The sequence below is a fragment of the Skermanella stibiiresistens SB22 genome (assembly GCF_000576635.1).
GTDB lineage: Bacteria > Pseudomonadota > Alphaproteobacteria > Azospirillales > Azospirillaceae > Skermanella > Skermanella stibiiresistens.
This window is the reverse complement of record NZ_AVFL01000008.1, coordinates 170,046-227,716: the sequence shown is the minus strand read 5'-3', so window position 1 is coordinate 227,716 and position 57,671 is coordinate 170,046. Positions and strand designations below refer to the sequence as shown.

Annotated in this window: 50 protein-coding genes (2 of these 50 cut by a window edge); 28 read left to right on the top strand and 22 right to left on the bottom strand. The window is 65.5% G+C overall.

Annotated features, from left to right (window positions below; translation table 11 throughout):
- A protein-coding gene (locus tag N825_RS13395) for a hypothetical protein (protein WP_037452291.1) crosses the window boundary here: on the bottom strand, positions 1-47 show its beginning. 1,321 nt of this gene lie to the left of the window's left edge; the window shows 47 of its 1,368 coding nt (coding positions 1-47); it begins with the start codon at positions 45-47; its stop codon lies off the left edge, out of view.
- A gap of 121 nt (positions 48-168) precedes the next feature.
- The gene (locus N825_RS13390) at positions 169-1,068 is read right to left on the bottom strand and encodes an SDR family oxidoreductase (protein ID WP_037452288.1); all 900 of its coding nucleotides are present in this window, start codon (positions 1,066-1,068) and stop codon (positions 169-171) included.
- Between the two features lie 50 nt (positions 1,069-1,118).
- On the opposite strand from N825_RS13390, the gene N825_RS13385 reads away from it, so the two are divergent.
- Positions 1,119-2,003 (top strand): tetratricopeptide repeat protein, encoded by an 885-nt coding sequence (locus N825_RS13385; protein WP_037452285.1) that lies wholly within the window; start codon positions 1,119-1,121, stop codon positions 2,001-2,003.
- 26 nt (positions 2,004-2,029) lie between these two features.
- On the opposite strand, the gene N825_RS13380 is transcribed toward N825_RS13385, so the two are convergent.
- Together N825_RS13380 and N825_RS13375 are read right to left on the bottom strand one after the other, a co-directional pair.
- A complete protein-coding gene (locus N825_RS13380; protein WP_037452282.1) occupies positions 2,030-3,100 on the bottom strand; it encodes an NAD-dependent epimerase/dehydratase family protein in 1,071 nt (356 codons plus the stop codon).
- Positions 3,101-3,153: 53 nt separating this feature from the next.
- Entirely contained in the window at positions 3,154-4,368 is a 1,215-nt protein-coding gene (locus tag N825_RS13375) for a glycosyltransferase (protein ID WP_037452279.1), read from the bottom strand.
- A 158-nt stretch (positions 4,369-4,526) separates the two neighbouring features.
- Between N825_RS13375 and N825_RS13370 the strand changes: the two genes are divergently transcribed.
- Positions 4,527-5,588, top strand: coding sequence for an NAD-dependent epimerase/dehydratase family protein (locus tag N825_RS13370; protein ID WP_037452277.1), 1,062 nt, complete (start codon positions 4,527-4,529; stop codon positions 5,586-5,588).
- Positions 5,589-5,698: 110 nt separating this feature from the next.
- Positions 5,699-7,045: a B12-binding domain-containing radical SAM protein gene (locus N825_RS13365; RefSeq protein ID WP_037452274.1), complete on the top strand. Its 1,347-nt coding sequence runs from the start codon at positions 5,699-5,701 to the stop codon at positions 7,043-7,045.
- Here N825_RS13365 and N825_RS13360 read toward each other — a convergent pair.
- On the bottom strand, positions 7,026-7,595 hold the full coding sequence (locus N825_RS13360; RefSeq protein WP_037452271.1) for a nucleotidyltransferase family protein: 570 nt from the start codon (positions 7,593-7,595) through the stop codon (positions 7,026-7,028). The two genes, N825_RS13365 and N825_RS13360, sit on opposite strands and share 20 nt — an antisense overlap.
- An 82-nt stretch (positions 7,596-7,677) precedes the next feature.
- On the opposite strand from N825_RS13360, the gene zapE reads away from it, so the two are divergent.
- Positions 7,678-8,817, top strand: a complete 1,140-nt coding sequence (gene zapE / locus N825_RS13355) for a cell division protein ZapE (protein WP_037452269.1) — start codon at positions 7,678-7,680, stop codon at positions 8,815-8,817.
- A 113-nt stretch (positions 8,818-8,930) separates the two neighbouring features.
- Positions 8,931-9,515 (top strand): helix-turn-helix domain-containing protein, encoded by a 585-nt coding sequence (locus N825_RS13350; protein ID WP_037452266.1) that lies wholly within the window; start codon positions 8,931-8,933, stop codon positions 9,513-9,515.
- Between the two features lie 459 nt (positions 9,516-9,974).
- Here the strand turns inward: N825_RS13350 and N825_RS13345 are convergent, their stop codons facing one another.
- A complete protein-coding gene (locus N825_RS13345; RefSeq protein ID WP_037452263.1) occupies positions 9,975-12,965 on the bottom strand; it encodes a transglycosylase domain-containing protein in 2,991 nt (996 codons plus the stop codon).
- Between the two features lie 519 nt (positions 12,966-13,484).
- Positions 13,485-14,372: a LysR family transcriptional regulator gene (locus tag N825_RS13340; RefSeq protein WP_037452261.1), complete on the bottom strand. Its 888-nt coding sequence runs from the start codon at positions 14,370-14,372 to the stop codon at positions 13,485-13,487.
- A gap of 157 nt (positions 14,373-14,529) precedes the next feature.
- Here N825_RS13340 and N825_RS13335 point away from each other — a divergent pair, with 157 nt between their 5' ends.
- The 5 genes from N825_RS13335 to N825_RS13315 all read left to right on the top strand — a co-directional run bounded on the left by N825_RS13335 (position 14,530) and on the right by N825_RS13315 (position 19,154).
- A complete protein-coding gene (locus N825_RS13335; protein WP_037452260.1) occupies positions 14,530-15,642 on the top strand; it encodes an alkene reductase in 1,113 nt (370 codons plus the stop codon).
- A gap of 125 nt (positions 15,643-15,767) precedes the next feature.
- Positions 15,768-16,883, top strand: a complete 1,116-nt coding sequence (locus tag N825_RS13330) for a sulfotransferase family protein (RefSeq protein ID WP_037452258.1) — start codon at positions 15,768-15,770, stop codon at positions 16,881-16,883.
- Positions 16,884-16,955: 72 nt separating this feature from the next.
- Positions 16,956-17,444 carry a thioesterase family protein gene (locus N825_RS13325; RefSeq protein WP_037452256.1) on the top strand — a complete coding sequence of 163 codons (489 nt, stop codon included), beginning with the start codon at positions 16,956-16,958 and terminating at the stop codon, positions 17,442-17,444.
- 73 nt (positions 17,445-17,517) lie between these two features.
- Positions 17,518-18,018, top strand: coding sequence for a pentapeptide repeat-containing protein (locus N825_RS13320; protein ID WP_037452254.1), 501 nt, complete (start codon positions 17,518-17,520; stop codon positions 18,016-18,018).
- A 125-nt stretch (positions 18,019-18,143) separates the two neighbouring features.
- Positions 18,144-19,154 carry a GGDEF domain-containing protein gene (locus N825_RS13315; protein ID WP_037452252.1) on the top strand — a complete coding sequence of 337 codons (1,011 nt, stop codon included), beginning with the start codon at positions 18,144-18,146 and terminating at the stop codon, positions 19,152-19,154.
- Positions 19,155-19,165: 11 nt separating this feature from the next.
- On the opposite strand, the gene N825_RS13310 is transcribed toward N825_RS13315, so the two are convergent.
- Entirely contained in the window at positions 19,166-19,525 is a 360-nt protein-coding gene (locus N825_RS13310; RefSeq protein ID WP_037452250.1) for a hypothetical protein, read from the bottom strand.
- Positions 19,526-19,700: 175 nt separating this feature from the next.
- Between N825_RS13310 and N825_RS13305 the strand changes: the two genes are divergently transcribed.
- The 7 genes from N825_RS13305 to N825_RS13275 all read left to right on the top strand — a co-directional run bounded on the left by N825_RS13305 (position 19,701) and on the right by N825_RS13275 (position 29,359).
- The gene (locus N825_RS13305; RefSeq protein WP_037452248.1) at positions 19,701-22,049 is read left to right on the top strand and encodes a UvrD-helicase domain-containing protein; all 2,349 of its coding nucleotides are present in this window, start codon (positions 19,701-19,703) and stop codon (positions 22,047-22,049) included.
- 148 nt (positions 22,050-22,197) lie between these two features.
- Positions 22,198-23,406 (top strand): hypothetical protein, encoded by a 1,209-nt coding sequence (locus N825_RS13300; protein ID WP_037452246.1) that lies wholly within the window; start codon positions 22,198-22,200, stop codon positions 23,404-23,406.
- A 90-nt stretch (positions 23,407-23,496) separates the two neighbouring features.
- The gene (locus N825_RS13295; RefSeq protein ID WP_037452243.1) at positions 23,497-24,372 is read left to right on the top strand and encodes a 50S ribosomal protein L11 methyltransferase; all 876 of its coding nucleotides are present in this window, start codon (positions 23,497-23,499) and stop codon (positions 24,370-24,372) included.
- Positions 24,373-24,520: 148 nt separating this feature from the next.
- Entirely contained in the window at positions 24,521-26,560 is a 2,040-nt protein-coding gene (locus N825_RS13290; protein WP_037452240.1) for an aminopeptidase P family protein, read from the top strand.
- Positions 26,561-26,913: 353 nt separating this feature from the next.
- A complete protein-coding gene (locus N825_RS13285) occupies positions 26,914-27,279 on the top strand; it encodes a chemotaxis response regulator CheY (protein WP_037452520.1) in 366 nt (121 codons plus the stop codon).
- Positions 27,280-27,315: 36 nt separating this feature from the next.
- Positions 27,316-28,431 carry a hypothetical protein gene (locus N825_RS13280; RefSeq protein ID WP_037452517.1) on the top strand — a complete coding sequence of 372 codons (1,116 nt, stop codon included), beginning with the start codon at positions 27,316-27,318 and terminating at the stop codon, positions 28,429-28,431.
- Positions 28,432-28,588: 157 nt separating this feature from the next.
- Entirely contained in the window at positions 28,589-29,359 is a 771-nt protein-coding gene (locus N825_RS13275; RefSeq protein ID WP_037452238.1) for a protein phosphatase CheZ, read from the top strand.
- Between the two features lie 42 nt (positions 29,360-29,401).
- Here N825_RS13275 and N825_RS13270 read toward each other — a convergent pair whose 3' ends face one another.
- From N825_RS13270 to N825_RS13240, 7 genes are all read right to left on the bottom strand, one after another.
- The gene (locus N825_RS13270) at positions 29,402-30,418 is read right to left on the bottom strand and encodes a peptide ABC transporter ATP-binding protein (protein ID WP_051512291.1); all 1,017 of its coding nucleotides are present in this window, start codon (positions 30,416-30,418) and stop codon (positions 29,402-29,404) included.
- Positions 30,415-31,395, bottom strand: coding sequence for an ABC transporter ATP-binding protein (locus tag N825_RS13265; protein ID WP_037452235.1), 981 nt, complete (start codon positions 31,393-31,395; stop codon positions 30,415-30,417). The genes N825_RS13270 and N825_RS13265 overlap by 4 nt, the downstream gene beginning before the upstream one ends.
- 9 nt (positions 31,396-31,404) lie before the next feature.
- Positions 31,405-32,316 (bottom strand): dipeptide ABC transporter permease DppC, encoded by a 912-nt coding sequence (gene dppC, locus N825_RS13260; RefSeq protein WP_037452232.1) that lies wholly within the window; start codon positions 32,314-32,316, stop codon positions 31,405-31,407.
- A gap of 3 nt (positions 32,317-32,319) precedes the next feature.
- Complete coding sequence (locus N825_RS13255; protein WP_037452229.1) at positions 32,320-33,333, bottom strand: ABC transporter permease subunit; 1,014 nt, start codon at positions 33,331-33,333, stop codon at positions 32,320-32,322.
- Positions 33,334-33,411: 78 nt separating this feature from the next.
- Positions 33,412-35,004, bottom strand: a complete 1,593-nt coding sequence (locus N825_RS13250) for an ABC transporter substrate-binding protein (protein WP_037452226.1) — start codon at positions 35,002-35,004, stop codon at positions 33,412-33,414.
- A gap of 138 nt (positions 35,005-35,142) precedes the next feature.
- The gene (locus tag N825_RS13245) at positions 35,143-36,669 is read right to left on the bottom strand and encodes an ATP-binding protein (RefSeq protein WP_198038312.1); all 1,527 of its coding nucleotides are present in this window, start codon (positions 36,667-36,669) and stop codon (positions 35,143-35,145) included.
- Between the two features lie 180 nt (positions 36,670-36,849).
- Positions 36,850-37,362 carry a hypothetical protein gene (locus N825_RS13240; RefSeq protein WP_037452224.1) on the bottom strand — a complete coding sequence of 171 codons (513 nt, stop codon included), beginning with the start codon at positions 37,360-37,362 and terminating at the stop codon, positions 36,850-36,852.
- A 354-nt stretch (positions 37,363-37,716) separates the two neighbouring features.
- Between N825_RS13240 and N825_RS13235 the strand changes: the two genes are divergently transcribed.
- The 8 genes from N825_RS13235 (at position 37,717) to N825_RS13200 (ending at position 46,011) form a co-directional block, all read left to right on the top strand.
- Entirely contained in the window at positions 37,717-38,145 is a 429-nt protein-coding gene (locus tag N825_RS13235) for a CBS domain-containing protein (protein ID WP_037452509.1), read from the top strand.
- A gap of 283 nt (positions 38,146-38,428) precedes the next feature.
- Positions 38,429-39,727 carry an urea ABC transporter substrate-binding protein gene (gene urtA, locus N825_RS13230; RefSeq protein WP_037452221.1) on the top strand — a complete coding sequence of 433 codons (1,299 nt, stop codon included), beginning with the start codon at positions 38,429-38,431 and terminating at the stop codon, positions 39,725-39,727.
- Positions 39,728-39,820: 93 nt separating this feature from the next.
- Positions 39,821-41,521 (top strand): urea ABC transporter permease subunit UrtB, encoded by a 1,701-nt coding sequence (gene urtB, locus N825_RS13225; protein WP_037452508.1) that lies wholly within the window; start codon positions 39,821-39,823, stop codon positions 41,519-41,521.
- 4 nt (positions 41,522-41,525) lie between these two features.
- Positions 41,526-42,695, top strand: a complete 1,170-nt coding sequence (gene urtC, locus N825_RS13220) for an urea ABC transporter permease subunit UrtC (protein WP_157619143.1) — start codon at positions 41,526-41,528, stop codon at positions 42,693-42,695.
- Entirely contained in the window at positions 42,670-43,491 is an 822-nt protein-coding gene (gene urtD / locus N825_RS13215; RefSeq protein WP_245613099.1) for an urea ABC transporter ATP-binding protein UrtD, read from the top strand. The genes urtC and urtD overlap by 26 nt, the downstream gene beginning before the upstream one ends.
- Before the next feature lie 4 nt (positions 43,492-43,495).
- Positions 43,496-44,191 carry an urea ABC transporter ATP-binding subunit UrtE gene (urtE, locus tag N825_RS13210; protein WP_037452218.1) on the top strand — a complete coding sequence of 232 codons (696 nt, stop codon included), beginning with the start codon at positions 43,496-43,498 and terminating at the stop codon, positions 44,189-44,191.
- Positions 44,192-44,286: 95 nt separating this feature from the next.
- Positions 44,287-45,300, top strand: coding sequence for an Rpn family recombination-promoting nuclease/putative transposase (locus N825_RS13205; protein WP_037452215.1), 1,014 nt, complete (start codon positions 44,287-44,289; stop codon positions 45,298-45,300).
- Positions 45,301-45,339: 39 nt separating this feature from the next.
- The gene (locus tag N825_RS13200) at positions 45,340-46,011 is read left to right on the top strand and encodes an HAD hydrolase-like protein (protein ID WP_198038311.1); all 672 of its coding nucleotides are present in this window, start codon (positions 45,340-45,342) and stop codon (positions 46,009-46,011) included.
- On the opposite strand, the gene N825_RS13195 is transcribed toward N825_RS13200, so the two are convergent.
- Positions 45,939-46,418, bottom strand: coding sequence for a hypothetical protein (locus tag N825_RS13195; RefSeq protein ID WP_037452213.1), 480 nt, complete (start codon positions 46,416-46,418; stop codon positions 45,939-45,941). The two genes, N825_RS13200 and N825_RS13195, sit on opposite strands and share 73 nt — an antisense overlap.
- 145 nt (positions 46,419-46,563) lie before the next feature.
- On the opposite strand from N825_RS13195, the gene N825_RS13190 reads away from it, so the two are divergent.
- Complete coding sequence (locus tag N825_RS13190) at positions 46,564-47,049, top strand: YajQ family cyclic di-GMP-binding protein (RefSeq protein WP_037452209.1); 486 nt, start codon at positions 46,564-46,566, stop codon at positions 47,047-47,049.
- A gap of 38 nt (positions 47,050-47,087) precedes the next feature.
- On the opposite strand, the gene N825_RS13185 is transcribed toward N825_RS13190, so the two are convergent.
- From N825_RS13185 to N825_RS13175, 3 genes are all read right to left on the bottom strand, one after another.
- Positions 47,088-47,876, bottom strand: coding sequence for a metallophosphoesterase family protein (locus N825_RS13185; RefSeq protein WP_084164697.1), 789 nt, complete (start codon positions 47,874-47,876; stop codon positions 47,088-47,090).
- 458 nt (positions 47,877-48,334) lie between these two features.
- Complete coding sequence (locus N825_RS13180; protein WP_037452207.1) at positions 48,335-49,462, bottom strand: zinc-dependent alcohol dehydrogenase family protein; 1,128 nt, start codon at positions 49,460-49,462, stop codon at positions 48,335-48,337.
- A gap of 120 nt (positions 49,463-49,582) precedes the next feature.
- Complete coding sequence (locus N825_RS13175; protein ID WP_157619142.1) at positions 49,583-50,788, bottom strand: alpha/beta fold hydrolase; 1,206 nt, start codon at positions 50,786-50,788, stop codon at positions 49,583-49,585.
- A 198-nt stretch (positions 50,789-50,986) separates the two neighbouring features.
- Between N825_RS13175 and N825_RS13170 the strand changes: the two genes are divergently transcribed.
- Positions 50,987-53,206, top strand: a complete 2,220-nt coding sequence (locus N825_RS13170; RefSeq protein ID WP_051512287.1) for a tetratricopeptide repeat protein — start codon at positions 50,987-50,989, stop codon at positions 53,204-53,206.
- Here N825_RS13170 and N825_RS36490 read toward each other — a convergent pair.
- Genes N825_RS36490 through exbB form a run of 3 tightly spaced genes read right to left on the bottom strand, consistent with a single transcriptional unit; the run spans position 53,198 to position 55,483 of the window.
- The gene (locus N825_RS36490) at positions 53,198-54,016 is read right to left on the bottom strand and encodes an energy transducer TonB family protein (protein WP_051512286.1); all 819 of its coding nucleotides are present in this window, start codon (positions 54,014-54,016) and stop codon (positions 53,198-53,200) included. The genes N825_RS13170 and N825_RS36490 overlap by 9 nt on opposite strands.
- Entirely contained in the window at positions 54,013-54,462 is a 450-nt protein-coding gene (exbD, locus tag N825_RS13150; protein ID WP_037452196.1) for a TonB system transport protein ExbD, read from the bottom strand. Before exbD ends, N825_RS36490 begins: the two co-directional genes overlap by 4 nt.
- A gap of 4 nt (positions 54,463-54,466) precedes the next feature.
- Positions 54,467-55,483 carry a tonB-system energizer ExbB gene (gene exbB / locus N825_RS13145; protein ID WP_037452193.1) on the bottom strand — a complete coding sequence of 339 codons (1,017 nt, stop codon included), beginning with the start codon at positions 55,481-55,483 and terminating at the stop codon, positions 54,467-54,469.
- Between the two features lie 169 nt (positions 55,484-55,652).
- Between exbB and N825_RS13140 the strand changes: the two genes are divergently transcribed.
- Positions 55,653-57,671, top strand: the 5' portion of a protein-coding gene (locus N825_RS13140) for a TonB-dependent receptor (RefSeq protein ID WP_037452190.1). It continues 126 nt past the right edge of the window; 2,019 of the gene's 2,145 nt are visible here — the first part of the coding sequence; its start codon is at positions 55,653-55,655; its stop codon lies beyond the right edge, outside the window.

Below are 57,671 nucleotides of genomic sequence, written 5' to 3'. Positions count from 1 at the left end.
TCGCGGACGCCAACCTTGATCTTGTCCAACAACTCGCTTGTGCCCATGTCGCCAACTCTTCAGTGCATGGAACCGGTGCTCCCTGACGGAGTGGTCCCTGATCCGAAGATGTGACAATTCGACGCAAAATGTTAGTATGCTGACGTATATACGGGGAGATGCCACAGGTCAGGTGGTCTCGTCACCCTCCCGGTCGAGTTGGGCGCGCAGGGCCGGACGATAGTCCGGATATTTCAGCGTGACTCCCAGCTCCGATTTGATCCGATCGTTGCGGACCTTTTTATTGTCGGCGTAGAAGCTCGCCGCCATCGGCGACAGTTCAGCCTGATCGAACGGCACCAGCGGCGGCGGCTGGACGCCCAGCAGCTCGCAGGCGAAAGCCGTGACCTCGTGGCCGGCGGCGGGGTTGTCGTCGCACAGGTTGTAGGCGGCTCCGGGATTGGGGCGGTCGATCGAGGCCCTCAGCACGCGGGCGATATCCTCGACATGGATGCGGCTGAAGACTTGCCCTGGCTTGTCGATCCGGCGGGCCGTCCCGCTTCGGACCGAGTCGATGGCGCTCCGGCCAGGCCCGTAGATGCCGGCCAGCCGGAACAGGTGGACGGGAACGCCCCGCTCCCGCCAAAGCCGAAGCCAAGCCTCCTCCGCCGCCAGACGCTGCTTCTGGCGCCTGCCGGTCGGCTCGGTCGGCGTGGTCTCATCGACCCAGGCTCCCCCGTGGTCGCCGTAGACCCCCGTGGTGGACAGGTAGCCGACCCAGCGCAGGTTCGGCATCAGGCTGGCGATGTCGGCCGCGTGATGGTCCAGCACCGGATCGCCGTCGGCATCGGGCGGCACGGCGGTGAGCAGGTGGGTGGTGCCGGCGAGTGCCGCCGTGGGATCGTGCAGGGGCCTGCCGCGGTCGAACAGGTGCGTCTCGATGCCGCGCGCCGCCAGTGCCGCCGCCTTGTCGGCTCCGCGGGTCGTCCCGGCGACGCGCCAGCCTTCGGGCTGGACCAGATCGATGAAGGCCAGCGGGCTGAAACCGAGGCCGAAGCAGAAGAGCCGGGGCGTTGGCGGTGGCTGCATGATGGTTGGCCTTGCGCTTGGAAACTCCAGGCCCGAACTTAGGAGCCACCATGACCAGATACAACGCTCCCATGACCAGCCCGCCCGCCCTGTTTCGCTTGGCCCTGTCCCGCCCAGCCATCTTCCGCGGGGCGGTCAGCGCGTTAGCGCTCGCCACGCTTGTCGCGGCACTTCCCGCCAGCGCCGCGGAGCGCAAGCCCGCTCCCCACGCGGCGCCGGACCGAGAGGCGGTCGAACGCGCGCGGCAAGCCGCATCCTGTCTCCAGATGGCGGAGAAGACCCCCAAGGCCGCGTTCGAAAGCGCCCTGACGTGGCAGGATCGGGGCGGCGGTGACATGGCGCGCTTGTGCCAAGCGATGGCGCTATTCCACCAGGGCCAGTTCCAGGCCTCGGCCACGCGGCTGGAGGACCTCGTGCCGACCCTCGGCAAGGACACGCCGGAAGGCGCGTCGAGCCTGCTGGCGCGCGCCGGCTGGGCATGGCTTCGGGCTGGCGACAGCGACAAGGCGGAGAAAGCCTATACGGCCGCGATCGACCGGAGCCCGCGCGATCCGGAGCTGCTGGTCGACCGCGCCTTCGCGCGGGCCGAGTCGGAACGCTACTGGGACGCCATCGAGGACTTGAACCGGGCGATCGGCATGGCGCCGAAACGCGCCGAGCCCTACCTGTACCGGGCGGGCGCCTTCCGCGCCTTGGGCAACGACAGCAAGGCGCTGGAGGATGTCGGCGTCGCCCTGGCCCTGGAGCCCGGCAACCCGGAAGCGCTGCTGCTGCGCGGCAACCTGCGGGCGGTCACCGGCAACCCCGACGGCGCCAAGTCCGACTGGCGCAGCGTCATGCGGATCGATCCCGACACCACCAGCGCCAAGGCCGCCTCCGACAACTTGGCGCGGCTTCAGGGCGCCGAAGCGGAGGGCAAGCCGCCGGCGAAATGACGCGTCCCCGGGCCTGGGGTTCGGCGCTACTCCGCCGGAACCCGCTCGCGGCAGCCCTCGTGGATGTCCTCCATGATCCGGCGGAGGTCGAATTTCTGGCGCCAGTTGGGATAGTCGCGCTGGAAGGCCCGGGTGTCGCTGATCCACCAGATGTGATCGCCGACCCGGTTGTCGTCCTGATAGGTGATGTCCATCGGACAGCCGGTCAGCTCCTCGCAGATCCCGATCGCCTCGATCATGGAGCAGTTGGAGAAGCGGCCGCCGCCCATGTTGTAGACGACGCCGGAACGCGGGTTCTCGAACACGTGCCAGAACGCCGAGACCAGATCGTGCGAGTGGATGTTGTCGCGCACCTGCTTCCCCTTGTACCCGAACACGGTATAGGGCTTGCCAGCGACCGCGCACTTCATCAGGTAGGACAGGAAGCCGTGCAGTTCCGCGCCGGAATGGCCCGACCCGGTCAGGCAGCCACCGCGGAAGACGGCGGTCCGCATTCCGAAATAGCGGCCGTACTCCTGCACCAGCACGTCGGCCGCGACCTTGGACGCCCCGAACAGGCTGTGGAGCGTCTGGTCGATGCTCATGTCCTCGGGAATGCCATAGGATGCCCAAGGGTGTTCGGGCGACAGCTCCCAGCGCGTCTCAAGCTCGACCAGCGGCAGCCTGTTGGGGGTGTCGCCATAGACCTTGTTGGTGCTGGTGAAGATGAAGACCGCCCGCTCGCAGAACTTCCGCGTCGCCTCCAGCAGGTTCAGCGTGCCGTTGGCGTTGGTGGTGAAGTCGGTCACCGGCTCGCGGGCCGCCCAGTCATGCGACGGCTGCGCCGCGGTGTGGATCACGGCCACGATGTCGTCGCCATGGCGCTGGAAGATCGCGTCGATCGCCGCCGCGTCGCGGATATCCACCGTGTGGTGCCGGTAGGTCGGGATGGAGCGCTCCAGCTGTTCCTGGCTCCAGCGCGTGCTGGCGCCATCACCGAAGAAATAGCGGCGCATATCGTTGTCGATGCCGACGACGTCCATCCCCTTGGAATGGAAAAAGCGGGTCGCCTCCGCGCCGATCAGGCCGGCGGACCCGGTCACGATGACGATCGCCATGGCCGCGTTCCCTTCTCTTGAGCTGTTCGGGTCGAAGGTTAGGACGCGGTTGGTTAAGCCTCGGTTAGCGATTGCTCCAGGTCCCGCTGGCGGCGGATCTCCCTGACGCGGGTCAGCAGCTCGACCAGCCTGTCGCCCATCGGTCCCAGGTGATAACCGTCGACCACGGCGGCGTAGGCCCGCTCCGCCATCGCCCTCCGTAGATCCGTGTCGAGGATCAGCGTTCCCATGCGCCGCATGTAGCCGGCGACATCCGACGCCAGCATGCCGCTTTCGCCGTCCTTCAGCACATGGGCGACCTCGCCGACCGGCGTTCCCAGCACGGCCACCTTCATGGCCATGTACTCGAACATCTTGGTCGGGCTCTTGCAGTGGTTGAACGGGTTGTCGGCCAGCGGCAGCAGGCCGATGTCGCATCCGGCCAGCAGGGCCGGCGCCTCCTTGGGCGGTATCCGCTCGCGCATCACCAGATTGGTCATGCCGCCATACTGGGCCGCCACCGTGTCCTTGAAGCCGGGCCAGAAATCGCCGAAACCGATCACGGTCAGCCGGGCCAGATCGCGGATTGACGGGGGCAGGGCCGCGAAGGCGTCCACCGCCATCATGACATCGGCGACAATCGCCGGCCCCCACATGTCGCCCAGCCAGATCAGTTCCACCGGATCACCGGCGGCGCGCTCGACGTGGTCCCGCAGCGAGGCGTCGAACACCGACAGGTCGGTCCCGGTCGGGATCAATTCCCGCTTGTCGGTGAAGTCACCGAAGATCTCCAGCAGCCGGCGGCTGGCGCAGACGCACAGATCGGCGCTCCGTGCCATCTCGCGCGTGGCGGGGATCGGCGCCATGCTCGGCAGAAAGCGCGTCAATCCTGGCAGGAAAGGGGAGGCGAAGTCGAAATCGTCGTAGTCGAGCACGACGGGGTTGCCATTCGCCCCGGCGGCCATCGCGACGGCCAGACTGTGGTACGACACCTTCTGCATGTAGAGGATGGCGGTCGGGTTGAGCTTGAGGATGTCGGCCGCCAGCGCCACCAGACGAAGCTTCTCCTGCTCGTCCATCCTATAGGCGCCGGAACCTTGTCCCGACGCGCCGAGATGGTCGAAGAAGGACAGCACCTCCGCCTTCATCCCGCGCTCTTGGCACGCCTTGGCGAAGGTGTAGCAACGGATGCGGCTGGGAGCCAAGGTGAAGCCATCGGCCGCGACGAAGATGACTTCCGCCCTTCGGAACGCCTTGATCTGGGCTTGGGAGAAGCTGACGTCCTGCACGATGGCCCATCCGAAGTCGGTTGTTGGTTGGTCGATACCTGTTCCGCCACCATTCGGCCTATTGGTTAAGATGGTGTTAGGACCTCCGGTGATTTCCGGCTTGACCTCGCCGCCGACTTCCGGCTCTCCTTCACCATTGGATTACCTCCGGTGGTGTGATGAGGATTCTGGTGACGGGTGGGGCCGGCTTCGTCGGCTCGAACCTCGCGACGTTCTTCAAACGTGATATGCCCGGCGCCACGGTGGTGGCACTGGACAACCTGCGCCGGCGCGGCAGCGAGTTGGCGCTCCCCCGGCTGAGGGCCGCCGGGGTCGAGTTCCGTCACGGCGATGTCCGGAATGCCGAGGACTTGGCCGAAGCCGGCGATTTCGACCTGATGCTGGAATGTTCGGCCGAACCCTCGGTCCACGCGGGCTACGGCGCGTCGCCGGCCTATGTCGTCAACACCAACTTGGTGGGCACGATCAACTGCCTGGAGGCGGTGCGCCGATGTGGCGCCGCCATGATCTTCCTGTCCACCAGCCGCGTCTATCCGATCGCCGGGTTGCGGGGGCTGCCGCTGGAGAACACGGGCTCGCGGCTGGTGGTGGCCGAGGGTAAGGCGGGGCCGGGCTGGTCGGAGGACGGGATCACGACCGATTTCCCGATGACCGGCAGCCGCTCGATCTATGGCGCCACCAAGTTGGCGTCCGAACTGCTGATCGAGGAATACGGCGCCATGTACGGCCTCCGCGCTGTCGTCAACCGGTGTGGCGTGCTGACCGGGCCGTGGCAGATGGGCAAGGTCGACCAGGGCTTCATGGTGCTTTGGGCCGCCCGTCACCTGTTCGGCGGGTCGTTGGCCTATATGGGGTTCGGCGGGACTGGCCCGCAGGTGCGCGATATCCTGCACGTCGCCGATCTTTACGATCTGGTCCGCGCGCAGGTGGAGCGGATCGGCGACCATGCGGGGCGGACCTACAATGTCGGCGGCGGGGCGGCCATCAGCGTCTCGCTGGCGGAGTTGACCGAGCTGTGCGTCGATCGGTGCCAACGTGTCGTCGACATCGGCCGCGATCCCGAGACCCGCGCCGCCGACATCCCGTATTACGTGACCGACAACGCCGCCGTGACCGCCTCGACCGGCTGGAAACCGACGCGCGGTGTCGAGACGATCGTGGACGACATCTTCACCTGGCTCGAAACCCACGCCGCCGAGGTCCAGCCGATCCTGCGCTGAACGCTCGCCTCAAGCCTGTTCAGCATCAGGATTAACGGTTCGTTATTCGTTAGCTTCTACCGTTGGCCGGTCCGGCACAGCGACCCATTGCCGCAGGAGGAGAAGCCGCCATGAAGGTCCTATTCAGCAATCCACCTTGGTGGCTCGAGCAGGTCACGGTCAACACCAACGGGGTTTCCCGTGACATGTGCCTCGCCGGCATCCGCGCCGGGTCCCGCTGGCCCCACACCATCCACACCTATTCCACGCCGGACAACTTCGTTTTCGGCGGCTATCTGCCCTATCCCTTCTTCATGGGCTACGCCACCACCTTCGCCGCCAAGGCGACCGGCGCCGACGTGGTGATGCGCGACAGCCTGGCGCTCCGCGAGAGCTACGCCAGCTACTTCAACCATCTGCGCGAGGGTGGCTACCGCTACATCTTCATCGAATCCGCCTCTCCCAGCTGGGAGCATGACGGCCAGATCATCTTCGCGATCAAGAAGGTGGTGCCCGAGGCGCGCATCGTGGTGACCGGCCCGATCGCGTCGATGGGCAAGGAGATCATGGAGAAGTTCCCCGTCCACGCGGTGATCAAGGGCGAGTACGAGAAGGGCTCCGTCCGTGTCCTCAATGGCGAGGAGGGCGTGATCGAACACGACCTGATGACCCTGGAGGAGATGAACAACGCCCCGTTCCCGTATTATGACGAGGTGATCGCCCACCGGTACTGGGACGACAACCCACGCGGCCAGTCCGCTCCCCACGCCCATGTCTGGTCCAGCCGCGGCTGTCCGTTCAAGTGCATCTTCTGCGTCTGGCCGGCGACCATGACCGGCAACGATCCGGACGGCACGGCCAAGCGGTCGGTTCGCCACTACACGCCGGACTACATGGAAGCGTTCCTGTCGGAACTGAACGGCAAGTACGGCTACAGCTCGATCTATTTCGACGACGACACCTTCAACATCGGCAACAACCACGTGCTGAAGATGTCCGAGGTGATGACGAAGATCAATCTGCCGTGGTCGGCGATGTGCCGCGCCGACACCTCACGGATGGAAAGCTGGAAGATCATGCGCGACGCCGGCTGCTACGGCGTCAAGCTGGGGTTCGAGTCCGGAAACCAGTGGGTGGTCGACAACATCGTCAACAAGCACCTGGACCTGGAATACGCGACCAAGGTGGTCCACGAGATCAAGCGGCTCGGAATGACCTGCCATGGCACCTTCACCTACGGCTTGCCGGGTGAGACGCGGGAGCAGATGCAGGACACCAAGCGGTTCATCGCCTCGCTGCCGCTCGACACGTGGCAGGAATCCGGTTGCGCCGCGATCGAGGGCACCCCGCTATCCAACCTGGACGAGGAAAAGGTGCAGAAGGCTTTCCCTGGCGCCGTGGCCGACGACAACTACGTGGTCGAGTCCGATGGCGCCAAGAAGTGGCGTGAACTGGCCTTCAGTCTGGCGAATTCCTGATCCCTGGCCGTGTGGGCCAGGGCAGGGCGGTGAGGTGTGGCCAGACCGTCATCCACCGCCTCACCTTCGCCTGGTAGACATCCGGCACCCAGAGCTCGGGGTTTGGAACCAGCGTGTCCGAGAACGTGAGGTCCAGGCCGAACGGCGCGTGGACGATGTGGTCATCCGCGTCGCTCCGGATGCCGATCGCCGTGTTTCGGCAGGGGAACCGGTCGATGCCATCGCTGGCCGCGCTGACCGGCGGGTAGGGGACGCCGAACTTGGCCCGATACCAAAGCGGTACCCGAGCCTGATTACGGATCTGCACGGTGATGGGCAGATCGGAGAACAGGTCTGCGGTGCGGCGTATCACCTCATCCTCGGCTTCCCAGCTGGTGTCCGGATCGAAATAGATCAGGTCGTAGTCGAGGATTCCACGATCCGGCTCGCGGCCGGCGACCCGGTTCCAGACGGTTTGCGCGAGACAGCCGGAGGTGAGCCACCAGTCCGCCAAGCCCAAGCCGCAGGATGCGCGTTCCAGGATGAGGGCGCTCCACCGGTTCGTCAGCATGACGTCGAGTCGCTTTCGCCCCGCGCCGGTTTCCGCTAGGTATGCGCGTCCTTTCCGGTTCCCAGGTCCAGTCCATCCCGCCATGCCAAACGGCCCTCTAGCACTTTATCGTTCGCGCCGGGGTACCGGCACCCTCAAGGCCGACGCCGCGCAGGAATACGCGGCCGAGCGGTTGCAGTCGCTCTTCCAGGCGCTGCGCGACTACAGGCCGGCGATGGGCAAGGTCGGCTGGCGCGCCCGTTTCGGCCTGACCCGCAGGCCAGACCCGGCGCCGCAGGGGCTGTATATCTACGGTGATGTTGGGCGTGGCAAGTCCATGCTGATGGACCTGTTCTTCGAGACGGCGCCGGTCGAACGGCGGCGGCGCGTCCATTTCCACGCCTTCATGATCGAGGTGCACGACCGGATGCACCGCCAGCGCCAAGCCGCCAAGGAGGAGGGCGTCGCCGGCGGCAAGAGCGTGGACGAGACGATCCCCGATCTCGCCAGGGAATTGGCGGACGAGGCGTGGCTGCTGTGCTTCGACGAGTTCCACGTCACCGACATCGCCGACGCGATGATCCTCGGCCGCCTGTTCACCGCCCTGTTCGACCTGGGCGTGGTGGTGGTGGCGACCTCCAACTGGGCGCCCGACGACCTGTACAAGGACGGTCTCCAGCGCGACCTGTTCCTGCCTTTCATCCGCCTGTTGAAGGAGAAGGTGGACATCGTCGAACTCTCGGGTCCGACCGATTACCGCCGCGATCGCCTGAAGGGAACGAAGGTCTACTATTGCCCCGAGGGTCCCGCCACCGACCGCGCGCTGGCCGACCTGTTCGACACCCTGACCCAGGGCGTCAAGGCCGCTCCGTGCAGCCTGACCGCCCAGGGTCGCAAGGTCGAGGTTCCGCAAGCGGCACGCGGCGTCGCCCGCTTCGGCTTCGCGGAGCTTTGCGCCAAGCCACTGGGGGCCGGCGACTACCTGGCGATCGCGACACATTTCCACACCGTCATCATCGACGGCGTGCCCAAGCTGAGGGAGGCGCAACGCAACGAGGCCAAGCGCTTCATGACGCTGATCGACTCGCTCTACGAGCACAAGGTCAAGACCATCATCGCCGCCGCCGGCCCGCCGGAGTCCCTTTACAGCGAGGGCCTGCATGCCTTCGAATTCCAGCGCACCGTCAGCCGCCTGATGGAGATGCAGGCCGAGGACTACCTGGAGGCGGACCATTTGACGTGAGGACGTCAGGTGTAGACCGACGCACCCCCGCCAACCGTCAGCTACGGCTGTTGCACTTATTTCATATATTGCGGATAATGCGGTGAAGCGGCATTTTTCTGGAGGACAGCTCGATGGGCCATACGATGCTCAAGCGTGGATCCGGCGGGGTTGTCGATCCTGACATCGCCTCCCAGGCTGCGGAGTCGTTCACTTTGGCGATCCGCGAGGACCGTAACGTCCGCTTGGAAGTGGAGGGGCGTCAAGGTGGGGCAATTCTCATCGGCCCTGAAATGAGCGGCTATTTCGAATGCTTCTCCCGTCTGCTGGCTTCGGACAAGAGTGCCGAATTGGCCGTTTTGCTGGATATCCTCTCAGCCGACGGCGAGGTCACATCCACAAAGGCGGCTGACATTCTGAAGGTTTCGCGTCCTTACCTGATATCGCTGATCGATGAGGGAAAAATTCCGTGTCGGCGGGTGGGAAACAGAAGAAAGATCCTCCTGTCGGACGTGCTCTGTTATAAGGCGGAGCAGGATGCGCGACGAATTGAAGTCAATGAAGCTTTCGATGACACCAGGGATTTAGCTGATAGCTTCATGGCGCAATTTCCAACTGAATTTGAAGTTGAACGGAATGTCGATGAGAGCGATGAGGATTATGAGGCGCGGCGCGCGATCAGCATGGAATTGCTCGGCTACGATGCTAAAGAAGGATGATCTCAAATAGCGGGGTATGAGGCTGGAGACTTCGTCTTCTGCCGCTTCCCTTATCGTGAGAAGCCCAGAACACCACCTGACGACCAGCATATTGTTTACTTGCTAGCCATCGTCACGGGACAACGAGAGCACCATACGCAAGAGAGATGGGAGGTCGCGGTCTACACGACGACGACCTTCGATCCTGTCGGGCCTACCCTCCCCATGGGAGTACGCGACTTCTCTTCTAGAGAAGCAGCCGCGCTTGGACAGCCGAACGCATTCCGTTTCGATGGACGTCTTGTGGCCCGATTACCCTTGGTGCCCGCGTTTTTCCCAATGATCGATCGTGATGATCAACAAGGATGCAAGGCCGGAACCCAGGCGCCTCCGCGCCTTCGACGAGAGCTGGAAGCATTGGTCGCCCAAGCGGCTCGCCGCCAAGTCCTGAACAGACGCGGCTTCTGGTGAAGCCGCCGCTCAGTGCCCCCGGTCCACCGTCTGGGTCGCCACCGGGCGTTCGATCAGGGGTTGGATGACGGGGGCCAACGACTTGAGCAGCTGGGCGGGCAGGGCGCTGGTGAACTTGTAGCGGGCGGCTTCCGGGCCGGCGACATGGGCGGTGATGGTGCCGAAGAAGCGGTCGCCGATGTAGAAGACGAAAGTCGCGGTCCGCGCCATCACGCGGTCGCCATAGCGGTGGTCGCCGGTGCCGGTCTTGCCGCCCATGATCAGCGGTTGCCCGTCGGATGCCGTGAAGGCGCCGCGCACGCGGCGGGCGGTGCCGTTCTCCACCACGTCCTGCAAGGCTTTGCGGACCGTCTGCGTGATCTCCGGGGTCAGCACCCGCTCCCCCGGCTTGGGATCGAAGCCCAGCACCGCCTCGTAGGGCGTTCCGGTCGCGAAATGAAGCCGCTCGACCCGCAGGGTTGGGACCTTGATGCCATCGGAGACGATGACGCCCATCAGGTCGGCCAAGGCGCCGGGCCGGTCGGCGGAGCTGCCGATCGCGGTGGCGTAGGAGGGGGTCAGGCTGTCGAAGGGATAGCCAAGGCGCGCCCAGGACTTGTGGATGCGCTGGAAGGCCTCCGCCTCGAGCAGGATCCGGATGCGGGTGTCCTGGGCCTGCTTTCGGCTGGTCTTGAACAGCCAGGAATAGGTTTCCTGCCGCTCGTCGGCGCTGGCCATGATGACCTCGCTCCGCTTCGCGTCCGGATGATCCTGCAGGTACTCCACGAGCCATAGCTGGAGCGGATGAACGCCCGTGATGTAGCCGCGATCCGCCAGGTTCCACTTGTCCTTGCCGTACTTCTCGAACAGCCGCTCCAACACCTGATCGCTCAGGTCGCCCTTGGGCAGGCGGTCGCGCATGAACCGGGTGAACTCGGCGAGACTGGCCTTGGGGCGAACCGACAGGAAGGCGGTGGCGAGCCGGTGCGGGACTGGACGGACACGGGTGGCGAGCAGGGCCAGCGCCTCGTCCGGCGACTTGCCGCGGTAGTCGCTGTGGAAGCCGTTGAGGAAGTGGCTGCCCTCCTTGTCCGCGAACTGTTCCAGATAGGCTTGCCGCGCGGGGTTGGCTGGGTCGGAAAGCAAGGTGCCGCCAGCGTCCTCGGCGCCCTCCGCGACGTAGTATTGAACGATGTCGCGCATCATGCGGATGAAGGGCAGGTTGATCGAACTGCGTAGCGACTCGGTCACCGTCGGTATCGAGCCGTTGTCCTTGTCGTCGAAGTTCACGAAGGTGTGGACGCCGCCGCCGGTGAAGAAGCGTTCGCCCGGACTGGCCGAGTAGCGGCGTTCCATCGCGGCGGCGAGCAATGCCGGCAGGCCGCGGTCGGCGGCATCCGACAGATATGTGGACACCCAGCGGGTCAGGTTGTCGGTGGCATCCAGCGAGACGGAGCGGAGCTGCGGGCGCGGCAGGTGGCCGTAGCGTCCGTGCAGTTCCGAGATGATCTCCAGATAGGTGATCAGCGTCCGCAGCTTGGCGGTGGAGCCGAGGTCGAGCTTGGCGCCCTCGTTGATGTCGAGCGGCCGGTCCAGGTTGTCGGCCTGGATGCGGACATAGTTGGCGCTGGGACCGCGCTCGTACAGCATGACGCTGTAGATCACCTTGTGCAGGTCGTTCTTGCCGGCATCGAGCAGGCGGAAACCGGCCATGCCCAGCGTCTCGATGAACCCGGGCTCGTTCAGCTTGGCCAGCACGTCGACCATGCGCTGCTGGGTCGGGCCATCCAGGCTGGTTTCCGCCGTCAGATCGAAGCGGTCGAGCTGGTAGAGGCTCGGCACGCCCAGCATGCCGAGCAGGCGGGTGCGGATCGCGTTGACCGCCTTCTGTTCCACGAACGAAATCGATGGCGGGAGCGGCGCGTCATTCCGGAAGCGCAACTTGATGCCCAGCGCCGCGTCGCGCAGTTCGTCGGAGATCGAGCCCTGCGACGCCAGCAGGCGCAGGTGGCTGTCGGCCAGATCGTTGAGGGAGTTTCGATCGGCGATCAAGTAATGGGTCGGCCGGCGTTGGGCCAGCAGCAGGCTCAGCACCTGCTTGTAGATCTCAGCGCGCCTCATCGCCTCCAGGCTGTTTTGGGGCGTCTGCCGCAGGATCGCGTTGGCGTCCTTGAAGTCGGTGCCGTACCACGCCCACAGCCCGTCGCCCAGGCCGTTGACCTCGCCGAAGCCAAGGCGGGCGGTCAGGGGAGTGGAGTTGAGATAGTCGACGACGATGCGGCGCCGGGCGAAGGTGGTGTCCTGACCATCCAGGTAGGCCCGGACACTGGCCGAGATCATCTGGCGCAGCTTCTCCGTGGCTCCGGAGGTCTGGCCGTCCGGCGAATGGCGGTACTTCTCGATCTGGGTCGCCAGCGTGCTGCCGCCGGGAATCCGCATGCCAGGATTGATCCACTGGGCGGGCAGGCCCAGGATCGCCAGGGCGAAGCGGTCCCATTCGACCGCCGGGTTGCGCTTGGGGAAGGTCGGGTCCAACAGCTCCCTGTTCTCGATGAACAGCAGCGTGTTGACCACCAGGGGCGGCACGCTGTCGAAGTCGTCGTAGACGCGCTCGGGATAGCGCGCCGCGTAGAGGATCGAGCCGTTGCGGTCCTTCAGCGTCAGCCCGGCGCGGGTCTTCTCGCGGAACACGGCGAACCCGCCATACTCCACGAAATCCGCCAGTTCGGGCGAGGTCCGGGCCTGCTGCTCGATCCGGAAGCCCTCGTCCGTCAAGCCTTTGATGGCCTTGGGGATCTCGGTATAGCCGAGGCGTTCGTTGTAGGGACCTTGGGTCGGGTATTTGACCAGCGCGCTGGCGCCTTGATCGACCCCATAGGTGAGCGTCTCACCGTATTTGGTCAACACGCCGGCCTGCAGCCAGGAGGTTTGCATCTCCTGGTAGCCCACCCAACCGATGCCGGATGCCGCGGCGACGAGCACCCCACCGATCAGCCAGCGCTCCCAACCGAAGCGACCCATCAAGCCTGCCTTCCCGATAAAGTTGTAGGCTTCGAGCCGGAAAGCTTGTCGATCCGGCTTTGGCAAAGGCTAGGCTGACGTGGTTAACAAACTGTTTTCGCCGGTACTTCCACTACCGAAAACATCTGGTGTTCCTATTATGTGACACCTTAGGGATCAGGGCTTACAGCTTATCCGATCAACCATTGGAAGTAATTGAAATGCATTTTATTTAAATAGAACCACTTCTTCCGACTCCACTGGATGGCCAAGTGGCCCGTGCGCGGCACTCCGGCGCGATACAGCTGGAGAGTGCGAAATCATGTGAATGCGTTCATACCGCAACCGCCCCGCTTGAGGCATGATCAGTCTCAGTCGCCCGTCGGCGGCACGCGGGAGCGATCTTGCATCAGCCGGGACCATGACCCGGCTTCTCCGTCAGAGGAGACCCCGGATTGGACTAGGCTTCACCGTCCGTAGATACCGCCCTGGCCGCGGGCGGTGGAGCCTCGTCGATCTCACGACCTCTTGGCGCCAACCTCACGTGCCATCCAATCTCCCCAACGCCCGTTCCAGGGACGTGATGAACGTCCGCACCTTTGGTGCCACCAAGCGGGGGCTGGGATAGACGGCCCAGACCGAGATTTCCTGCGGATTGAGGGTTTCCAAGCAAATCCGAACCAGGGCTCCGGTGTTGAGTTCGGTCACGACATCCCAGCGCGACAGCAGGGCGATGCCCAATCCGCCGATGCAGGCCTCGCGGATCGCTTCCACGCTATTGCTGGCGAAGCGCCCCGAAACCCTGATGTCACGCGCCTTGCCACCGGCGTCGAACGGCCAGCTCCCGGTTCCGCTCAAGACGAGGCACTCGTGATCGGCCAAGGCCTCGACCGTCCTAGGCGTGCCCCGGCGTTCCAGATAAATTGGCGAAGCGCACAATACGCGGGGGTTCGGTGCCAGCCGCCGCGCGATCAGCGTCGATTCCCGAAGCCGCCCGATCCGGACGGCGACATCGATCCCAGCCGCCACGATATCCACCACGCTGTCGGTCAGTTCCAGGTCGACGCGCAGTTCCGGGTTCGCGTCCAGCATGGCGGGCACCAACGGAGCCACGATCTTGCGCCCGAACGATGCGGGCGCCGTGACCCGCAGCACGCCGCTGACGCCCAAATCGGCGGGAGCGAGGCGGCAGCGTACCATCTGCTCGATCTCCAGCATCGCCTGCGCATGCGGCAGCAACGCCTCCCCCTCGGGAGTGAGCGACACGGAGCGCGTCGTCCTATGCATCAGGCGGACGCCCAGATGGTCCTCCAGCGCGGCGAGGCGCCGGCTCGCGATGGTCGGCGTCACCCCAAGGCGGCGCGCGGCACCCGATAGGCTTCCGGCCGCGACCGCTTGGACGAGCACGGCGAGTTCATCGGTTTCCATCACGGCGCCCCATCTCGTGGATTATATCATTTTCTGACAAGCCGGCTTGTCACAAGGCGACACTACAACGGATTGGTGTCAGATGCCATCTGGGTGGGTCAGGATAAGCTTCGGCCTCGCGCATTTCCGTCGGGCCGCCATCGCAGAAAGAGTTTCCATGTCAGTCGATCCGCTTTTCACACCCATCCGCGTCGGTGCCGTCGAGTTGTCGCACCGGGTCGCGATGCCGCCTCTGACCCGGATGCGCTCGCGCCAGCCGGGCGACGTTCCGCAGGCGATGAACGCCGAGTATTATGGGCAGCGGGCCACCAACGGTGGCTTGATCATCGCCGAAGCCACCGACATTTCGAAGCAGGCGACGGGCTATCCCGGCGCTCCCGGCATTCATTCCACCGAACAGGTCGAAGGCTGGCGGCTGGTCACCGACGCCGTCCACGCCAAGGGCGGCGTGATCTTCCTCCAGATCTGGCATACCGGCCGGATTTCCCATTCCAGCATGCAGCCGGACGGCGCCTTGCCGGTGGCTCCCTCGCCGGTGCCCGCCGCCGGGACGCACATGACCCGGACGTTCGAGCCGGTGCCGTTCGAAACACCGCGGGCGCTCCGCCTGGATGAGATCCCCGGCATCGTCGACGACTTCCGGAAGGCCGCCGTCAACGCGCGAGCGGCTGGCTTCGATGGCATCGAGATCCATTCCGCCAATGGCTACCTGATCGACCAGTTCCTCCAGACCGGCACCAACCGTCGCGACGACCAGTATGGCGGCGCGATCGAGAACCGCGCGCGCTTCCTGCTGGAGGTGGTCGACGCCGTGACCGGCGCCTGGAGCGCCGACCGGGTCGGCGTCCGGCTGTCGCCTTGGGGCCACTTCAACGACATGCATGACGACAACCCCGGCGCGCTGTTCGATCACGTCACGGCCGAACTGGGCAAGCGCGGTCTCGCGTATCTGCACCTGGTCGAGCCCCGTGCCGATCAGAACAGCGACACCAACGCGTTGGACGCCAACGCCCCCGACGCCTCGTCGCGCTTCAAGAAGATTTTCGGCGGCACGATCATCGCGGCCGGCGGCTTCACGCGCGAGACCGCTCCCGAGGCGGTCGCCGAAGGCAAGGCCGATCTGGTCGCCTTCGGTCGGCTGTTCGTCGCCAACCCCGACTTGGTTGAACGGCTGCGGCGTGGCACCCCCTTCAACCGCTACGACCGCCCGACCTTCTACGGCGGCGACGCGCGCGGCTACACCGACTATCCGACGCTCGAAAACGCGTGATCGCGCGATTTCGTGGGGTGACGCCCGCAACTTGACGCCGTCATCACGGTTCTCCCTGCTCCGGGTGCCGCCGATCCAGGACACAAAGCGCCTGGATCGGCTCCTGGATCAACTCAAGGATCGCGATGGCCGGAACCGCTCCCCCCTCCTGGTTTCACCCCTTGGTCGGTGCCGACCGTGACACGTTGCGTTGGGCCCTGTCGTCCAACGGCCCGACATCCCGCCAGCGGCGCGCCGCCGTTTGGGCGACGCGGCTCGCCGCCACATATCGCAGGCCCTTCATGGCGCTGGAAAGGGCCCGCGTCCGCCGCCGTCTGGCCGACGCTCCGCCGATGCCGGCGCCGGTCTTCATCGTGGGACATTGGCGAAGCGGCACGACCCATCTCTACAACGTCCTCAGCCGCTCACCCCGGTTCGGCTGGGTGCCGCCCTTCGCCGCCGCGCTGCCGTGGGATTTCCTGGGGATCACCGGTCCGATCAAGACGATCCTGGAGGAACACCTGCCGAGCGACCGCCTGATCGACAATGTCCCGGTCACGCCCGACTCGCCGCAGGAGGACGAGCTGCCGCTCGCCCTGATGACCGACATCTCCTATTATCACGGCCTGTTCTTCCCAAGCCGCTTCGAGGAGCACTTCAACCGGGGCATCTTCTTCGATGGGTGCGGCGAGGGGGAGATCGCGCGCTGGCGCGACGCCTTCGACTATTTCCTGCGGAAGGTGACGTTGGCGCGGCCCGGACATCCGCTCCTGCTGAAGAATCCCGTCCACTCCGCCCGGATACCGTTGCTGCGCTCGATGTGGCCGGACGCCAAGTTCATCCACATCCACCGCAATCCGTTCGTGGTCTACCCATCGACCCGGCGGACCTTCGCCACCCTGCTCGACAGCTTCGCTCTCCAGGATCACTCCCATGTCGATCTCGATGGTTTCGTGCTGGATCTGTATCCTCGGCTGATGGGTCGCCTGCTCGCCGACTCCGCGACGTTGCCGCCATCCCACTACGCGGAGATCCGGTTCGAGGATTTCGAACGGCGGCCGATCGAGGAGTTGGAGAGGGTCTATCGCGTCCTGGGGCTGCCCGGCTGGACGGAGTCCGAGACCCGCTTCAAGGCTTATCTGGATGGCATCAGCGGCTACGCCAAGAACCACCACCGGTACCCGCCCGATGAAGTGGCCCAAGTCGAGCGCCATTGGGGCGGCCTGATCGAGCGCTGGGGCTACGCGCGGCCGTCCGTGTAGGTCGATCGATCGGCGCGCCCGCGGCGGCGGTGGGTTATGCTCGCTAGACCATCTCCGCCACTGGATGCTTCCATGACCGACCACCCGCTTCGACCCCACACCGAAGCCGTCCGCCCCGAGTGGATCGACTACAACGGGCACATGAACGTCGCTTACTACGTCCTGGCCTTCGACCACGCGACCGACGCCCTGCTGGACCATGTCGGCCTGGGTGCGGCCTATGTCCGGGCGGAGAACCGGTCCGTCTTCGTCCTGGAGATGCACGTGACGTATGAACGGGAGGTCAAGGCGGGCGATCCGCTCTCGATCGCGACCCGTGTCCTCGGCGTCGATGACAAGCGGGTCCACCTCGTCCACGAGATGCGGCACGCCGGCGAGGGCTGGCTCGCCGCCACCAACGAATTGGTGTTGATGCATGTCGACTTGGCGGAGCGACGCTCCTGTCCACTGCCGGCGGCGGCGGGCGCCTGTCTGCGCGGCGTCCACCAAGCCCAGGCGGGCTCTCCCGTGCCATCCCAAGTCGGCCGCGTGATCGGGCTACGCCCGAGGTCAAAACCATGAATATTCCGGTTCGCCGGTCGACGCATCGGTTTTGTTTTTGGTATCGGCACCAGTGTGACCTATCTAGGACATCATGAAGCTCGCCAAACCCGCCGCGTTAGCGGCAATTCTCCTTGTCCTCCTCCCCCTTAGCGCACTTGCCGATTGCACCGATCCGGCTGGCCCCGACGTCAATTGGCGGCGGTGCTATCTGGATGGCCGCGACCTCCGGAAAGTCGATCTGGGAGGGGCGATGCTACGGGACGCGGCATTCACCCGAGCCAAACTCGACGGCGCGAACCTATCGAACGTCGACGCCTATCGGGCCAAGTTCTTCAGCGCCACCATGATCGGCACGCGGCTGGATAGCGCCCGCCTGATCGAGGCCGATTTGACCCGTGCGATCCTGACCGGAGCCTCGCTGGTCGAAGCCGATTTGCGCAACGCCCGGTTCATCGACGCCAATCTGCGTGACGTCAATCTCACGGGAGCCAGACTCCACGGAACGGAATTCCGAAACGCCGATCTCACGGGCGCGACCTGGGTTGACGGCAGCCGCGTCTGCGCCGATCCATCGATCGGCCAGTGCAACTGAGGCGTGTCTTTCATCTCACGCGCCGGCGCTTTTCACCGTCCAAGCCTCATCCATCTTGCAAGTTCCTAACCGCTAGGTCATAGCCTACGCCAGAAGTATGGGTATCCGGCGGAGAGCGCGACACCATGGAGCAAGCAACCAACTGGGCCTCGCAGGCGACGTCGCGAATGCTCGCGGAGTCGCTGCCGCCAACGCCGCGCAATTTCAATATCTGGTACAGCTACTTCAGCGGCGACGCGCCAGACCTGAACCGCGCGCTGGATAGGATGATCGAGATCGGCCGGCCTCTGACGGCGGAGGTCATGGAGGAACTGCACGGCAAGTTCTTCAGCCTAGATCATGAGCAGAAGGTCGTCCTCGACGCCGGTGTCCAGATCCAATCGGCGCTGCTCCAGCTGCTCGACCTGCTGAAATCCTGTGGGGCCGATACCGACAGGTACGGCAACGCCCTCCATCAGTTCGGCGCCGGCTTGGAGACGCATGGATTGGAACAGCTCAGGGCGCTGGTCGACGCCATCGCCGCCGAAACCGCCGTCATGGCCGAGCGTAACCGCAAGCTCCAGAACCAATTGGTCTCATCCAGCACCCAGATGGAGGAATTGCGTCGGAACCTCGACATCGTCAGGCGGGAGTCGGTGACCGACAGCCTCACCGGGCTGTACAACCGGCGCCGGTTCGACGTCTCGCTGGACGAGGCGGCGGCGCGCGCGACACAGATTGGCCGGCCGTTCTGCCTGCTGATGACCGACATAGATCACTTCAAGAAATTCAACGACGCCCATGGCCATACCATCGGGGACCACGTCCTGGCCCTGGTCGCCCGCACGGTCAAGGAGTGCACCCGCGCCACGGACACGGCCGTCCGCTATGGTGGCGAGGAGTTCGCGGTGATCCTGCCGGATGTCAGGATGGCCGACGCGGTCAAGGTCGCGGAGCAGATCCGGAAATCCGTCGCGTCCAAAAAGCTGGTCAACCGATCCAAGAACGTGACGTTGGGCACCATAACCTTGTCGATAGGCGTATCGCAGTTCACGCGGGGTGAGCCGTTGGCCGAATTGATCAAGCGTGCCGACACCGCCCTCTATGAGGCCAAGCAGACTGGCCGCAACCGGGTCGTCGCCAAGGATTCCGGCTGAGGAAAGCTGGCCTAGACCGGCTTTCGAGGGCGGGAACCGCGGTTGTTGATGGCGCCCAGCAGGCCGGTGGCGGCTTGGGGATTGCTGGGACGGGGCGCCCGCAGCTTTGGCAGCTTCAAGGTGGTCGAAACCTCGTGCGCGGCGTCGGTCGCGTCGTCCGCGATCCTGCGCCGGATATCGGGTTCGAGCGTCGCGAAGGCGCGCGCCGCGAAATCCATGCCGATCTGGGACCTGGTTTGCTGAACCTGGCGCAGCGCTTTGGAGACCAGGGTACACTCCAGGGATGTCATCCCGCTGAAACGATCCAGAACGTCGGCGAGGATCCCGATGGCTTGGATCGTTTGGTCGTCATCGAGGCGCAAGGACGGCATGGGTGGCTCCGGTCAACAATCGCACTAGTCTAACATGGCCCGCGTGGTGCGGTCGAGGGCATCCCACCCCTTTTGATCGCTCGGCGCACGATTGTCATCGCGGTTGCCATCTTCACGGCCAAAACCTTCAACAAGTCCTTAAACTCGCCCCCCTCTGCGGAGTATAGTCCTCGGCATGTCCGATCCATTCCAATATGACGATCCGCTGAACGACGCAGTTCCGGCGATCGTGCCCCAAGGGGCGGCCCCGGCCGCGCGCGACTATCCCTATTTCGCCGGCCTCAACGAGGTTCAGCGCGAGGCGGTGGAGACGCTCGATGGTCCCGTGCTGGTGCTGGCGGGCGCCGGCACCGGCAAGACCCGCGTGCTGACGACGCGGCTGGCCCACCTGCTGATGACGCGGCGCGCCTCGCCGTTCCAGGTGCTGGCGGTGACCTTCACCAACAAGGCGGCGCGCGAGATGCGGGAGCGCGTCGGCGCCCTCGTGGGCGCTCCGACCGAGGGCTGGTGGATGGGCACGTTCCACGCCCTGGCCGCCCGCATCCTGCGCCGCCACGCCGAGCTTGTCGGGTTGAAGGGCAATTTCACCATCCTCGACAGCGACGACCAGATCAGGCTGATCAAGCAGCTCCTCAAGGCCGAGAACATCGACGACAAGAAGTGGCCCGCCCGCGCCGTGCTCAGCGTCATCGAGCGGTGGAAGGACAGGGCGCTGACGCCGGACAAGCTGAAGCCCGAGGACGGCGGCGACACGGCGGGCGGCAAGGTCGTCCAGCTCTACCGCAACTACCAGGAGCGCCTCCGCAGCCTCAACGCCTGCGATTTCGGCGACCTGCTGCTGCACAACATCACGCTGTTCCAGCAAAACGCGGAGGTTCTGTCCGATTATCAGACGCGTTTCCGCTACCTGCTGGTCGACGAATACCAGGACACCAATGTCGCCCAGTACCTCTGGCTGCGCCTGCTCGCCCAGAAGCACAAGAACATCTGCTGTGTCGGCGACGATGATCAATCAATCTATGGTTGGCGCGGGGCGGAGGTTGGGAACATCTTACGTTTCGAAAACGACTTCCCCGGCGCCAAAATCGTTCGGCTGGAGCAGAACTACCGGTCGACCGGGCATATCCTGGCGGCGGCGGCCGGGGTGATCTCGAACAACCAGGGGCGGTTGGGCAAGACGCTTTGGACCAAGTCGGATCAGGGCGACCCGGTCAAGGTGCGGGCGCTGTGGGATGGCGAGGAGGAGGCGCGCTGGATCGGCGAGGAGATCGAGGCGCTGCAGCGCGCCAAGGTCCCCCTGAGCCAGATCGCCGTGCTGGTCCGCGCCGGTTTCCAGACCCGCGAGTTCGAGGAGCGCTTCATCACCCTGGGCTTGCCCTACCGGGTGGTCGGCGGTCCGCGCTTCTACGAGCGGCAGGAGATCCGCGACGCCATGGCCTATCTCCGGATCATCGTCCAGCCGGACGACGATCTGGCGTTCGAACGGATCATCAACGTGCCGAAGCGCGGTGTCGGGCCAGCCACGATCCAGCAACTCTACCAGCTCGCCCGCGCCCGCTCGATCCCCCTGACCGAGGCGACGTGGCAGCTGCTGGAAACCGATGAGTTGAAGCCCAAGATGCGGGTGACGCTCCGCAACCTGATGACCGACTTCGACCGCTGGCGGACCCTGGGAGCCACCACCCACCACACCGATTTGGCCCAGATGGTGCTGGACGAATCGGGTTACACCGACATGTGGAAGGTGGACAAGACCCCGGAGGCGCCGGGCCGGCTGGAGAATTTGAAGGAGCTGGTCGCCGCCATGGGCGAGTTCGAGAACCTCGCCGGTTTCATGGAGCATGTCAGCCTCGTCATGGACAATGCCGAGTCCAGCGGCACAGAGATGGTCAGCGTCATGACCCTGCATGGCGCCAAGGGGCTGGAGTTCGACTATGTCTTCCTGCCCGGCTGGGAGGACGGCCTGTTTCCCAGCCAGCGGTCGATGGACGACACCGGCATCGCGGGTCTGGAGGAGGAGCGCAGGCTGGCCTATGTCGGCCTGACCCGGGCGCGCCGCCGCGCCCATGTCAGCCATGCCGCCAACCGTCGGATGCATGGTTCCTGGGTCACCGCCATCCCGTCACGCTTCGTCGGCGAATTGCCGGAGACCGACATCGAGACCGACGCCGCTCCCGGACTGTCGTCGGCGCCCGCGCCATCCTTCGGCGGTGGTGGATTTGGGGGTGGCTTCGGCGGCGGCGGCTTTGGTGGGGGTGGTTTCCGGGACTTCAAGGGCGGCGGCTTCGCCTCCCGACCCCAGCGCCAAGCCCCTGGACCGGTGATCGAGGGCAGCGCCTTCGAAGTGGCGCCGCGCAAGCGGCCGGACCAGCCGTTGAGGCGGGGCATGCGAGTGTTCCACCAGAAGTTTGGATATGGAACGGTGCGGGCGGTCGACGGCGACAAGCTGGAGATCGAGTTCGAACAGGCCGGCGTCAAGAAGGTGCTCGACAGCTTCGTCGTTCCAGCCGAGAAGGCGGGATGACTTGTTCTTCTTCGGGTTGATCGTGAAACGGCGGTTCAATCCGGGGTGTGGACGCCCATTAACGTTTTCGAAAACATACCCGCGTTCCAATACCTGATGTGAAGTGTTGGTGGAGCTCCGGCTTGGTCAGGTTTCGCGGGCAGGGTGCATGGTCAAGAATCGCCAGTTCAGCTATGAGACGCTCGTCTGTCATGAAGGCCGCTGGCTGATCCATTGCATCGTGCCGGAGGAGGAGGACGCGGTCGCGATCGGCCGCAGGCTGCTGACCGAGCCGGGCAACGAGGAGATCAAGGTGGTGCGCAACCGCACCATGCTGACCGGGTTCACGACCAAGCGGGAAATCCTCCACGAGGTCCGGCCGGCGATCAAGGAAAAGGCCATGGTCATCAAAGGCCGGGTCGATCGCAGTGTCGTCTGCGAGGAGGTGGACGACATCTACGCGCTGCAGAGCCGCCTGATCATGGGCAGGCTGTTCCGGCTGTTCCTGGAAAAATACCAGATCACGGCGACCGAACTCCTGCACAACTGGACCTATCTGCGGAAGCTGTCCGACGCCGGCAACATGCTCCACGCGGCGGTCCATCAGGTAGCATTGGCACAGGCGGCGGAACTGAACATCCCCGCCAAGGAGCGCATCCACCACATCGAGGGCTTGGTCCATCAGGCCATGGCCCGAGCCCGGGACTTCTACGCCGAGCGGCGGCATCTACCGCGGTTCGACACGGCCAACCTCGATCATGTCAGCCGACGCGTCCACGCCCGGTGCGGCCCGGAGAATCACGTCTTCACCATGCGGTGCCTGCTGGGGCAGCACCTGATGGGGTATGGCTCGGTCGGCGGCAAGATGGAGATGCTGCTGACCTTGATGACCGAGGACCTGGACCCCGTCCTGGGCGCGCTGTTCGAGGGCGTCGTGGCCGACGCGCTGGTCACGACCGACATGATCAAGGACCTGATCGGCCCCCAAGCCAATCTGGCGCAGTCCCTCTGCTCGCTCGCCGATTTCCTGCACGGCCGCGGTGACGTGAAGCGGATGACGCCCAACCTCGCGAGGATCGGCGCCCTGATCGAGCGCGGCGCCGGCGAGAGCTGCCGCCTGATCCTGGTGGAGAGATTGCTGGCCGAATTGAAGCGCGACCATCCGCTCGACCGCAAATGTCCCGAAGCCGACGGCGCCTTGCTGGACAGCGTGATCGAGCATCTGCGCGGCCCGAGCGACGAACTGCTGGGTGGCGAAGCGGCCGAGGCCGCGATCGCCGACCGGCTGGTCCGTCAGCGTCAAGCGTTCCTCCGCGATCTCGGCATGGTCGAGGTCGCGGACCAGCTGCCCGGCAAGTGGAAGCCCAACGTCAACTGAGGGACGCGGGACAGGCCGGGCCGCCGCCTTGCATAGCGCTGCCGCATCGACCATAAACGCGGTTTCCGCCACCGCCGGGCCCTCCGTGTCATGACCATTCCCGAACTCTGGCGCATCGCGCTGACCGTGCCCGAAAACTTGGTGGCGTTCTTCGCGGACGCCGTTGGCGACCACGCGGTCTCCGTCTCGACCTTCGAGATCGAGGAGGGGGTCACCTGGCTGGTCGAGGCGATCTCCCATGGCGAGCCGGATCGGAGCTGGCTGACGGCGCGGATCGCCGTGCTGGCGGAGGCGATGAATATCCCGGCGCCCGAGATGACGATCGAGCCGGTGCCGCAGCTGGATTGGCTCACCCGCTCCTACAAGAGCTTCCCGCCGATCCGGGCCGGGCGTTTCTTCGTCCATGGCTCGCACCACGAGGGTGGCGTGCCGCCATCGTCGATCGGTCTGCTGGTCGACGCCGCGACGGCGTTCGGCTCGGGCGAGCACGCGACGACCTATGGCTGCCTCGTGGCGCTCGACCAACTCGCGCGCCGCGTCCCGGTCAGGCGTGCGCTCGACATGGGCTGCGGCTCGGGCATCCTGGCGCTCGCCATCGCCAAGCTCTGGCATGTTCCGGTCGTGGCCTCGGACATCGACGCCGAATCGGTCCGGGTGACCCGTCTCAACGCGCGGCGCAACCGGGTTTCGGCCCTGGTGCGCGCGGTCGGTGGCAAGGGCTACGCGGTGGAGGCGGTCAGGCGCGGGCGCCCCTATGACCTGATCGCCAGCAACATCCTCGCGCGACCCCTGGCGCGGATGGCGCCGGATCTCCGCCGCGCCTTGCGGCCGGGCGGGCATGTCGTGCTGTCGGGGCTGCTGGACCGGCACGAGAACTGGGTCCTGGCCGCGCACCGCGCGCAAGGTTTGCGTCTGGTCGGACGGGTTCCAGTCGGCGAGTGGCGCACGCTGATCCTGCGCGGCTGACGCCGCGCGATGGCGGGGATCCGTATCTCCGATACCAGCTTTGCCCCCTTGCCTGGACCGGGGGTGGGATCTAGCCTTGCCACAAGCGAAGGCGACGATTCGGCAAGTCCATTTGGCAAGCATAGGGAAGGTTCATTCCGTGACGGGCATGGCGGTGGATTCCAGTGGATACCTCGGTGACGATGACCTCGGATCGCTGCTGTGGCAGGCGGGTTCGGATCGTTCGGTGGAGGACATCCGGAAGCTGATCGACGGCGTCAACGCGGCCCCGGTGGCGATGGATCCGGATGCGTGGCTGGATCTGCTGGGGGGCGCCAGTCTGCCGGAACCCCTGCGCGGACAACTCAAATCCCTGCGCGCCCTGATGGCGGAGCGGAGCGGCGGAATGCCAACCGATCACGATCATCCCGCCCGTGTGGCGGCCCTGCGCGCGGAGTTGGCGCGGCGGGGTCTCGCCGGGTTCGTGGTGCCGCGATCGGACGAGCACCAGGGCGAGTACGTTCCCGCCCGGGCCGAACGGCTGGCGTGGATCACGGGATTCACCGGCTCGGCGGGATTGGCGGTGGTCATGCTCGACCAAGCCGCCGTCTTCGTGGATGGGCGTTACACCCTGCAGGTCCAAGGGGAGGTTTCGCCGGCGCTGTTCCAGTACAAGCACCTGACCGATGATCCGCACGCCGACTGGATCACCGCCGCCCTGCCGAAAGGAGGCCGCCTTGGCTACGATCCTTGGCTCCACACCGTCGGTTGGGTCGAGCGGCTGCGCTCCGCGGTCGGACGGGCTGGTGGCGAATTGCTGGCCTGTCCCGATAATCCGATCGACGCGATCTGGCGCGACCAGCCTCCGGCGCCGCTGGCTCCGGTGGTGCCGCATGACCTGAGGTTCGCCGGCAAGAGCGCGGCCGAAAAGCGGGACGACGTCGCTTGTACCTTGAGGAACGCCGGTCAGAACGCCGCGGTCTTGACCCAGCCCGACTCGATCGCTTGGCTGCTCAACATTCGGGGGGGCGACGTCCCGCGCACACCGCTGCCGCTGTCCTTCGCGATCGTCGACGATGGCGGGGATGTCGATCTCTTCATCGACCGTCGCAAGCTGGTGCCGGCCGTGATCGAGCATTTGGGCAACCGCGTTTCGATTCGGGCACCGGACGAGTTCGGACCGGCACTGGATGGGCTGGGCGGTCGCGGCGCCAAGGTTCGCGTCGACCCCGCCTCGTCGGCCGCGTGGATCTTCGATCGGCTGTTGTTGGCGAACGCCAAGGTGGAGCGTGACGGCGATCCCGTCGCCCTGCCGAAGGCCCGCAAGAACGAGGTCGAGCTCGCCGGTACCCGCACCGCCCACGCGCGCGACGCGGTGGCGGTCGCCCGGTTCCTGGCTTGGATCTCCGAGGTGGGCCCCAGCGGCGAGGTCGGCGAGATCGAGGCGGCGGAGAAGCTGCTGGCGTTTCGGCGCGAGGGCGACCTGTTCCGCGACCAGAGTTTCGATACGATCTCGGGCGCCGGCCCGAACGGCGCGATCGTCCACTACCGGGTGTCGCCCAAGACCGAGCGGCGTTTGGCGCCTGGCAATCTGTATCTTGTCGACAGCGGCGCGCAGTATCTCGACGGCACGACCGATATCACGCGGACAATCGCGATCGGCCAGCCAACCGACGAGATGCGCGAGCGTTTCACCCTGGTGCTGAAGGGGCACATCGCCATCGCCACCGCCCGCTTTCCCAAAGGCACGACGGGGTCGCAACTCGATTGCCTGGCCCGCCACGCGCTGTGGCAGAAGGGGCTGGACTTCGACCATGGCACTGGCCACGGAGTCGGAAGCTATCTCAGCGTTCACGAGGGGCCGCAGCGGATCTCCAAGGTCGGAAACACTGTGGCGCTGGAGCCCGGCATGATCGTGTCCAACGAACCGGGATACTACCGGACCGGCGCATATGGCATCCGGATCGAGAACCTCGTCGCGGTACGGCCCTGTCCGGAGCTGGAGACGGCGGAGCGGCCGATGCTATCGTTCGAGACGCTGACCCTGGCGCCGATCGACTTGGCCTTGGTGGAGCCGACGCTGATGTCGTCGACGGAGATCGCGTGGCTCAACACCTACCACGCCTGGGTCCGTGACAGCTTGGCCGACCGTCTCGACGGCGACACCGCCGCTTGGCTGATCCGGGCGACCGATCCCATAGTCCCGTAGGCACAAACCCGCTTTCGCGAACGTCTGGCGCGAGAACGCCAACCGGACAGCCTGTCATGGCTGTCCGAGGGGCTTCGCCATGCCGATCACGCGTTGTGGCGCGTTGACACCGCGCATCATTAGGCGAATGGGCATAACCTCGTCGGTTTAAACGCATTATTTACGCTCCCACAGCATGGTGGATCCAACGGCGGGCGACCACGGCCGTCTGGTCGAAAGCTGGCGTGGAATTCTCGAATGACGACGTGCGGATCGGCGGAGTCCGGGCGTCGTGAGTGAAATGGCTGGGTTGCGGCGACCGGATGGATCGCGTCGGCACGGCCCTCGTCAACGGATGTATTTTGGAGCACACCATGAAGATCCTTGTGGTCGATGATTATGCAACCATGCGGCGTATCGTTCGTAACCTGCTGACCCAGATCGGTTATTCCGATATCGAGGAAGCTGGTGACGGCGTCACCGCGCTCGCGAAGCTGCGCGAGAGCAAGTTCGGCCTGGTGATCTCCGACTGGAACATGGAGCCGATGACGGGTCTTCAGCTTCTCAAGGAGATCCGCGCCGACAACAAGTTGAATGGCACGCCCTTCATCATGGTCACGGCCGAGAGCAAGACCGAGAACGTCGTCGCCGCCAAGGAAGCCGGCGTTAACAACTACATCGTCAAGCCGTTCAACGCCGATACCTTGAAGCAGAAGATCCAGTCCGTCATCGGCGGCTGATGGCGGCGTCGGACGACGGTCTCGCGGGGGGCGGTGGTGGACAAGCTGGAACAGCTCACCGAGGAAGAGTTCGAGCATATCGAGGATACCGTCGCGCGCACCGCGAAGGGGCGAGCTTTCCTGCGGCGCTATGCGCAACGGGCCCAGGGCGGTGCCGCGGATGATGTCCGCATCATGCTCGACCAGATGCGGTCCTTGCTCAACCAGGGAACGCCGATCTCCGGCAACACGTCGCATGTCGACATGCTGCGGCGTGAATTGCTGGAGATGGCGGGATCCATCGAAAAGGCCCGCCGCGAGGTCGCGGCGCTCCAGCCGCCCGACAACGGCAACAACAAGATCATAACGGCGACGAGCGAGCTGGACGCCATCGTCTCCGCGACGGAGCGCGCCTCGTTCGACATCCTGAATTCGGCCGAAAGGCTGATGGATCTGGGGGGGAAACTGCGGCGGAACGGTGCCGATCCCGATCTCTGCGGCGAGATCGAATCGGAGGTGAACAATATCTTCACCGCCTGCTCGTTCCAAGACCTGACCGGTCAGCGGACGAGCAAGGTCGTCAACGCGTTGCGCTATATCGAGCAGCGCGTCAACGCGATGATCGCGATCTGGGGCGTGGACGGCGTCAAGCCTGCCGATGACCCGGTCCCGGACGCCTTCAAGGACAAGCGTCCTGATGCCCATCTGTTGAATGGTCCGGCGAGGGAAGGGCAGGGGGTCAGCCAGTTCGACGTCGACGCCCTGTTCGCCGATCCGCCGGAAGCGCCAACTCCAGCACGCGCCGCGCCACCGCCACCCGAACCACCACCTCCGCCGCCGGTTCAGCGGCACGTGGAACCGCCCGCACCTCCACCCCCGCCTCCGGTGGTGGCCGCTCCGCCACCCGCTCCGGCCAAGGCGGCTCGGAAAGTGGAGAAGGCCGCCGCGAAGCCGAAGGCGGCGGCCCCGGCTCCGGAACCCATCCCCGCACCGCCGGCACCATCGCCAAAACCGGCACCGCCGCCGGCTCCGAAACCCGCGCCTCCTCCTCCGGTGCCGAAACCGGCGCCGCCGCCACCACCTCCACCCCCCGCGCCACCGCCACCACCTCCACCGCCTCCAGCGCCCAAGGCGGCACTCGATCAATCGGCCATCGACGCGCTGTTCGGCTAGCGCCGTCCGGGACGTCGGCGACATACGATTTTATGCGGTTTCAAACCATTTTAACGAAATACCATTAGAGTGTCGGCGGGATAACCATCGGCCGGTGGGAAGCACTGATCCGGCCAGTCCAAAACAGTGTCATCGAAACGCGCGAGAGGGACAGGGAATGACGGTCGATACTTCGGGGCGCGGTGCTCGCAAACCTTTCATGGCGGAATTGCAGCATGCCCGGCGGGCGGCGCCAACGGGTTCGAACCAGCTCGATCCGATCGGACTGCTGGCGCCAGCGGTGTCGGAATCGGCGGCGGCATCCGGTCCGATCTCGGTGGAGGTCGATCATACTCCCGTCTTGCGCTCGATCGCGGAGTTGCACGCCAAGTTCGACCGTTTCATGAGCAACGACCGGACGGACATCGACCAGATCCAAGTCGAGATCGCCGACATCTCCGGCCGGATCAAGGCGACCAAGGCCGAAATGGCGGCGCTGCGTCACCCCTTGGCCAGCGAGGACAAGTTCCAGCAGGCGTCGGAGGAGTTGAGCGCCGTCGTCAGCGCCACCGAGGTCGCGACCAACACGATCATCTCCTGCACCGAGGAGATCGAGGAGATCGTTCAGGAGTTGCGGGCCCAGTTGCCGGAGGGCTATCAGTCCAGCCGCGTCAACGACATGAACGAGATGATCGTCCGCATCTTCGAAGCCTGTAATTTCCAGGATCTGACCGGCCAGCGGATCACCAAGGTCGTCCGCGCCCTCTCCTTCATCGAGGAGCGGGTCGACGCCATGATGGGCGTTTGGAACAAGCGCGAGTTCGAAACCATGCCGCTGCCCCCCGGTATCGCCGCCAAGGATGGCGATTTGGAGCTTCACGGCCCCAACAAGGTCGACGCCAAGAAGGGCATGATCAGCCAGTCCGACATCGACGCGATGTTCGGGTGATGGATCCGGAGCGGCGCTCACCGCCGCCCCGGTCCAGGTTCATCAATCCATCTGTTCCGCGTAGTGACAAGCGACATGCCGGCCGTCCACCTCGCGCAGCGGCGGCACCTCGTCGGCGCAGCGCTGGGTCATGTGCGGGCAGCGCTTGTGATAGGCACAGCCCGATGGCGGGTTGAGCGGCGACGGCAATTCCCCCTTCGGCGGCGCCACGTCCTGGCGCAGGAGGGGGTTGACCCTGGGCGTCGCCGCCATCAGCGCCCGGGTGTAGGGGTGGCGCGGATGGGCGAACACCGTCTCCTTGGGGCCATGCTCGACCGGCCGGCCCAGATACATCACCATGATGTCGTCGGCGATGTGCCGGACCACGCTCAAGTCATGGCTGATGAAAAGGTAGGCGAGGTCGAACTCCTCCTGCAGATCCATCATCAGGTTCAGCACCTGGGCTTGGATCGACACGTCCAGCGCCGACACCGGCTCGTCCGCGACGACCACCCGCGGGTTCAGCATCAGCGCCCGGGCGATCGCGATGCGCTGGCGCTGGCCGCCGGAGAACATGTGCGGATAGCGCTCGTACTGGTCCGGCCTCAACCCCACCTTCGCCATCATCGCCGACGCGCGCTCGCGCCGTTCCGCCCTGCCCATGTCGGTGTTGATGACCAGCGGTTCCTCCAGGATCGTCCCGATCCGCTTGCGCGGGTTGAGCGAGCCATAGGGATTCTGGAACACCATCTGGACCTTGCGACGGAGCGCCTTGGCCTCCGCCTTGGTTCCCGCGTTCATGTCGCGCCCATCGAACCTCAACTCGCCCGAGGTTGGCGGATCGATCAGCGTGACCATGCGGGCCAGCGTGGACTTGCCACAGCCGCTCTCGCCGACCACCGCCAGCGTCCTGCCGGTCTGGAGGGCGAAGGAGACGCCGTCCACCGCCTTGACCGTGGCGTCGGCGCGAAACAGCCCGCGCTTGAGGCGGTAGTGTTTCTTGAGGTCGACCGCGTCCAGCACCGTCTCGCGCTGGACACGGCTCGATGGCGCTTCCGGCCGGAGGGGAGCCGCGGTCATGCCGCCACCCCGCCGGTCACCTGGAGCGGATAGAAGCAGCGCGCCGACCCACCGTCGTCGGGGAACAGCGGCACCGCCTCGCGCCGGCACTTGTCCTGGACGAAGCCGCAGCGCGGATTGAACAGGCAGCCGCGCGGCCGATCGGCGATGCCGGGCACGACGCCGGGAATGGTCGGCAGCCGCCGCTTGCCGATCGCCCGTTCCGGCAGGGCGTCCAGCAGGGCCCCGGTATAGGGGTGCTGGGGATGGGTGAACAGGTCGCGGGCCGGGCGGTTCTCGACCACCTGTCCGGCATACATCACCGATACCCGCCGCGCGGTTTCGGCGACCACGCCCATGTCGTGGGTGATCAGGATCAGCGCCATGCCACGGTCCTTTTGGAGATCGAGCAGCAGGTCCAGGATCTGCTTCTGGATCGTCACGTCCAGCGCGGTGGTCGGCTCGTCGGCGATCAGCAGGCGCGGATTGCAGGAGATCGCCATGGCGATCATCACGCGCTGACTCATGCCGCCGGAAAGCTGGTGGGGGAATGAAGACAGCCGACTCTCGGGCGCCGGGATGCCGACCTGCTCCAGCAGTTCGATCGCTCGGCGCTTCCGTTGCGCCCGTCCCATGTTCTCATGGACCTTGAGGCTTTCCATGATCTGGAAGCCGACGGTGAAGCACGGGTTGAGGCTGGTCATCGGCTCCTGGAACACCATCGCCACGTCCTTGCCGGTCAGCTTGCGGCGCTGCCGCTCGCTGAGCGTGCGAAGGTCGCGGCCATCGAAGTCCATCCTGTCGGCGACCACCCGGCCATTGTTGGCGATCAGGCCCATCACGGCCAGGGAGGTCACGCTCTTGCCGGAGCCGGATTCGCCGACGATGCCGAGGACTTCGCCCTCGTCCACCGTCAGGTCGATGCCGTCCACCGCCCGGAACGTGCCGGCACGGGTCGAGAACTCGACGGACAGGTTGCGGATGTCAAGCAGAGGCATGGATTGCCCTTATCGCTTCAGTTTCGGGTCGAGGGCGTCGCGCAGCCCGTCGCCCAGCAGATTGAAGGCCAGCACCGTGATCAGGATGGCGAGGCCGGGGAAGGTCACCACCCACCAGGCGCGGCTGACGAACTCGCGCGCCGACGCCAGCATGGATCCCCATTCGGGGGTCGGCGGCTGCGCGCCGAGGCCAAGGAAGCCCAGTGCGGCGGCGTCCAGGATCGCGGTCGAGAAGCCGAGCGTCGCCTGCACGATCAGCGGCGCCGTGCAGTTCGGTAGCACGGTGATGAACATCAGGCGCATCACGCCGGCACCGCTGACCTTGCTGGCGACGACGTAGTCCTTCGACAGCTCGGTGATCACGGCGGCGCGGGTCAACCGGGTGTAATGCGGCAGGACCACCAGCGAGATCGCGATCATCGCGTTCGTCAGGCTGGGTCCGAGGATCGCCACGATCACGATGGCTAGCAGCAGCGAGGGCAGGGCCAGCATGATGTCGCACAGCCGCATGATCGCCACGTCGGTGACACCGCGCGCGAAGCCCGCGATCAGCCCCAGGATCACGCCGATCGCCAGCGACAACGTCACGACGATGACGCCGATCAGCAGCGACAGCCGGGCGCCATGGATGATCCGGGAGAAGATGTCGCGGCCGACGTCATCGGTGCCCAACGGAAACGCCAACGATCCGCCCTCCTCCCAGAAGGGAGGCTGCAGGATCGCGTCGCGGAACTGTTCGATCGGCGAGTAGGGCGAGATCAGGTCGGCGAGGATGGCGGCCAGTGACACTATCACGATCACCACCAGCCCGGCGACGGCTCCCTTGTTCTGCGCGAAGTAATGCCAGAACTCGCCGAGCGGCGAGGGCGGGCGAGGGGTTCCCGCCGGGGCGGCGGCATCGATCTGGGATTCGACGGTCATGGATCAATGTCCCCCGTGGCGGATGCGCGGATTGAGGATGCCATAGGTCAGGTCGACCAGCAGGTTGACCAGCATGATCACCGCCGCGACCAGCAGCACGCCGCCCTGGAGCACGGGATAATCGCGCCGGGACACGGATTCGATCAGCCACTTGCCGATGCCCGGCCACGCGAAGATGGTCTCGGTCAGGATCGCGCCAGCGAACAGCACACCGACCTGCAGGCCAATCACTGTCACGACTGGGATCAGCGCGTTGCGCAGCGCGTGTTGCGCTATGACGCGGAAGGGCGCCAGCCCCTTGGCCCGCGCGGTCCGGATATAGTCCTCCCCCAGCACCTCCAGCATCGACGAGCGCGTCATGCGCGCGATCACGGCGAGCGGCACGGTGCCCAGCACGATCGCCGGCAGGATCAGGTGCGACAGGGCGGATGAGAAGGCGCCGGCCTCATCCGACAGCAGGCTGTCGATCAGCAGGAACCCGGTCACCGGCTCCACCCAATACATCACCGAGATGCGGCCCGACACCGGCGTCCAGCCGAGGTTGACCGAGAACAGCAGGATCAGCAGCAGCGCCCACCAGAAGATCGGCATGGAATAGCCGGTCAGGCTGATGCCCATCAGGCTGTGGTCGAACACCGATCCCCGCTTGACCGCCGCGATGATGCCAAGCGGCAGGCCGATGATCATGGCGAACAGGATCGCGCAGACCGACAGTTCTATCGTCGCCGGAAACAGGGTCAGGAACTCGTCCAGCACGGGAGTCCGGGTCACCACCGATTGCCCGAGGTCGCCCCGGACCACATCGGCGATGTAGGTGCCGTATTGGACCATCAGGGGCTTGTCCAAGCCCATGGCGGCGCGCAATTCGGCGTGCCGTTCGGGTGAGATGCCGCGCTCGCCGGCCATCAGTTCGACCGGATCGCCGGGAACCAGCCTGATCAGCGCGAAGGTCAGCAGGGTCACGCCGATGAAGGTCGGGATGATCAGACTGAACCGGGTCAGAATGAAACGGAACATGGTCAGCTTTTATGTCTGCGGAATAGCCAGCGCACCCCCCGTCCCGGGGGACGGGGGGTGCTTGGGCCCGGATCGGATTTACTTCAGGTCCACGCCGTAGAAGATGTGGCCGCCGAACGGATCGATCTTATAGTTCTGCACTTCCTTGCGGATCGGCTCGTAGACGACCGAGTGGGCAACGGTGATCCACGGCGCTTGTTCCTTGAAGACGGCCTGGGCGTCCTCGTAGAACTTGGTGCGCTGCGCCACATCCGGCGTCCGCTTCGCCTTGACGAGCAGGTCGTTGAAGGGCTGGTAACAGAATCGGGCGCGGTTTGCGCTGCCGACGGCCTCGCAGCCGAGCAGGACATAGAGGAAGTTGTCGGGGTCGCCGTTGTCACCGGTCCAGCCCATCAGCATGGTCTGGTGCTCGCCGTCCTTGGTCCGCCGCAGATACTCGCCCCATTCGTAGCTGACGATCTTGGCCTTGACCCCGACCTTGGCCCAATCGGCTTGGACCATCTCCGCCATGCGGCGGGCGTTGGGGTTGTACGGCCGCTGGACCGGCATGGCCCACAGGTCGGTCTCGAAACCATTGGGGAAGCCGGCGTCGGCCAGCATCTTGCGGGCGGCCTCCGGATCGTACTTGGTATCCTCGATCTTGTCGTTGTAGGACCAGATGGTCGGTGGGATCGGGTTCTTGGCCTTCTTGCCGGCGCCCTGATAGACGGCCTCGATGATGGCGTCCTTGTTGACCGCCATGCTCAGGGCCTGCCGAACCTTGGTGTCCGTGAACGGCGCCTTCTCGGTGTTGAAGGCGAGGTAGCCGACGTTCAAGCCTTCCTGCGACATCAGGTTGACCGCCGGATCGGTCCTCATCGCGGCCAGATCGGCCGGGTTCGGGTAGGCCATGACATGGCACTCGCCCGCCTTCAGCTTGGCGTAGCGGACGGAGGCGTCGGGCGTGATAGAGAACACCAGCGTGTCGATCGGCGCCTTGCCGGCCCAATAGGCCTCGTTCGCCCGATAGCGGATGACGGCATCCTTCTGGTAGCCGACGAACTGGAACGGCCCGGTCCCGACCGGCTCCTGGTCCACCTTGGTCTGGGTGCCGGCCTTGGCCATCGCGTCGGCGTACTCGGCCGACTGGATCGACGCGAAGTCCATGCCGAGGTTGGCGAGGAACGGGGCCTCCGGCTCGTTCAGCGTGAACTTGACCGTGTAGTCGTCCACCGCCTCGATGCTCTTCAGCAGCTTGGGCATGTCCATGCTGTTGAAGTACTCGTACGCGCCGCCGGAGACGGTGTGATATGGATTTTCCGTCTTCCACTGGCGCTCGAACGTGAAGATCACGTCCTGGGCATTGAAGTCGCGCGTCGGTTTGAACGACTTCGACGTGTGGAACTTGACGCCCTTGCGAAGCTTGAAGGTGTACTCCAGCCCCTCCTCGGACACGGTCCACGACTCCGCCAGACCGGGAACGATCTTGGTCGTGCCACGCTCGAACTGGACCAGCTTGTCGAACACCTGGCGCGAGGTCGCGTCAAATGTCGTGCCCGCCGTGAAAAACGCAGGATTGAAACCCTCCGGGCTTCCTTCCGAGCAATAAACCAGAGTTTTGGCTGCGAGCGGTGAAACGAAGCCCGCCGCGAGAGTCAACCCCAGGGCCGCTCCGCGCAGTGCTTGATGCATTAAAAGCCTCCTGTATGCTTCTTTTCTTAAGACATCTCTCTTGAGCGCGATTGCGGGCGCCATGATGTCGCAGAGCTCAGAATAGCCTTACAGGGAGACGGACTGTCAACGTCAATGGATTATTGCTCACGGAATTGATCAGCGTCCGCTGACCTGACGCCGCAGGGCCGCTTCCATGACGTTCCTCAGGTTGACGGGCGCGAAGGGGCGCGAGAGTACCGAAACATCGGCACCTTCCAAGTCGCTGACGCGCTCCGGTCCGCTCGCTCCCATGATCAGCATGATTGGGGTTCGGGAGCCGGCCCGCCCGCGTAGGGACTCCAAAACCGCCGTTCCGCCACCACCCATGACTTCGGCGATGATGAGGTCGGCGGAGGCTATGGCTTCGGGTTCGGCTTGCTCCGCCGAATGCGCGGTGTCGACCGAGCAGTTCCAGTTCTCCAGGACAAGGCGTAGGGAAGTCAGCTGGACAGGATCGCCGCCGATCAACACCACGGATATGGTGTCGGCGACGGCCGCCCGCTCCGGCGCCTCGGCCCGTGGGATCGTTATCGAGAACACCGATCCCTTGCCGGGACGGGAACGAACGTCGATGCCGTGGCCCAGCAGGCGCGCGGTCCGCTCGGCGATCGCCAGTCCCAAACCGAGACCTCGCCCTCGATCACGCGGTCCCATCCCGGGAAGCTGGACGAACTCCTCGAAGATCGCCGGCCGTTTCTCATCCGGGATCCCGGGGCCGGTGTCCCACACCTCCACTCGGACGCGGCCGAGGCGATGGCGGCAACCGACCATGACGCTGCCGGTTTTGGTGAACCTCACGGCGTTGCCGATCAGTTGGCGCAGCATCCGTTCCAGCAGCAGCGGATCGGTCTCCACCTCCGTGGCACAGGGGACGTAACGCAGCCGCAATCCCTTCTCCAACGCGGAGGGTTCGAATTCGCGGATCATCTTCTCGAGGATTTCCCCGACATTGACCGCGGTCACCGCCGGACGCACGTTGCCGGCGTCCAGGGACGACAGCTCCAGCAGCGACGTCAGCAGCAGCTCGGCCGATTGAACGGCTTCCCGAATGCGGGTGACCAGCGATTGCTGTCCCGGATCGCTGATCTTGGAACCCAGGAGGTGCAGGAACAGGTGGATCGCCTGATAAGGCTGCCGAAGATCGTGGTTGGCCGATGACAGGAACTTGGATTTGGCCTGGGTCGCCCGCTCCGCCTCGGCGCGCGCGGCCGCCAGCCTGCCATCCATGGCGACCTGCTCGGCGATCTCCAGGCCGATCAGACCCGCGATCCGGCTCAGGCTTTCGAAGGCGGCTCGGTCCGGTTCCGGCTTCGATGGCCGGTCGATGATCCAAAGACTGCCCAGTTTCACGCGGTCGGCGCCAAAGACGGCGGCGCCCGCGAAAATCCGAGGACCGCGCCATGACCCCGGCGCGTTGTTTTGGCGCGACCGCGTCACCACCCCAGGTCCCTCGAGGAGTTGGTCAAGCGCCATCAAGTCCGGTCCCAGCGCCTCGGCTTGAGCGTCATCCAATCCGGACGTGGCGGCCGTGGACAGGGTCCCGGCGACGTCCAGGCAAAGAACCGCCGCTGGCGCACCCAGCACGTGGGCGGCGAGATCGAGCAACCCGGTCAGCGCGCGCCCAGTCGGGAGAGTCACCGACATACTCTCGTAATCCATTTGCATGATCGGGGAGACTATGTGATTGCGGTTGTCAAGCGTATCAGCCTAACACGCATCGTAGCAGCATACAGCACCGGATTATGCCGGATGGACATGGCGCCTACTCGGATGTGCGTCGCCACGCACACTTCGATGCACCGCGCCACCGTCTCGCGGTCGCCCTCAAGCCGCCTGCCCAGGCCTCCGATATTCGGTCCCGCCGCCATTCCCAGGCTCCCGCTTGTCCGGCGTCTTCGGCTGGGGCAGCGCGTAGAAACGAGGCTCGTTCCGGTCCCAACTCGGCTCGAAGGGCAGGCGCATCATCGCGGTGCCGCCGTCGCGCTGGGCGTCGCGCATGGCTTGCTGAAGCTGCTCGGCCGCGTCGCGGTCCCAGGGGATCCTGTATAGGTTGGGAACTTGCGTCCATTGCAGCGTCAGATAGATCGCCTCGCCCTCAACATAGGAGGCGCTGAGGATCGACGCCTCTTTGACGTTGGCGCCAAGCCATTCCAGGCTGACGGGCTTGGCCCGTCCGAGCAGCGACGCCGGAGCGGCGTAGGCCGCGGGCAGGAGAAGGGTGAATAGCGCCAGGATCAGCGTTCTGGCCAGACGCGATTGGGTCCAGCGAAGGGCGACCAGCACAAGCATCAGACTGACGGCGGCGACGAACACGAACAGATAGGTCAAGTTTTCCATGGCGGTTCCTGACGAAATCGGGTGTCGGATCAGCGTCTCAAGCAAGCCTCTCGGGCAAACCTTCTGAAATGTCTTGGCCGAACGCGCGGTCTGAGGGCGCTATTCAGGCTGACGTCACGATTTCGCCCCTTTTCCCACAAACGGAATATGCAACCCGTCTGTTCCTGACCGAACTGGCGCCTGTCGGTTTGTCGCCTGTTTGATTCTCTGGGTCGGCCGGTCGGCGCGGCGCTATGTTCGAAGGCCCAGGTGTTTTCGCCGCTCCGGAATGGATGGGTGCTCAGGTCGGGGAACTTTGGAATCCCAGATCCGGTTGTCGCCGGGATGATGGACATGTCGGAAGAGGAGAAGACGATGAGGATCCGGGACATCATGACCACGGAAGTCGAACTCGTCCATCCGGATACCCTGCTGCGCGATGCCGCCCAAAAAATGCGCGACGCCGATACCGGCTTCCTGCCGGTCGGGGAGGATGACCGCTTGGTCGGCACATTGACCGACCGAGACATCACCATCCGCGCCGTCGCCGAGGGGCACGACCCCAAGGTCGTGCGCGTACGTGAAGCCATGTCGGACAAGCTGATCTACTGCATGGAGGATCAGGATAGCAGTGAGGCCGCCGAACTGATGGCGGAGAACGACATCCGCCGCCTTCCGGTCCTTAACAGCGACAAACGCTTGGTTGGCGTGATTTCCCTGGGCGACTTGGCGGCCCAAACCGGCGACGATGATGTCGTTGGCCAGACGATCCAGGACATCTCCAGTTCGCCTTCGAATTCCTGATCGTTCCGGGAACTGAGGTGGCGCATTGGCGAGCGTTGAGTCATCCCACGCCGCCTCACGCGGTGATATTCCATGCAAACCACACAAATATCGTCTTTTGTGCCCTTTTAAGCATCTCATGATCAAAAATTAAGCGGAATATTGAGGCGGCTTGTCTGGTGCCGGGGGCAGCATCCTGGCAAACATCCGTCAAACGCTGTCGCGTCGCGCCGTGGCGCCGCCTTGGCCCCAAACTTGCTCTTGTCGCCTCGCGTTAAACACGAAGAAGTTAAGAGGCGAGAGCATGGGAACGTTTAAGGGCGGCATCAAGGCCGTGGCGCTGGGCTGCGCCGTGGCGGTTTCGGCACTGATGGCCGGGGTGGCTCAGGCGGCGGAACCGATCAAGATCGGCGTGCTCCACTCCTTGTCGGGCACGATGGCGATCAGCGAGACGACGCTGAAGGACACCATCATGATGATGGTGGACGACCTCAACAAGAAGGGCGGGCTGCTGGGCCGGCCGGTCGAGGCCGTCGTCGTCGACCCCGCGTCGAACTGGCCGCTGTTCGCCGAGAAGGCGCGCGAACTGATCGAGAAGGACAAGGTTTCGGCCGTCTTCGGCTGCTGGACCTCGGTCAGCCGCAAGTCGGTGCTGCCGGTCTTCGAGGAGACCAACGGCCTGCTGTTCTATCCCGTGCAATACGAGGGCGAGGAGTCCTCGCGGAACGTCTTCTACACCGGCGCCGCTCCCAACCAGCAGGCGATCCCGGCCGTCGAATACCTGATGGGCGCCGAAGGCGGCGACGTCAAGCGTTGGGTCCTTGCCGGCACCGACTATGTCTACCCGCGCACGACCAACAAGATCCTGGAGGCGTTCCTGATGTCGAAGGGCGTCGCCAAGGATGACATCATGATCAACTACACGCCGTTCGGTCACTCGGACTGGCAGACGATCGTGGCCGACATCAAGAAGTTCGCATCCGCCGGCAAGAAGACCGCCGTCGTCTCGACCATCAACGGCGACGCCAACGTGCCGTTCTACAAGGAGCTCGCCAACCAGGGCATCAAGGCGACCGACATTCCGGTCGTGGCCTTCTCGGTCGGCGAGGAGGAGTTGGCCGGCATCGACACCTCCAACCTGGTCGGCCACCTCGCCGCCTGGAACTACTTCATGTCGGTCGACACTCCCGAGAACACCGCCTTCATCAAGCAGTGGCACGCGTTCACCAAGAACGACAAGCGGGTGACCAACGATCCGATGGAGGCCCATTACATCGGCTTCAAGATGTGGACCCAGGCGGTCCTCCAGGCCGGCACCACCGAGGTCAACGCCGTCCGCCAAGCCATGTACGGCCAGAAGGTGCGCAGCCCGAGCGGCTACGACGTCGTGATGAACACCAACCACCACCTGTCGAAGCCGGTCATGATCGGCGAGATCCAGTCCGACGGACAGTTCTCGATCGTCTCCCAGACTGAAGACGCGATCAAGGGCGCCGCCTGGAGCCCCTACATCCCGGAATCGGCCAAGCTGACGGCCGACTGGACGTTCCCGTGGGTCTGCGGCAACTGCACCGAGCCCAAGTATACCGCCTACGCCAAGTGACAGCCCGCCTCCCGATTTCCCCCCGGCGAAGTCGCCGGGGGGAAAGTCATTTCGAGATAACCGGGTAGAACGCCGGGGGTAAGCGCCTTGATCATGATCAAATCCCACCTCGCCAGGGTCACTTGGGTCCTGCGTGGCCTTCATGCCTTTGTTTTGGCCTTTTTCCTGATGACCGGGTTGCTGACCGTCGGTGTCGCGATCGGCGCCTTCGCGGCGTCCTCGGCTTGGGCCGATGAGTATTCCGACGCGCTGGCCGGTCTGGCGGCACCCGCCTTCAACGACAAGGTCGCGGCGATCGACGCGCTGGCCCGATTGGGTGACGAGCGGGCTACGCCGGTCCTGGAGGCGATGTCGGACAATCGGCTCTACACCCGCAAGGAGGACGGACGCCTGGTGATCGGCGGCACGGGTCGCGACATCGCGCTGACCGACGCCGCCACGGGCGAGGCGCTGGGCACGGCGACCAGCCGCGATCTCACCCGCATCAACGTCAACAACGCCTTGCGCACCGCCCTAGGCGGCGCCATCGGGCGGCTCCAGATCAACAACGCCGATCCGGCCAAGCGGCTGGCCGCCGCCGAGACCATGGCGCGCGACCGCACGCCGGAAGCCATGGCGCTGCTGCGCGACGCGCTGGCGCGCGAGAAGGTCGAGGACGTCCGGGCGGCCATGGCGCTGACCTACGCCAAGATGAGCCTGACCAGCACCGACCCGGCCGAGCGGCTGGCGGCGGTCAAGGAGGTCTCCGGCCGGCTGTCCTCCGAGGTGCGCGCCCTCGTCGCCCCGCTGGCCGCCACCAACCCGGATGGCAGCTTCGCCGAACCCGATCCCCAGGTGCGCGCCGCCGCCACCGGCCTGATCGCCCGGATCGACCAGCGCCTGATGATGACGGAACTGGCGTTGAACCTGTTCCAGGGTGTCAGCCTGGGCTCGGTCCTGTTGCTGGCCGCGATCGGGTTGGCCATCACCTTCGGGGTCATGGGTGTCATCAACATGGCGCATGGCGAAATGATCATGCTGGGCGCCTACACCACCGTCGTGGTGCAGCAGTTGTTCCGCGAATGGATCCCCGCCGAGTTCTTCGGCCTCTATCTCGTCATCTCGATTCCCGCCGCCTTCCTGGTGGCCGGCGCCGTCGGCGTCCTGATGGAGCGCGGCATCATCCGGTTCCTCTATGGCCGCCCGCTGGAAACCTTGCTGGCCACCTGGGGCATCAGCCTGATGCTCCAGCAACTGGTGCGCGCGATCTTCGGCGCCCCTAACAAGGAGGTCTCCAACCCCGGCTGGATGACCGGCGCGTTCGAGGCGATGCCGGGCATGGTGCTGACCTACAACCGTATCGCCATCATCATCTTCGCGCTGGCGGTGCTGGCCGGCTTGGCGGCCTTGCTCCGCTACACGCCGTTCGGTCTCCAGATGCGCGCCGTCACCCAGAACCGCAACATGGCCTCGGCCATGGGCATCCGCACCGGCTGGGTCGACGCGCTCACCTTCGGCCTCGGCTCCGGCATCGCCGGCGTCGCCGGGGTGGCGCTCAGCCAGATCGGCAACGTCAGCCCCAACCTGGGGCAGGGCTATATCGTCGACAGCTTCATGGTCGTGGTGTTCGGTGGTGTCGGCAGCCTGTGGGGCGTGCTGGCGGGCGCCATGACGCTGGGCATCTTCAACAAATTCCTGGAGCCCTACGCCGGCGCCATGCTCGGCAAGATCCTGATCCTGGTCTTCATCATCCTGTTCATCCAGAAGCGCCCGCGCGGCTTGTTCGCGCTCAAGGGCCGCGCCGCGGAGGCCTGAAGCCATGCTGCTGATGTCGCGTCTCGCGACCTTGGAATCCCGCCGCGGCTGGCAGGTGTTCCTGATCCTCCTGGTGCTGACCATCGTGCTGGTGCCGGTCCTCAACCTGACCCTGCCGCCGGAGAGCCCGTTCCACGTTCCGACCTACATGCTGAGCCTGCTCGGCAAGTACCTGTGCTTCGCCCTGCTGGCGCTCAGCCTCGACCTGATCTGGGGCTACGCCGGCGCGCTCAGCCTGGGCCATGGCGGCTTCTTCGCGCTGGGCGGCTACTGCATGGGCATGTACCTGATGCGGCAGATCGGCACCCGCGGCGTCTACGGCAATCCGGACCTGCCCGACTTCATGGTATTCCTGAACTGGAGCGAACTGCCCTGGTACTGGCTGGGTTTCGGCAATTTCTGGTTCGCCATGCTGATGGTGATGCTGGTGCCGGGCGCGTTGGCCTATGTGCTGGGCTGGCTGACCTTCCGGTCGCGCATCACCGGCGTCTATTTCTCCATCATCACACAGGCGATGGTCTTCGCCCTGATGCTGGCGTTCTTCCGCAACGAGATGGGCTTCGGCGGCAACAACGGCCTGACCGACTTCAAGGAGATCCTGGGCTACAACGTCCAGGCGCAGGGAACTCGGATCGGCCTCTATGTCGCCTCGGCCCTGGTGCTGGCGCTCGGCTACCTGATCAGCCGCTACATCGTCACGTCCAAGCTGGGCCGGGTGCTGATGGCGATCCGCGACGCGGAAAGCCGGGTGCGGTTCCTCGGCTACTCGGTGACCAACGCCAAGCTGTTCGTCTTCACGGTGTCCGCCATGCTGGCGGGGATCGCAGGCGCGCTCTACGTGCCGCAGGTCGGCATCATCAACCCGTCCGAGTTCTCGCCCGCCAACTCGATCGAGATCGCGGTCTGGGTCGCGGTCGGCGGTCGCGGCACCCTGTACGGCGCCATCCTGGGTGCCTTCACCGTCAACGGCGCCAAGAGCTTCTTCACCGGTGCCGCGCCGGAATTCTGGCTGTTCTTCCTAGGCGCGCTGTTCATCGTCTGCACCCTGTTCCTGCCGCGCGGGATCGTCGGTCTGGCCGCCCAGCTGCGGAACCGCGCCGCCCGGCGAGCCATCCCCTCAACCGAGACCAAGTCCAAGGAGGTCGGCGATGCAGCGAGCGAGCATGGCGCCTGACGCCGCCGAGATCGTCCTGCCGGCGGAATCGACGCCGGTCCGGCCAATCCGCCAGCCGGCCGGATCGATCCTGTACCTGGACGGCGTGTCCGTCAGCTTCGACGGCTTCAAGGCGTTGAACAGCCTCAGCCTTGTCATCGACAAGGGCGAGATGCGGACCATCATCGGCCCCAACGGCGCCGGCAAGACGACGATGATGGACGTCATCACCGGCAAGACCAAGCCAAACACCGGCGACGTGCTGTTCAACGCCAGCGTCGACCTGACCAAGATGGACGAGGCGGCCATCGCCAATCTCGGCATCGGCCGCAAGTTCCAGAAGCCGACGGTGTTCGAGCACCTGAGCGTGTTCGAGAACCTGGAACTGGCGCTCAAGACCGACCGCGGCACCTTCGCCACGCTGTTCTTCCACCTGACCGGCCCGCAGGCCCGCCGGATCGACGAGATCCTGGGCGTGATCGGCCTGGGCGATCGGCGGAAGGAGAAGGCCGGCGCCTTGAGCCATGGCCAGAAGCAGTGGCTGGAGATCGGCATGCTGCTGATGCAGGAGGGCCAGCTTCTGCTGCTCGACGAACCGGTCGCCGGCATGACCGACCACGAGACGGAGACGACGGCGCGCCTGCTGCTCGACATCGCCCGCGAGCGTTCGATCGTGGTGGTCGAGCACGACATGGAATTCGTCCGGGCGCTGGGCGCCAAGGTGACCGTGCTGCACGAGGGGTCGGTGCTCGCCGAGGGCAGCATCGACACCGTCCAAGCCGACCACCGCGTCATCGAAGTCTATCTGGGGCGCTGACACCATGCTCACAGTCGAAAACGTCGACCTCTACTACGGCGCCAGCCACATCCTCCGGCGCGTCGGATTGAACGCGCCCAAGGGAGCGGTGACTTGCCTGCTGGGGCGCAATGGCGTCGGCAAGACCAGCCTGCTGCGTGCCGTGCTGGGCCTGGAGCCGATCCGCCAGGGCCGCATCCTGTGGGAAGGCCAAGACATCGCCCGCCTGTCGCCGCATCAGCGGGCCCGCCGCGGCATCGCCTATGTGCCGCAGGGCCGCGAGATCTTCCCGCGCCTGACCGTGCTGGAGAACCTCCAAACCGGCTTCGCGCCACTCGCACGCAAGGACAGGCACATCCAGGAGGAGATCTTCGAGCTTTTCCCGGTGCTGAAGAGCATGCTCAACCGTCGCGGCGGCGACCTGTCGGGTGGACAGCAGCAGCAGCTCGCGATCGGCCGCGCCCTCGTGACCCGGCCGCGGCTGATGATCCTGGACGAGCCGACCGAGGGCATCCAGCCCTCGATCATCAAGCTGATCGAGGCGGTGATCCGCAAGCTGGGCGACCGGGGCGACATGGCGATCCTGCTGGTCGAACAGTATTTCGAATTCGCCCGCGATCTGGCCGACCACTTCGCCGTGATGGACCGGGGCGAGGTCGTGCTGGCTGGTGCCAAGGCGGACATGGTGGAGACGGATGTCCGACGCTTCCTGACCGTGTGACGATGCCGCGGCTCGATCGCTGACGGGCTTGTTGCGGGTATGGAGCCGGACCGCCTATCAAGGCGTCCCGGCTCCATACGATTGTAAACCCTGATATGAATTCCCGCGTCATCCGCCGTCACGATCAGTTCTTCAAACTGCTGCTCGACCAGCCCGGCGCCGCCGGAACCCTTCTCAGGGAGCGGCTACCCGTCGAGGTTTCCAGCAGGCTCTCCGCGGAGGATCCGGAGCTGGTCAACACCTCCTTCGTCGACGCGGAACTTCGGGAACGCCGGGCGGACCGGCTCTACCGGGTCCGGCTGCGCGATGGCCGCCAAGCCCTCATCTATGTTCTGGTCGAGCATAAATCGGCGCCCGACCCCCGCATCGGGCTTCAGCTTCTGATCTACATGGTCAGGATCTGGGAATGGTGGGAGCGGCATGAAGGCAAGGACGCCAATGGCAAGCCGCGGCTGCTGCCGGTCATCCTGCCGCTGGTCGTCTACCATGGACACGCGGAATGGCGGGTGCCCCTGGACTTCGCCGACGGCTTCGACGTCGATGACGACACGTTGCGGCCGTACCTCGTCGACTTCCGCTACTCGCTGGCCGACCTGGGCCGGATCGACGACGCGGCCCTGTCCGACCAGAACGCGTTGCGGGTCGGGTTGCTGATCCTCAAGCATGGCGATGGTGGCGGAGACATCCGCGAAACGCTGCTCAGGCTGGGCAGGGCGGAGGCGGCGCTCGGCGTCGATGACTTGGCGATACTGGTGCGTTACATTATCGCGGAGCCCAACAAGATCGAGCCCGGCCTGTTGAGGGACGTGCTCAAGGAAATAGTGCCAGGCCAGGAGACGAGGATCATGTCCATCGCGGCGGAGATGTGGAAGGCCGAGGGTATGGCCGACGGCATCAAGATCGGCCAAGCCCAAGGTAAGGTCCAAGGCAAAGCCGAAGGCAAGGCGGAGATCCTGCTGCGTCAGTTTCGGCGCCGTTTCAGAACCGTTCCGGAAGCAGTCAGTGAAAAGGTGTTGCACGCGCACGACGACGACTTGAACATGTGGGCGGAGAACATTCTCGACGCGTCGAGTTTGGACATGGTTTTCTCGCCTCGGAAGTCGAACTGACGATTTCGGCATGCGGTGCGCCTGCGGCGGCGACGGGCCTTGGCAGCCGATCCTGAAGACCAGGCCGCCCTGAGCTATCGGCTCGTCATCTTCGACTTCGACGGAACCTTGGCCGACTCGCTACCGTGGTTTCGCGGCGTATTCAACGAAGTCGCCATCCGCCACGGCTTCCGGACACTCCAACCCGCTGAGTTCGAGGCCTTGCGGGGACTGCCGAGCCGTGAAGTCATGCGGCGGATCGGCGTTCCCGTGTGGAAGCTGCCGATCATCGCCAACGATATGAAAAGCCTTATGGCCCGGGATATCGCCAGCATCAAGCTGTTCGATGGCGTGCCGGAGATGCTGCGCGGCCTCAAATCGGCCGGTGTCCGGCTGGCGGTGGTCAGTTCCAACTCGGAAGGCAATGTCCGGCGCGTCCTGGGGCCGGACAACGCCTTCCGGATCGACCATTTCGGCTGCGGCGTGGCGATCTTCGGCAAGGCCGCCCGGTTCAAGGCGATCCTGCGTCATGCCCAGGTCGAGCCGGCGCTGGCGCTCTGCGTTGGCGACGAGATCCGCGACGCGGAGGCGTCCAAGGCCTCGGGCATCCCCTTCGCCGCGGTGGCTTGGGGCTACGCGACGCCGGAATCACTCAAGGATCACGCGTCCGTGGCGCTGTTCGAGCGGGTCTCCGACATCGTTCCCACCGTGCTGGGCGTCGAGGCGGTGTGACGAGGTGTCAAACGCGCGTGCAGGTCGCGGAGGTACTTCGAGTCCATGTCGGTGAACTCGCCCTCGGCGATGTCGTTTTTCAGATCCATCAACTCCTGCCGGGTCGTCTCGCCCAGCGTCTCGTCCGCCAGCAACCCGTCGATCAGGACCATGTCATCGGCATACCCGTTGGCGCGTCTGCGCGGCGCCACGTAGAGTGGGTCGTCGTCGGTGAAGGTCCCGTGATAGTCGTCGTCCAGGGCTCCCACGGAGGTCCCCGGCGGCGGCACCAGCAGATCGTTCCAGCCCATCCCGCTCGCCCGGACACGCCGATCGATCTCGCGGGCGCTCGCCAGAGCCTCCGTCTCGTCGGGATCGCCGAGGCGGTCGAGCAGGGCGATGAAGCTGTCGCGGTCGAGATGGGGCATTCCTGGGTCTCCGATGATGGCAAGCCGGCGGCGCGTCGGCTGTATAGGTGTGGCGGTCCGACTTTCTTTCAACATCGAGCGCCGTCTGGTGTTTCCCGGCGAGCATGCTAGGGTCGCGTCAAATCCGCCAGCACAAGAGTGGGCCATGCCGACGTTCGATATCGTATCCAAGACCGAGATTTCCGAGGTGGACAACGCGCTTGACGGGGTGACCCGCGAGATTGGCCAGCGCTACGACTTCAAGGGGTCGCGCTGCTCGATCGAGCGCAAGGAGAACGAGTTGACCCTCCTGGCCGACGACGATCTCAAGCTCAAGCAGATGCACGAACTGCTCGTCGTCCATTTCACCCGGCGCAAGCTCGATCCCGGAGCCCTGGACTATGGCAAGCCGGAAAAGGCGGCGGGCGACAGCGTGCGACAGGTCATCACCGTCAAGCAGGGAATCGACAAGGATCTCGCCAAGCAGATCACCAAGGCGATCAAGGACAGCAAAATGAAGGTCCAGGCGTCGATCCAGGGCGACGAGCTTCGTGTCCAGGGCAAGAAGATCGATGATCTCCAGGGCGCGATAGCGCTGGTCAAGGGTCTGAAGATCGAACAGCCCCTGCAGTACATCAACTTCCGCGACTGATCCTCGGTGAAGCCCTGGAGACCCGCGCGGGGGAGACCTCACGTCGCCAGGAAGCGGCGGCGGTCTCCCTCGAGCACCAGGCAGGTCAGGTGTCCGCTGGCATAGGCTCCGGTGTCGATGCCGATGCGGTTGTTGCGGACTTCCGGTAGGTCGCAGATCGTGTGGCCGTGGACCACCACCTTGCCGTGATCGACGGTGGAGTTCAGGAAATCGTCCCTGATCCACATCATGTCGTCCTTCTGCTGACGGTTCAGCGCCACGCCCGGGCGGATGCCCGCGTGCGTGAAGAAGTAGTCGCCGATGGTCAGGCTCGGACGCAGGTGGTTTAGGAAGCTGACATGCGAGGGCGGGATCACCCGCCGCAATTCCTGCTGGCCGTAGGAGACGCGTTCCTCGGGCGTCAGTCCCGACGGAATTTGGATGCCATAGCTGTGAAGCGTCGCAAGCCCGCCGAACTTGAACCAACCCGGACCCACGGAGGGATTGTTCAGGAATTCCTGGAAGGTGGCCTCGTGGTTGCCGCGCAGATGGACCGAACCGAAGGTCGGCGGCGGCCCACCGATCATCAGGTCGATCACTTGGCGCGAATGCAGGCCCCTATCAACGTAATCGCCCAGGTAGACCAGGTAGTTGACTGGCCCCGGCGACGCCTTGGCATCCTCGATCACCATGTCGTGCAGGCGCATCAACAGGTCCGCGCGGCCATGGATGTCGCCGATGGCATAGACGCGGATACCCTTTGGCACCGTCGCCGCGATCTGCTCAGCCTCCTGGCGCTTGCGCAGAAAACTCAACACCACGTTGCTTGATCTTTCCGGTACGCTCATCAGTCCCCCTTCGGTCACAGAAATAAGCGTTCCCTGGACCCAATTCGAGGGCTATCAGGAGCCTGCGACAGGATTGTCGAGTGCTCCTTTCAAGCCATGAGGCGGGACAGAGAGTGTCCCGGCCGTCATTAGCGGCCAATTGTGTTTTTCGTTGGTATCCGCTTGTGGCCGCTCGTCCGCGTCCAGCGACACCGCGGTCGCCGATCCGGAGCGACGGCGCGTTCGTCATTCCCACCGCTTGAAGAATCCCCAGCTGTGATGGACCACAGCCGGACATCCCGCAAGGCTCGGGCCAACCGGCGTGGCGGCTGTTTCACCGCTTGTCATCGTTGACGGGGCGGTGAGAATCCAGGGCCGTCCTGGCCATTCGGACGGCACCTGCCTAAAGCGCGGGCGTCGCCGCTGGAGACCGGAGGCCGCGCCGGCTCGCGGCTTTCAATCTCCCGCAGCGATCGGACCTAGAACATGACCAACTGACGCACGGCGGTGCCGTCGGCCAGCTTGTCGAAGGCCTCGTTGATCTCGTCCAGCCTGATCCGTTCGCTCATCAGCGCGTCGACCGGCAGCTTGCCCTTCTTGAACAGGCGGATATAGCGGGGAATGTCGCGCTTCGGCACGCCGCCTCCCAGGTAGCTGCCCTTGAGCGTCCGCTCCTCGCCCACCAGGGACACCGCCGGGATCGACATCATCTTGGTCGGGTTCGCCAGCCCCGACGACACGGTGGTGCCGCCGCGCCGGGTGATTCGGTACGCCATTTCCAGGGCCGGCGCCGATCCCGCCATCTCGAACGCGTAATCGACGCCGCCGCCGGTCAGCTCCTTGATCCGTGCCTCCACATCGGGAGCGCCGGCGTTGAAGACGTCGGTCGCGCCCAGCTGGCGCGCCAGATCGAGCTTGCGGTCGATCATGTCGATGGCGACGACGCGGTCGGCCCCGGCCATGATGCAGCCCAGCATCGCGTTCAGGCCGACGCCGCCCAGCCCGATCACCGCGACGCTGGCTCCGGCGAAGACCTTGGCGGTGTTGACCACGGCGCCGACGCCGGTCAGCACGGCGCAACCGAACAGCGCCGCCTCGTCGAATGGGATCGTCTCGTCGATCTTGACGGCCGAGCGAGCCGAGACGACGGCGAACTCCGCGAAGGCCGAGACGCCGACGTGGTGATGGACCGGCTTGCCTTGCGGACCGGTGATCCGCATGCCGCCGCCCAAGAGCGTACCCGCGCCGTTCGCCGCGGCTCCCGGCTCGCACAGGGCGGGCCGTCCCTCCGAACAGGGTCCGCACAGACCACAGCTTGGGACGAAGACCAGCGCCACGTGGTCGCCGACCTGGAAGTCGCCGACGCCCTCGCCGACTTCCTCGACGATACCCGCCGCCTCGTGGCCAAGGGCCATCGGCATCGGCCGGGGACGATCGCCGTTGATGACGGACAGGTCGGAGTGGCACAGGCCGGCCGCCTTGATCCTGACCAGCAATTCCCCCCGTCCGGGGGGTGCCAGATCGATCTCCTCGATGTGGAGGGGTTTGCTGTCGGCATAGGGGCGGGGAAGCCCGATCTCGTGGAGAACCGCCGCTTTGGCCTTCATTTTTTCCATCCCCGCGCCGGCTCGTTCCGGCGCCGCTTCGTTGACTGGTTTCCTCCGGGCATGGATAAACCATAACGCGGCGCGAGTGATGGGAAAATTGGACGACGGTTGTCCGGACGGTCACGGCATGCGCTTGAGCACCGTGTCCAAGGTGGCGCCGCCGTCACGTGCCTGCCATGTGCCGGCCAGCGTGCCGTCCGCGCGGATGCGGAAGCGCAGCGGGTTCAGCGCGGGCTCATCGAACACGAGTTCACCGTTGGCGAACGAGCCCACCCGACGGGTCGCCTCGGGCTGCTCCTGAGCCATCAACCCCGATCCCAGCAGATAGCTGGCGACGACACGCTCACCGTCCAGCCGTTCGACGTTCAGCATCACCTCGCGGCCATTGCGATAGAAGCCATACCATGACCCCGCGAGGTCGGCGCTGACGGCTGGCTTGGTGGCGGCCAGGGTCGCGCCGAACCGGGCGCCGGTCCCGCCATCGCCCAGGTCGGCGCTGGGGCGGCGTCCCCACGAAGTCTCGCACGTCGCCTCGTCCGCCGGGGTGCGGATCTCCCCCACGATGAAGCGGCCGATGCACCCGGCGAACCGGCGCGCGAACAACCCGCTGGACGCCGCCGAATGGCCGATCAGGTCGGCGGGTTGGTCGATGATCAGGTCGTGGACCGCGCGGCCGGACAGGATGACGCGGGACATGTCGCCCCGGCCGCCGGGATCGTAGCCGTCGCCGTGGAAGAACACCATCATCAGCCGCGTCGATCCGACACGGCGGAGCAGGCGGTAGAGTTCGGTCGAGTTCGCCCGCCACGTGGCGAACGAGTCGGTGAAGCTGCCATAGGCGGCCGGCGCGGTCGCGATGACCGCGTCGGCGACCCCGTCCTCCGACGCCGCCACCAGCGCCGCGAAGGCGCCGAAGCTCTGTCCCGCGATGCCGATGCTCTTGTAACCCTGCGCCCGCAGGTCGCGCGCCGCCTTGGCCAGCCTGGCGCCGGTGCCTTCCAGGCTGTCCGCCTCGCGCAGCCGGTTTAGGCGGAAGGTGTCCCAGCCCTGTTCCCCCAGGCTCTTGACATAGGGGGGAGTCGGGGCCCGCGAGTCTTCGTCATTGAGCGACAAACCATGGACCCAGATCACCGCTCCCACCGCGCGGCGAGGCCCAAGCGCCGGTTGTTCGGGCGTCGCCGGTTCGATCCACATCGTCGGTTTCGCCGCCGGCGTTCCCGCCGTTCCGGAGGCGGATGTCATCAGGATCGCCGCCACCACTCCGCCGGCCAATCCCCTCATCATGCCCGTCGAAGCCCGCCCCAGCCGGTTTCGAAGCCATTCCATCTGAGCAACCCGATTCCACTGATCAACACCAGGAGCAAGGGTCGTGCAGGTCTGGTGAAAAAACGGTTAGTGACATGATCGATTGGTTGAACGGACGGGTAAGCTCCGCTGTCCCGATCGGTTTATGTTGTCCGAAAGGGGAGGGAGCATTACGGTCGAAGGGGAAACACCCCATCGAATCGAGCCTGCCGGGAAGCGATGTTTGAACCCGCCGCGACAGACGAAGCCGCCCGGTCCGCCATGGCGCTGGGGCGGCTGGTGGAGGCGGTCGCGATCTACCGCCGCGCCATCGCGCAGGAACCGGACGACTTCATTCTCCACAACAATCTCGCCGCGGCCCTGCGCCGCCTGGGCGATTTGGCCGGCGCGCTGGTGGCCCTCGACCATGCGGACACGTTGTCGCCCCGCCATCCGACGGTGGCGCTCAACCGGGCCGCCCTCCTGTCCGATCTGAAGCGGTTCGGCGAGGCGCGCGACGTGATCCAGTCCGTGGTCGAAACCGACCCGGGGAACGCCGCAGCGGCGCTGGTGCTGGTCGGCGCCTTGCAGGGGCTTGGCGCGCTGGAATCCGCCGCGGCGGTTTGCCGGCGGGCGCTGATCCAGGTCCCGGATCATGCCGGGTTGGGACTGACCCTCGGCAATTTGCTGAAGCGGATGGGCGATCGGGCGGCGGCGGCGGATCGCTACGGCAAGGTGCTTCGGTCATGCCCCGGCGACATCGACGCGATGCTGGCGGCCGCGGCGCTGCTCCAGGAGGATGGCGCGGCCGAGGACGCCGCCGGACTGTGCCACGCCGCGCTGGCGCGGGCGCCGGATCTGGCCGAGGCGCATCTCCTGCTGGGCAATCAGGCGCTCTCGGCCGGGCGGCCCGCCGAGGCCGCCTCGCGCTATCGCGCGGCGCTGGCGGCGGATCCCGCGCAGGGGGTTGCCCACGCCACCTTGGGCAACGCGCTCCAGGAACTGGCGCGCCATGACGAGGCGCGCCGCTGCTTCGGCCGGGCGCTCACGCTGGACCCGATGAACGCGGCGGCGAGGTTCCGCCGCTGCTTCGCCGAACTGCCGATCATCTACCGGGACAGGAGCGAGATCGACCGCGCGCGCGAGAATTATACCCGTCGGCTGACGGAGCTGGCCGACCACTACGGCAACGCCCCAGCGGCGGAGCGCTTCACCGCCGCCGGAGCCGTCGGCGGCAGCCAGCCCTTCTATCTAGCCTACCAGGGGCGGGACGACCTGGAGCTCCAAGTCATCTACGGCGACCTGATCTCCGGCCTCATGGCGGAACGGCACCCCGACCTCACCAAGCCCCTGGCGCCGCGCCGTCGGAATGGCGGCCTGCTCCGCGTCGGCTTCGTCGCCGGTCACATCGGCCGCCATTCGGCGGTCAACGTTTCCTTGCGTGGCTGGGCCGATGGCTTCGATCCCGCCCGCGTCGAGTTGTTCTGCTACCACACCGGGAGCGGTCGGGACGACGAGACGGATCGCTTCGCCGGTCTTTCCAAGGCGTTCCGCCGCGGCCTCGGCACCGTCGAGGCTTGGGCCGAGGCGATCCGGCGCGATGATCTGGACGCGCTGATCTTCGGCGATGTCGGCATGGATCCCATGGCCGCCCGGCTGGCCTGCCTTCGGCTGGCGCCGGTCCAGGCGATGTCGACCGGCCATCCCGTGACGACGGGGTTGCCGACCATGGATCTGTACCTGAGTTCGGCTCTGATGGAGCCGCCGGACGGCCAGTCCCATTATCGCGAGACGCTGGTCCGTCTGCCCAACCTCAGCTACGCCTACCGCCCGCTCGATCCGCCGGTGGTGCCGCTGAGCCGCGCCGACATCGGCTTGCCGGACGACGCGCCGGTGTTTTGGTGCTGCCAATCGCTGTTCAAATACTTGCCGGATGACGACGACTTGTTCGTCCAAATCGCGGCGAGGCTGCCAACAGCGCTGTTCCTGTTCATCGACTACATGCCGGCCCCGCGCGTCGCTTTGATCTTCCGCCAGAGATTGACCAAGGCCTTCGCCCGCGCCGGACTGGAGGCGGACCGCCATTGCCGCTTCCTGCCCCAGATGGACCACGCGCGGTTCAACGCGGTCGCCGGCTTGACGGATGTCTTTCTCGACAACCCGTCCTGGTCCGGCCACAACACGGCGCTGGAGGCGTTGCCCCATGGCCTGCCCATCGTCACCCTGCCGGGTCTCCTGATGCGCCAGCGGCACTCCGCCGGCATCCTGGAGATGATCGGCATTCGCGATACAATCGCGGACTCGCGGGACGACTATGTCGAGATCGCCGCGCGTTTGGGCCGTGACCGCCGGTTCCGCGCCGACATGCGTCACGCGGTACGCCAAGCGGCGCCGAAAGCCTTCCACGACACCAGCGCCGTCGAGGCGCTGGTGTCGGTTCTGGAAAGCCACTCAGCGTAGCGAGAACTGCACCGGCACGACCAGTTCCAGCCGGTCGCGGCCGAGATCCGCCGGGATCCTGGGCAGCGGCTGGGAGCGCTGGATCATCGCCAGCACCTCCTCGTCGAGGGCTTCATGGCCGGATGACCGTTCCAGCCGGTAGGACAGCACGTTGCCCTCGGCGTCCATGGTGAAACGCAGCATGGCGGTACCCTGCTGGCGGCGGCGCTGGGAGGCCTGCGGATAGCGCTTATGCCGATCCAGATGCTGAAGCAGCCGCTGCTGGAATGTCGGCATCACCGATGACTGGGCCACCGCCCTGGGAGGAGCGGGCGCCGGTTCCGCCTGGGCCACCGCCGCTGGAGGAGGGGGGGGCGCGGGGGGCGCCGGTTCGGGCGGACGCGGTTGGACGACCGGCCGAGGGCGTGGCGGCGGTGGTTTCGGCGGCGGGGGCTTTGGCGGCGTCACGTCGGGCAGGGCCACCTCCGGCTCGACCTGGGGCGGTGGCTCCACTTCCGGCGGCGGTTCCGGGGGCGGTGGCTCCGGCGGAGGGGGTTCGGGCTCGGGCGGTGGCGGCTCTGGGGGTGGCGGCTCCGGTAGTGGCGGTTCCGGAGGGGGAGGCGGCGGCTCCGGTGGTGGCGGTTCGGGCGTGGGTTCCTCCGCCGCTGGCTCGGGAGCGGGCGGCTCGGGCGGCAGGTCGATCAGGACCGGCCCGGCGATCTCCGCCGGTGGAGGCGGGGTGTCGAGGGCGAGGACGCCGACCAGCACGCCGGCGTGCAGCGCCAGCACGAAACCGGCGCTCAGGCCCCAACGCAGGGTATCGGAACTCATGGTCGAACGGGGGCCGCTGCCGGTGGTGTCGGAACGCCTTCAAGCCCCACGAGGGCGATCTTCAGGTATCCGGCCGCGCGCAACTCGTTCATGACGCCCATCAGGTCGCCATAATCGACCGTCTTGTCCGCCCTCAGGAAGACGCGCTGGTCATGGTCGTTGGCGGTGACGCGGTCGAGCGCCGCCTTCAGCGGGGCGTCGCCCAGCGGCTCGTCACCGATCATCAGGGACAGGTCCGACTGGACCGTCAAGTATAGCGGCTTGTCCGGCTTGGGCTGGGGTTTCGCGGTCGAGGAGGGCAGGTCCACCGGCACGTCGACGGTGGCGAGCGGCGCCGCGACCATGAAGATGATCAGCAGGACGAGGATCACGTCGATGAAGGGCGTGACGTTGATCTCGTGCGATTCAGCGAGATCGTCGTCGCCTTGATCAAGTCTCGCGGCCATGGTGCTACTCCGCCGCCTTGCGCATGGAAACCATGGTGCGGTCGACATCGCGCGACGCGATGCGCTGCAACTCGGCGGCGGCGTCCATCAGCAGCGCCTTGTACCCGGCGATGCCGCGGGCGAAGGCGTTGTAGATGACCACGGCGGGGATGGCCGCTACCAGGCCCATGGCGGTCGCCAGCAAGGCTTCGGCGATGCCGGGCGCCACCACGGCCAGGTTGGTGGTCTGGGCTTCCGAGATGCCGATGAAGCTGTTCATGATGCCCCAGACCGTGCCGAACAGCCCGACGAAGGGGGCGGTCGATCCGATCGTCGCCAGCACGCCGGTACCTTTGGTCATTCGGCGGCTCGAGTTGGCGACCAGCCGGTCAAGCCGTGACGCGATCCGATCCCGCAGTCCCGCCTTGTCCATGCCGGCGAACCAAAGCTCGTGCTCCGCGACGACGGACCGGACGAAGGCGTGGACCGGACCATCCGACGGACCGCTGCGGTCGGCGGCTTCCGCCAGGGTATGCGCGGAGCCGATCACCCGGAGGGCGCGGGCGACCCGCCGCTTGGTGGCGCTCAATTCGATCGTCTTGGCGACCAGCACCGTCCATGTCAGCACCGATGCCAAAGCCAGCCCGATCATGACGCCTTTGACGACGGCATCCGCCGCCATGAACATCCCCCAAGGCGACAGGTCATGAGGCACCATCGCGGCGAGCGGATCGTCGGCGGGTGGGTCCTGTTCCTGGGCGGTGTCGATTGGCGAGCCGGTATCGGTTGGGGCGGGCGCCCCGGGAGTTGAAGCCTCCGGAGTCGAAGCCCCGGGTGTGGAAGCCGCGGGCGCTTCTGGTGCGGATGACTCTGGGGTGGGAAGCGTTGGAGCCTGGGCATCGCCGGGCGGCGGTTGAACCTGTTCGCGCGGCGCCGGAGGTGTTTCGGGCGTGGTCGTCACCTGACCCAGCGCCGCCGTCGAGAGGCACATCAGCGATATGATCGTGAGGGGCAGCCAGCCTACGGTGCGCGGTGTCGTCATGCTTCAAATCCCCTGATGAGGGGTCCCAGACAATTGATTTCCTGAGTCATCCATAAGCGACGCGTAGCTGTCATGCAAATGATTTTGCGAGTCATTTGCACAAAGTGGATTGCGGCAAAATCACGTTGATAATAAGACTTAATAGCACAATCTTAGGAAGTTGAATTTCATGGGCACAACGTATACTCGGCAATATCGGTTCGCGCCGTCGCTGGCGTTGACCACCGCGCTGGCCATTTCCACCTCGGCCGCGATCTCTCCGGCATCGGCACAGGAGGCACCGAGCCAAGCGGCTCAGGCCGAGCCGGGATCGGAAGTCCAAACCTTGTCGCCGATCACGGTGACGGGACCGGAATCCCGCAACACGATGGAGCGTCAGCCGTCGCTCGACCGTCTTCCCACCTCGATCCAGGATACGCCGCAGGGGATCAGCGTCATCCCGCGGGAGTTGATCGAGGAGAAGAACATCCCGAGCCTCCGCGAGGCCGTCCGCAACGTCGCCGGCATCTCGATCAACGCCGGTGAGGGCGGGGCGCAAGGCGACACCCTGACCATCCGGGGGTTCTCGGCCCGCGGCGACCTGTTCGTCGATGGCGCCCGCGATCCTGGCCAATACAACCGTGACACCTTCAACCTGGATTCGGTCGAGGTCCTGAAGGGGCCGTCATCGCTGCTGTTCGGTAGGGGCTCGACCGGCGGCGTGATCAACCTGGTGACCAAGGTGCCGACGCTGGAGAGGTCGAACCGCGCGGAGGTCAGCGTCGGCAACGGCCCATTCTTCCGGGGGACGGCCGACCTGAACATGCCGGTGGGACCGACAGCCGCCATCCGGCTCAACGTGATGGGGCAGGACAGCGAGACCGTCGGCCGCGACTTGGTCGAACAAAAACGCTGGGGCATCGCTCCGTCGATCGGATTGGGGCTCGGCACCGACACCCAGTTCACCGTCTCCTACCTTCACCAGGAGGAGGACAATCGCCCGGATTATGGCCTGCCCTATGTGTTCGGCCGTCCGGCCCCGGTCGATCTCGAGACGTTCTACGGTCTCAGGGACGACAACGAGGACGTCCAGGTCGATCTGGTCACGGCCAAGCTCGATCATGTGGCGACCGACTGGCTGAAGCTGTCGAACACGCTCCGCGCCGGATATTACACCCGTGACGCCACGACCACGGCTCCGCGCGTGAACGCGGTCGCCGGGACACCGCTGTCGGCGATCCGAGTCACCCGCAGCCGTCCCAGCCTCGATAGCGAGACATGGTCAGTCAACAACACGACGACCGCGACCGCCACCTTCGCGACCGGCCCGATCGGACACACCCTCGTCAGTGGCGTCGAGCTTGGCTATGACGACGTCGATACCAAGCGCTATGGCTTCACGGGGCTGCCGACCGCCAGCCTATTCGATCCGGACCCCAACGCGGGAGTCGGCACACCCCGCCGCGTCACATCCGACACCAGCGCCAACGCCACCACCATCGGCCTGTTCGCCGCCGATCGGATCGCTCTGACGGACCAATGGTCGATCGTCGGTGGCCTGCGCTGGGACCGTTTCGAGGCGGAAAGCGACGAGAGCATCGCGGGGCTGTCTCTGGATCGCACCGACACGATGTTGAGCACGCGGGCGGCGGTGATCTACGAGCCGACCGACGCGCAAACCTATTACGTCTCCTATGGCACGAGCTTCAATCCCTCGGCCGAATTCGTCAGCCTGAGCGCCGCCCAAGTTGGATTGGAACCGGAAAAGAACCGGACCTACGAGGTCGGCGCCAAGTTCTCGCTGCTCGACAACAAGCTGGGCATCGGCGGCTCGCTGTTCCGCATCGAGAAGACCAACGCCCGGACGGTCGATCCCGTCAACGCCTCCGTGACCGTGCTCCAGGGAGAGCAGCAGGTCGACGGTTTCGAACTTGAAGCCAATGGCCGCATCACGGATCGGTGGACGGTATTGGCTGGCTATACCTATCTCGAAGGCGAGATCACCAAGGCGAATGACGGCACGACCGGCAAGACCTTGCAAAACACCCCGGAGCATTCAGGTTTCGCTTGGACGACATATGAGGTTCTCGAAAATCTCGAGCTCGGTGCCGGCGCCTACTACACGGGCGAGCGCTTCGCCAACAACACCAACACCAACGAGGTGCCCGATTACTGGCGCGTCGACGCCATGGTCTCCTACACCATCAAC

Excerpts from the sequence above, each read along its gene's own strand:
- N825_RS13390 (WP_037452288.1), bottom strand. The coding sequence starts at position 1,068 with ATGCAGCCACCGCCAACGCCCCGGCTCTTCTGCTTCGGCCTCGGTTTC.
- N825_RS13385 (WP_037452285.1), top strand. The coding sequence starts at position 1,119 with ATGACCAGATACAACGCTCCCATGACCAGCCCGCCCGCCCTGTTTCGC.
- N825_RS13380 (WP_037452282.1), bottom strand. The coding sequence starts at position 3,100 with ATGGCGATCGTCATCGTGACCGGGTCCGCCGGCCTGATCGGCGCGGAG.
- N825_RS13370 (WP_037452277.1), top strand. The coding sequence starts at position 4,527 with ATGAGGATTCTGGTGACGGGTGGGGCCGGCTTCGTCGGCTCGAACCTC.
- N825_RS13365 (WP_037452274.1), top strand. The coding sequence starts at position 5,699 with ATGAAGGTCCTATTCAGCAATCCACCTTGGTGGCTCGAGCAGGTCACG.
- N825_RS13360 (WP_037452271.1), bottom strand. The coding sequence starts at position 7,595 with ATGCTGACGAACCGGTGGAGCGCCCTCATCCTGGAACGCGCATCCTGC.
- zapE (WP_037452269.1), top strand. The coding sequence starts at position 7,678 with ATGCCAAACGGCCCTCTAGCACTTTATCGTTCGCGCCGGGGTACCGGC.
- N825_RS13350 (WP_037452266.1), top strand. The coding sequence starts at position 8,931 with ATGGGCCATACGATGCTCAAGCGTGGATCCGGCGGGGTTGTCGATCCT.
- N825_RS13345 (WP_037452263.1), bottom strand. The coding sequence starts at position 12,965 with ATGGGTCGCTTCGGTTGGGAGCGCTGGCTGATCGGTGGGGTGCTCGTC.
- N825_RS13340 (WP_037452261.1), bottom strand. The coding sequence starts at position 14,372 with ATGGAAACCGATGAACTCGCCGTGCTCGTCCAAGCGGTCGCGGCCGGA.
- N825_RS13335 (WP_037452260.1), top strand. The coding sequence starts at position 14,530 with ATGTCAGTCGATCCGCTTTTCACACCCATCCGCGTCGGTGCCGTCGAG.
- N825_RS13330 (WP_037452258.1), top strand. The coding sequence starts at position 15,768 with ATGGCCGGAACCGCTCCCCCCTCCTGGTTTCACCCCTTGGTCGGTGCC.
- N825_RS13325 (WP_037452256.1), top strand. The coding sequence starts at position 16,956 with ATGACCGACCACCCGCTTCGACCCCACACCGAAGCCGTCCGCCCCGAG.
- N825_RS13320 (WP_037452254.1), top strand. The coding sequence starts at position 17,518 with ATGAAGCTCGCCAAACCCGCCGCGTTAGCGGCAATTCTCCTTGTCCTC.
- N825_RS13315 (WP_037452252.1), top strand. The coding sequence starts at position 18,144 with ATGGAGCAAGCAACCAACTGGGCCTCGCAGGCGACGTCGCGAATGCTC.
- N825_RS13310 (WP_037452250.1), bottom strand. The coding sequence starts at position 19,525 with ATGCCGTCCTTGCGCCTCGATGACGACCAAACGATCCAAGCCATCGGG.
- N825_RS13305 (WP_037452248.1), top strand. The coding sequence starts at position 19,701 with ATGTCCGATCCATTCCAATATGACGATCCGCTGAACGACGCAGTTCCG.
- N825_RS13300 (WP_037452246.1), top strand. The coding sequence starts at position 22,198 with ATGGTCAAGAATCGCCAGTTCAGCTATGAGACGCTCGTCTGTCATGAA.
- N825_RS13295 (WP_037452243.1), top strand. The coding sequence starts at position 23,497 with ATGACCATTCCCGAACTCTGGCGCATCGCGCTGACCGTGCCCGAAAAC.
- N825_RS13290 (WP_037452240.1), top strand. The coding sequence starts at position 24,521 with ATGGCGGTGGATTCCAGTGGATACCTCGGTGACGATGACCTCGGATCG.
- N825_RS13285 (WP_037452520.1), top strand. The coding sequence starts at position 26,914 with ATGAAGATCCTTGTGGTCGATGATTATGCAACCATGCGGCGTATCGTT.
- N825_RS13275 (WP_037452238.1), top strand. The coding sequence starts at position 28,589 with ATGACGGTCGATACTTCGGGGCGCGGTGCTCGCAAACCTTTCATGGCG.
- N825_RS13270 (WP_051512291.1), bottom strand. The coding sequence starts at position 30,418 with ATGACCGCGGCTCCCCTCCGGCCGGAAGCGCCATCGAGCCGTGTCCAG.
- N825_RS13265 (WP_037452235.1), bottom strand. The coding sequence starts at position 31,395 with ATGCCTCTGCTTGACATCCGCAACCTGTCCGTCGAGTTCTCGACCCGT.
- dppC (WP_037452232.1), bottom strand. The coding sequence starts at position 32,316 with ATGACCGTCGAATCCCAGATCGATGCCGCCGCCCCGGCGGGAACCCCT.
- N825_RS13255 (WP_037452229.1), bottom strand. The coding sequence starts at position 33,333 with ATGTTCCGTTTCATTCTGACCCGGTTCAGTCTGATCATCCCGACCTTC.
- N825_RS13250 (WP_037452226.1), bottom strand. The coding sequence starts at position 35,004 with ATGCATCAAGCACTGCGCGGAGCGGCCCTGGGGTTGACTCTCGCGGCG.
- N825_RS13245 (WP_198038312.1), bottom strand. The coding sequence starts at position 36,669 with ATGTCGGTGACTCTCCCGACTGGGCGCGCGCTGACCGGGTTGCTCGAT.
- N825_RS13240 (WP_037452224.1), bottom strand. The coding sequence starts at position 37,362 with ATGGAAAACTTGACCTATCTGTTCGTGTTCGTCGCCGCCGTCAGTCTG.
- N825_RS13235 (WP_037452509.1), top strand. The coding sequence starts at position 37,717 with ATGAGGATCCGGGACATCATGACCACGGAAGTCGAACTCGTCCATCCG.
- urtA (WP_037452221.1), top strand. The coding sequence starts at position 38,429 with ATGGGAACGTTTAAGGGCGGCATCAAGGCCGTGGCGCTGGGCTGCGCC.
- urtB (WP_037452508.1), top strand. The coding sequence starts at position 39,821 with ATGATCAAATCCCACCTCGCCAGGGTCACTTGGGTCCTGCGTGGCCTT.
- urtC (WP_157619143.1), top strand. The coding sequence starts at position 41,526 with ATGCTGCTGATGTCGCGTCTCGCGACCTTGGAATCCCGCCGCGGCTGG.
- urtD (WP_245613099.1), top strand. The coding sequence starts at position 42,670 with ATGCAGCGAGCGAGCATGGCGCCTGACGCCGCCGAGATCGTCCTGCCG.
- urtE (WP_037452218.1), top strand. The coding sequence starts at position 43,496 with ATGCTCACAGTCGAAAACGTCGACCTCTACTACGGCGCCAGCCACATC.
- N825_RS13205 (WP_037452215.1), top strand. The coding sequence starts at position 44,287 with ATGAATTCCCGCGTCATCCGCCGTCACGATCAGTTCTTCAAACTGCTG.
- N825_RS13195 (WP_037452213.1), bottom strand. The coding sequence starts at position 46,418 with ATGCCCCATCTCGACCGCGACAGCTTCATCGCCCTGCTCGACCGCCTC.
- N825_RS13190 (WP_037452209.1), top strand. The coding sequence starts at position 46,564 with ATGCCGACGTTCGATATCGTATCCAAGACCGAGATTTCCGAGGTGGAC.
- N825_RS13185 (WP_084164697.1), bottom strand. The coding sequence starts at position 47,876 with ATGAGCGTACCGGAAAGATCAAGCAACGTGGTGTTGAGTTTTCTGCGC.
- N825_RS13180 (WP_037452207.1), bottom strand. The coding sequence starts at position 49,462 with ATGAAGGCCAAAGCGGCGGTTCTCCACGAGATCGGGCTTCCCCGCCCC.
- N825_RS13175 (WP_157619142.1), bottom strand. The coding sequence starts at position 50,788 with ATGGAATGGCTTCGAAACCGGCTGGGGCGGGCTTCGACGGGCATGATG.
- N825_RS13170 (WP_051512287.1), top strand. The coding sequence starts at position 50,987 with ATGTTTGAACCCGCCGCGACAGACGAAGCCGCCCGGTCCGCCATGGCG.
- N825_RS36490 (WP_051512286.1), bottom strand. The coding sequence starts at position 54,016 with ATGAGTTCCGATACCCTGCGTTGGGGCCTGAGCGCCGGTTTCGTGCTG.
- exbD (WP_037452196.1), bottom strand. The coding sequence starts at position 54,462 with ATGGCCGCGAGACTTGATCAAGGCGACGACGATCTCGCTGAATCGCAC.
- exbB (WP_037452193.1), bottom strand. The coding sequence starts at position 55,483 with ATGACGACACCGCGCACCGTAGGCTGGCTGCCCCTCACGATCATATCG.